The 57058-nt window shown below is 68.1% G+C and carries 53 protein-coding genes, 2 rRNA genes, 1 pseudogene and 1 riboswitch (2 of these 57 running past the window's edge); of the genes and pseudogenes, 25 read left to right on the top strand and 31 right to left on the bottom strand.

Annotated features, from left to right (window positions below):
- The 4 genes from fliF to MARPU_RS06830 all read right to left on the bottom strand — a co-directional run.
- Nucleotides 1–57, bottom strand: the 5' end (the start) of a protein-coding gene (gene fliF, locus MARPU_RS06845) for a flagellar basal-body MS-ring/collar protein FliF (protein WP_005224608.1). The gene continues 1617 nt to the left of window position 1, outside the view; the window shows 57 of its 1674 coding nt (coding positions 1–57); it begins with the start codon at nucleotides 55–57; its stop codon lies beyond the left edge, outside the window.
- A 37-nt stretch (nucleotides 58–94) separates the two neighbouring features.
- Nucleotides 95–430, bottom strand: a complete 336-nt coding sequence (gene fliE / locus MARPU_RS06840; RefSeq protein WP_025275171.1) for a flagellar hook-basal body complex protein FliE — start codon at nucleotides 428–430, stop codon at nucleotides 95–97.
- Nucleotides 431–687: 257 nt separating this feature from the next.
- A complete protein-coding gene (locus MARPU_RS06835) occupies nucleotides 688–2079 on the bottom strand; it encodes a sigma-54 interaction domain-containing protein (RefSeq protein ID WP_005224606.1) in 1392 nt (463 codons plus the stop codon).
- Between the two features lie 220 nt (nucleotides 2080–2299).
- Nucleotides 2300–2836, bottom strand: coding sequence for a PilZ domain-containing protein (locus MARPU_RS06830; RefSeq protein ID WP_005224605.1), 537 nt, complete (start codon nucleotides 2834–2836; stop codon nucleotides 2300–2302).
- A 159-nt stretch (nucleotides 2837–2995) separates the two neighbouring features.
- Here MARPU_RS06830 and MARPU_RS06825 point away from each other — a divergent pair, with 159 nt between their 5' ends.
- Entirely contained in the window at nucleotides 2996–3280 is a 285-nt protein-coding gene (locus MARPU_RS06825; RefSeq protein ID WP_005224604.1) for a late competence development ComFB family protein, read from the top strand.
- Between the two features lie 15 nt (nucleotides 3281–3295).
- On the opposite strand, the gene MARPU_RS06820 is transcribed toward MARPU_RS06825, so the two are convergent.
- Nucleotides 3296–3640, bottom strand: a complete 345-nt coding sequence (locus MARPU_RS06820; RefSeq protein ID WP_005224602.1) for a hypothetical protein — start codon at nucleotides 3638–3640, stop codon at nucleotides 3296–3298.
- Nucleotides 3641–3764: 124 nt separating this feature from the next.
- Between MARPU_RS06820 and MARPU_RS06815 the strand changes: the two genes are divergently transcribed.
- Nucleotides 3765–4514, top strand: coding sequence for an endonuclease/exonuclease/phosphatase family protein (locus MARPU_RS06815; RefSeq protein ID WP_043762509.1), 750 nt, complete (start codon nucleotides 3765–3767; stop codon nucleotides 4512–4514).
- 6 nt (nucleotides 4515–4520) lie between these two features.
- Complete coding sequence (locus tag MARPU_RS06810; protein WP_025275168.1) at nucleotides 4521–6677, top strand: VTT domain-containing protein; 2157 nt, start codon at nucleotides 4521–4523, stop codon at nucleotides 6675–6677.
- A 27-nt stretch (nucleotides 6678–6704) separates the two neighbouring features.
- On the opposite strand, the gene MARPU_RS06805 is transcribed toward MARPU_RS06810, so the two are convergent.
- Entirely contained in the window at nucleotides 6705–9554 is a 2850-nt protein-coding gene (locus tag MARPU_RS06805) for a PAS domain-containing hybrid sensor histidine kinase/response regulator (protein WP_005224599.1), read from the bottom strand.
- Between the two features lie 574 nt (nucleotides 9555–10128).
- Between MARPU_RS06805 and MARPU_RS06800 the strand changes: the two genes are divergently transcribed.
- The 7 genes from MARPU_RS06800 to MARPU_RS06770 are packed head-to-tail and all read left to right on the top strand — an operon-like array spanning nucleotide 10129 to nucleotide 17678.
- A complete protein-coding gene (locus tag MARPU_RS06800) occupies nucleotides 10129–11496 on the top strand; it encodes a V-type ATP synthase subunit B (protein ID WP_005224598.1) in 1368 nt (455 codons plus the stop codon).
- A gap of 16 nt (nucleotides 11497–11512) precedes the next feature.
- Nucleotides 11513–12118 carry a V-type ATP synthase subunit D gene (locus MARPU_RS06795; RefSeq protein ID WP_005224597.1) on the top strand — a complete coding sequence of 202 codons (606 nt, stop codon included), beginning with the start codon at nucleotides 11513–11515 and terminating at the stop codon, nucleotides 12116–12118.
- Nucleotides 12115–13920: a V-type ATP synthase subunit I gene (locus MARPU_RS06790; protein WP_005224596.1), complete on the top strand. Its 1806-nt coding sequence runs from the start codon at nucleotides 12115–12117 to the stop codon at nucleotides 13918–13920. Before MARPU_RS06795 ends, MARPU_RS06790 begins: the two co-directional genes overlap by 4 nt.
- Nucleotides 13917–14363, top strand: coding sequence for an ATP synthase subunit C (locus tag MARPU_RS06785; protein WP_005224595.1), 447 nt, complete (start codon nucleotides 13917–13919; stop codon nucleotides 14361–14363). The genes MARPU_RS06790 and MARPU_RS06785 overlap by 4 nt, the downstream gene beginning before the upstream one ends.
- Nucleotides 14364–14382: 19 nt before the next feature.
- Nucleotides 14383–15084, top strand: a complete 702-nt coding sequence (locus MARPU_RS06780) for a hypothetical protein (protein WP_005224594.1) — start codon at nucleotides 14383–14385, stop codon at nucleotides 15082–15084.
- A gap of 12 nt (nucleotides 15085–15096) precedes the next feature.
- Entirely contained in the window at nucleotides 15097–15786 is a 690-nt protein-coding gene (locus tag MARPU_RS06775; RefSeq protein WP_005224593.1) for a hypothetical protein, read from the top strand.
- Nucleotides 15787–15830: 44 nt separating this feature from the next.
- Nucleotides 15831–17678: a V-type ATP synthase subunit A gene (locus MARPU_RS06770; protein ID WP_005224592.1), complete on the top strand. Its 1848-nt coding sequence runs from the start codon at nucleotides 15831–15833 to the stop codon at nucleotides 17676–17678.
- Nucleotides 17679–17682: 4 nt separating this feature from the next.
- On the opposite strand, the gene MARPU_RS16600 is transcribed toward MARPU_RS06770, so the two are convergent.
- Together MARPU_RS16600 and MARPU_RS06750 are read right to left on the bottom strand one after the other, a co-directional pair.
- A complete protein-coding gene (locus MARPU_RS16600; protein WP_005224591.1) occupies nucleotides 17683–18483 on the bottom strand; it encodes an OmpA family protein in 801 nt (266 codons plus the stop codon).
- 42 nt (nucleotides 18484–18525) lie between these two features.
- A complete protein-coding gene (locus tag MARPU_RS06750; protein WP_005224590.1) occupies nucleotides 18526–19521 on the bottom strand; it encodes an SLAC1 anion channel family protein in 996 nt (331 codons plus the stop codon).
- Nucleotides 19522–20085: 564 nt separating this feature from the next.
- Between MARPU_RS06750 and MARPU_RS18125 the strand changes: the two are divergent.
- The 4 genes and pseudogenes from MARPU_RS18125 to folP form a co-directional block, all read left to right on the top strand.
- A pseudogene (locus tag MARPU_RS18125) lies at nucleotides 20086–20280 on the top strand (DUF3096 domain-containing protein); the annotation flags it as partial.
- A 45-nt stretch (nucleotides 20281–20325) separates the two neighbouring features.
- A complete protein-coding gene (locus tag MARPU_RS18120; protein ID WP_407636537.1) occupies nucleotides 20326–20442 on the top strand; it encodes a DUF3096 domain-containing protein in 117 nt (38 codons plus the stop codon).
- Nucleotides 20443–20544: 102 nt separating this feature from the next.
- A complete protein-coding gene (locus MARPU_RS06735) occupies nucleotides 20545–21591 on the top strand; it encodes an FAD:protein FMN transferase (protein WP_005224587.1) in 1047 nt (348 codons plus the stop codon).
- 50 nt (nucleotides 21592–21641) lie between these two features.
- Nucleotides 21642–22499, top strand: a complete 858-nt coding sequence (gene folP / locus MARPU_RS06730) for a dihydropteroate synthase (RefSeq protein WP_005224586.1) — start codon at nucleotides 21642–21644, stop codon at nucleotides 22497–22499.
- Nucleotides 22500–22507: 8 nt separating this feature from the next.
- Here the strand turns inward: folP and MARPU_RS06725 are convergent, their stop codons facing one another.
- The gene (locus MARPU_RS06725) at nucleotides 22508–23101 is read right to left on the bottom strand and encodes a hypothetical protein (RefSeq protein ID WP_005224585.1); all 594 of its coding nucleotides are present in this window, start codon (nucleotides 23099–23101) and stop codon (nucleotides 22508–22510) included.
- 75 nt (nucleotides 23102–23176) lie between these two features.
- Nucleotides 23177–24427, bottom strand: a complete 1251-nt coding sequence (locus tag MARPU_RS06720) for a hypothetical protein (protein WP_005224584.1) — start codon at nucleotides 24425–24427, stop codon at nucleotides 23177–23179.
- Between the two features lie 308 nt (nucleotides 24428–24735).
- Between MARPU_RS06720 and MARPU_RS06715 the strand changes: the two genes are divergently transcribed.
- Nucleotides 24736–25338, top strand: a complete 603-nt coding sequence (locus tag MARPU_RS06715) for a DUF938 domain-containing protein (RefSeq protein ID WP_005224583.1) — start codon at nucleotides 24736–24738, stop codon at nucleotides 25336–25338.
- Nucleotides 25339–25353: 15 nt separating this feature from the next.
- Nucleotides 25354–25842, top strand: coding sequence for an aminoacyl-tRNA deacylase (locus tag MARPU_RS06710; RefSeq protein ID WP_005224582.1), 489 nt, complete (start codon nucleotides 25354–25356; stop codon nucleotides 25840–25842).
- 4 nt (nucleotides 25843–25846) lie between these two features.
- Here the strand turns inward: MARPU_RS06710 and MARPU_RS06705 are convergent, their stop codons facing one another.
- The 17 genes from MARPU_RS06705 to MARPU_RS06625 form a co-directional block, all read right to left on the bottom strand.
- Nucleotides 25847–26872: a hypothetical protein gene (locus MARPU_RS06705; RefSeq protein WP_025275162.1), complete on the bottom strand. Its 1026-nt coding sequence runs from the start codon at nucleotides 26870–26872 to the stop codon at nucleotides 25847–25849.
- Nucleotides 26873–26877: 5 nt separating this feature from the next.
- On the bottom strand, nucleotides 26878–28107 hold the full coding sequence (locus tag MARPU_RS06700) for an O-succinylhomoserine sulfhydrylase (protein ID WP_005224580.1): 1230 nt from the start codon (nucleotides 28105–28107) through the stop codon (nucleotides 26878–26880).
- Nucleotides 28085–29599, bottom strand: coding sequence for an amidophosphoribosyltransferase (gene purF / locus MARPU_RS06695; protein WP_005224579.1), 1515 nt, complete (start codon nucleotides 29597–29599; stop codon nucleotides 28085–28087). Before purF ends, MARPU_RS06700 begins: the two co-directional genes overlap by 23 nt.
- 157 nt (nucleotides 29600–29756) lie before the next feature.
- Nucleotides 29757–30242 carry a CvpA family protein gene (locus tag MARPU_RS06690; RefSeq protein ID WP_005224578.1) on the bottom strand — a complete coding sequence of 162 codons (486 nt, stop codon included), beginning with the start codon at nucleotides 30240–30242 and terminating at the stop codon, nucleotides 29757–29759.
- Between the two features lie 13 nt (nucleotides 30243–30255).
- Nucleotides 30256–30852: an SPOR domain-containing protein gene (locus MARPU_RS16595; protein ID WP_005224577.1), complete on the bottom strand. Its 597-nt coding sequence runs from the start codon at nucleotides 30850–30852 to the stop codon at nucleotides 30256–30258.
- Between the two features lie 105 nt (nucleotides 30853–30957).
- The gene (gene folC, locus MARPU_RS06680; RefSeq protein WP_005224576.1) at nucleotides 30958–32232 is read right to left on the bottom strand and encodes a bifunctional tetrahydrofolate synthase/dihydrofolate synthase; all 1275 of its coding nucleotides are present in this window, start codon (nucleotides 32230–32232) and stop codon (nucleotides 30958–30960) included.
- 2 nt (nucleotides 32233–32234) lie between these two features.
- Nucleotides 32235–33140: an acetyl-CoA carboxylase, carboxyltransferase subunit beta gene (gene accD / locus MARPU_RS06675; protein ID WP_005224575.1), complete on the bottom strand. Its 906-nt coding sequence runs from the start codon at nucleotides 33138–33140 to the stop codon at nucleotides 32235–32237.
- Nucleotides 33137–33979 carry a tryptophan synthase subunit alpha gene (gene trpA, locus MARPU_RS06670; protein WP_005224574.1) on the bottom strand — a complete coding sequence of 281 codons (843 nt, stop codon included), beginning with the start codon at nucleotides 33977–33979 and terminating at the stop codon, nucleotides 33137–33139. The genes accD and trpA overlap by 4 nt, the downstream gene beginning before the upstream one ends.
- On the bottom strand, nucleotides 33976–35226 hold the full coding sequence (trpB, locus tag MARPU_RS06665) for a tryptophan synthase subunit beta (protein ID WP_005224573.1): 1251 nt from the start codon (nucleotides 35224–35226) through the stop codon (nucleotides 33976–33978). The genes trpA and trpB overlap by 4 nt, the downstream gene beginning before the upstream one ends.
- Nucleotides 35207–35836, bottom strand: a complete 630-nt coding sequence (locus tag MARPU_RS06660) for a phosphoribosylanthranilate isomerase (protein WP_025275160.1) — start codon at nucleotides 35834–35836, stop codon at nucleotides 35207–35209. Before MARPU_RS06660 ends, trpB begins: the two co-directional genes overlap by 20 nt.
- Before the next feature lie 23 nt (nucleotides 35837–35859).
- Entirely contained in the window at nucleotides 35860–36642 is a 783-nt protein-coding gene (gene truA / locus MARPU_RS06655) for a tRNA pseudouridine(38-40) synthase TruA (protein WP_025275159.1), read from the bottom strand.
- Between the two features lie 111 nt (nucleotides 36643–36753).
- A complete protein-coding gene (locus MARPU_RS06650) occupies nucleotides 36754–39324 on the bottom strand; it encodes a FimV/HubP family polar landmark protein (protein WP_005224570.1) in 2571 nt (856 codons plus the stop codon).
- A gap of 114 nt (nucleotides 39325–39438) precedes the next feature.
- The gene (asd, locus tag MARPU_RS06645) at nucleotides 39439–40563 is read right to left on the bottom strand and encodes an aspartate-semialdehyde dehydrogenase (RefSeq protein WP_005224569.1); all 1125 of its coding nucleotides are present in this window, start codon (nucleotides 40561–40563) and stop codon (nucleotides 39439–39441) included.
- A 99-nt stretch (nucleotides 40564–40662) separates the two neighbouring features.
- Entirely contained in the window at nucleotides 40663–41742 is a 1080-nt protein-coding gene (gene leuB, locus MARPU_RS06640) for a 3-isopropylmalate dehydrogenase (protein WP_005224568.1), read from the bottom strand.
- 86 nt (nucleotides 41743–41828) lie between these two features.
- Nucleotides 41829–42467: a 3-isopropylmalate dehydratase small subunit gene (gene leuD, locus MARPU_RS06635; protein WP_005224567.1), complete on the bottom strand. Its 639-nt coding sequence runs from the start codon at nucleotides 42465–42467 to the stop codon at nucleotides 41829–41831.
- Entirely contained in the window at nucleotides 42467–43870 is a 1404-nt protein-coding gene (gene leuC, locus MARPU_RS06630) for a 3-isopropylmalate dehydratase large subunit (protein ID WP_005224566.1), read from the bottom strand. Before leuC ends, leuD begins: the two co-directional genes overlap by 1 nt.
- A 69-nt stretch (nucleotides 43871–43939) precedes the next feature.
- A complete protein-coding gene (locus MARPU_RS06625) occupies nucleotides 43940–44869 on the bottom strand; it encodes a hypothetical protein (protein ID WP_005224565.1) in 930 nt (309 codons plus the stop codon).
- 106 nt (nucleotides 44870–44975) lie between these two features.
- On the opposite strand from MARPU_RS06625, the gene MARPU_RS06620 reads away from it, so the two are divergent.
- The 8 genes from MARPU_RS06620 (at nucleotide 44976) to MARPU_RS06585 (ending at nucleotide 52384) form a co-directional block, all read left to right on the top strand.
- Entirely contained in the window at nucleotides 44976–45965 is a 990-nt protein-coding gene (locus tag MARPU_RS06620; RefSeq protein ID WP_005224564.1) for a serine/threonine protein kinase, read from the top strand.
- Nucleotides 45953–46384 carry a YchJ family protein gene (locus tag MARPU_RS06615; RefSeq protein WP_005224563.1) on the top strand — a complete coding sequence of 144 codons (432 nt, stop codon included), beginning with the start codon at nucleotides 45953–45955 and terminating at the stop codon, nucleotides 46382–46384. Before MARPU_RS06620 ends, MARPU_RS06615 begins: the two co-directional genes overlap by 13 nt.
- Nucleotides 46385–46444: 60 nt before the next feature.
- The gene (locus tag MARPU_RS06610; protein ID WP_005224562.1) at nucleotides 46445–46750 is read left to right on the top strand and encodes a DUF4342 domain-containing protein; all 306 of its coding nucleotides are present in this window, start codon (nucleotides 46445–46447) and stop codon (nucleotides 46748–46750) included.
- A gap of 72 nt (nucleotides 46751–46822) precedes the next feature.
- Nucleotides 46823–47002 carry a hypothetical protein gene (locus MARPU_RS06605; RefSeq protein WP_005224561.1) on the top strand — a complete coding sequence of 60 codons (180 nt, stop codon included), beginning with the start codon at nucleotides 46823–46825 and terminating at the stop codon, nucleotides 47000–47002.
- Between the two features lie 126 nt (nucleotides 47003–47128).
- Nucleotides 47129–48352, top strand: coding sequence for an HD-GYP domain-containing protein (locus MARPU_RS06600; protein ID WP_005224560.1), 1224 nt, complete (start codon nucleotides 47129–47131; stop codon nucleotides 48350–48352).
- Between the two features lie 49 nt (nucleotides 48353–48401).
- Nucleotides 48402–49622 carry an HD-GYP domain-containing protein gene (locus MARPU_RS06595; protein ID WP_005224559.1) on the top strand — a complete coding sequence of 407 codons (1221 nt, stop codon included), beginning with the start codon at nucleotides 48402–48404 and terminating at the stop codon, nucleotides 49620–49622.
- 28 nt (nucleotides 49623–49650) lie between these two features.
- Complete coding sequence (locus tag MARPU_RS06590; protein ID WP_005224558.1) at nucleotides 49651–51069, top strand: DUF4139 domain-containing protein; 1419 nt, start codon at nucleotides 49651–49653, stop codon at nucleotides 51067–51069.
- Nucleotides 51070–51511: 442 nt separating this feature from the next.
- Nucleotides 51512–51605: riboswitch (yybP-ykoY riboswitch) on the top strand.
- Between the two features lie 182 nt (nucleotides 51606–51787).
- Entirely contained in the window at nucleotides 51788–52384 is a 597-nt protein-coding gene (locus MARPU_RS06585) for a TMEM165/GDT1 family protein (protein WP_005224557.1), read from the top strand.
- A gap of 5 nt (nucleotides 52385–52389) precedes the next feature.
- On the opposite strand, the gene MARPU_RS06580 is transcribed toward MARPU_RS06585, so the two are convergent.
- Nucleotides 52390–53661: a D-amino acid dehydrogenase gene (locus MARPU_RS06580; RefSeq protein ID WP_005224556.1), complete on the bottom strand. Its 1272-nt coding sequence runs from the start codon at nucleotides 53659–53661 to the stop codon at nucleotides 52390–52392.
- A 136-nt stretch (nucleotides 53662–53797) separates the two neighbouring features.
- The gene (locus MARPU_RS06575) at nucleotides 53798–54463 is read right to left on the bottom strand and encodes a phosphate signaling complex PhoU family protein (protein ID WP_005224555.1); all 666 of its coding nucleotides are present in this window, start codon (nucleotides 54461–54463) and stop codon (nucleotides 53798–53800) included.
- A gap of 135 nt (nucleotides 54464–54598) precedes the next feature.
- On the opposite strand from MARPU_RS06575, the gene MARPU_RS06570 reads away from it, so the two are divergent.
- On the top strand, nucleotides 54599–54979 hold the full coding sequence (locus MARPU_RS06570; RefSeq protein ID WP_005224554.1) for a DnaJ family domain-containing protein: 381 nt from the start codon (nucleotides 54599–54601) through the stop codon (nucleotides 54977–54979).
- A 355-nt stretch (nucleotides 54980–55334) separates the two neighbouring features.
- Here MARPU_RS06570 and rrf read toward each other — a convergent pair.
- A 5S ribosomal RNA gene (gene rrf, locus MARPU_RS06565) occupies nucleotides 55335–55450 on the bottom strand.
- A gap of 104 nt (nucleotides 55451–55554) precedes the next feature.
- Nucleotides 55555–57058: ribosomal RNA gene (locus tag MARPU_RS06560) — 23S ribosomal RNA — on the bottom strand (it continues 1382 nt past the right edge of the window).

Genomic DNA, 57058 nt, shown 5'->3' with positions numbered 1-57058 from the left:
CATTTCGTTGAAGGTCTTGATTCCAGTAGAAAAGGCGGCTGTCAGCGAAGACGCCATGGATGAATTTCTCCGTGGATCCGCGCGCCGTCAGCGCTCAGACCTGCATGCTCATGACTTCCTGGTACGCCGACAGCAGTCGGTTGCGCACCTGATTGGTCGCCTCGAAGGCGAGACTCGACTTGTTCATCGCCACCATCACCTGCGGCAGACTGGTATTGGCCTCACCGAGTTCAAAACTGGTCTGCACCTGCTTGGCCTCCTGCTGCAACGCATTGACCGAGCGCAACGAATCGCGCAGCGCGGTGGCGAACTCACCGCCCTCGCTCGGCGCCGTCGGCTGCTGCGTCGCCGGCATGCTCCCCTCGACCCGTCCCGACTGCGAGAGCGCGCGCATCTGCTGCAAGACGTTCTGGATCTGCATGTCACTCACGTTCACAATCTCCCATCTCATCAATCCTCGTGGTCCGGCTGGATACGCAGGTGCAGCGGCGTACCCGACCTTGGACGCGATTGGGATATTGCAAATTAAGTGCCAAAACCTCAGGCGTGGCGGCAGAGCCTGGCGGACAAGGGCTGCGGCAGGACTGCGCAGACCCGGGCGGGCGCGACGAGTCGCCTCACCCCAGGCGAGACGTCGAATTCTTGACGGCCAATCTCGGTCTCCCGCTCGGCTCGGGAGATGTCTTGCTAGCCGCCACCGCGCCCCAGTCCGAATTTGCGCATGCGTTCGACCAGGGTGGTGCGGCGCATCCCCAAGCGGCGCGCGGCGCGCGCCACCACCTGCTCATTCTGCTCCAGGGCGGTGACGATCATGCGGCGTTCGAGTTCGTTGAGATAGCCGCGCAACGCTACCCCCTCCGGCGGCAACGCATCCTCCTCACCAGCGGCCGGGCGCGGCGGAGCGACAACCGGCGGCGGCTCCGCTGGCAGAGCGTCGAGCACCTCGGCGGCCGCTTCCGGTCGAAAACGTGGCGGCAACTGCGCCAAGTCCACCGCCTCTCCCGGATAGAGGATCGCCAACTGCTCGAGCAGATTGGAGAGTTCACGCACATTGCCAGGCCAGGGCAGCTGCGCGAGGTGCGCGATGACGGCTGGAGTCAACCGCGCGGTCTCCACCGATTGCTCGCGCAGACGCTCCTCGAGCGCGACGATCAGCAGCGGGATATCGCTGCGGCGCTCGCGCAGCGCCGGCAGCTCGATGGGAAAGACGTTGAGACGGAAGAACAGATCCTGGCGAAAGGTGCCGGCATCGACGGCATCCTGGAGGTTGCGATGGGTCGCCGAGATGATCCGCGCCCGCGCCTGGATCGGCTTGTTGGAACCGACCCGCTCGAAGGTCCGCTCCTCGAGCACGCGCAGCAGCTTGACCTGCATCGGCAGTGGCATGTCGCCGATCTCGTCGAGAAACAGCACGCCATCGGCGGCGAGTTCGAAGCGCCCGGTGCGAGCGGTGAAGGCCCCAGTGAAGGCGCCTTTTTCATGACCGAACAGCTCGCTCTCGAGCAGGTCGGGCGGGATGGCGCCACAGTTGACGGCGACGAAGGGCTTGTCGCAACGCGACGAGGCGGCGTGGATCGCGCGCGCCACAACTTCCTTGCCGGAACCGGTCTCGCCGAGAATCAGCACCGTGGCATCACTGTTGGCGACCTGACCGATGGCGCGCTTGACCCCGCGCATGATCGGATGTGCACCGGTCAGCCCCTCGAGCCCGGGCACCTCGCGGGCATCGATCGCGCCCGTTCGCAGCCATTGCAGCACCGCCAGCACCCGCCCCACGACAGGCGGTTCGTCGACCACACAGACATGCCCCGGCAGCGCCTCGCGGGCACCGTCGAGCGGTTGACAGATCAGCGGCAGGGAGGCTGGATGGACACGCTCGAGCTGTCGGGCCAGACGCGCCCCCGGCGCGCACAGCCAGAGCGCCGAGAGTGACGCCGTGTCGAGTTCGTCGAGGGCCTCGAGTAGTTGCACCTCGCAGCCGAGGAACTCCAGGATATGTCCGGTCCTGTCGCGCGCCGGCTGATCGCCGAACACACCGATCCGCACGCCTTGCTCAAATGGGTTGCCCTCTCTCGGCATCGTAAACGCAATCCTTCCGCGGTGAACGCAGCCCCGCGCTCGTGACACTCGCGACCGCGACACGCGGAAGGCGAGCAGACGGCCGCCGAACCGGCTTGCTGTTTGCTCCGGAGAGGGCGCATCGCGATTCTTGATGGAGCGTCGAGTTTCTAACGTCCGCGTCGGCCACTGTCAAGCACGCGCCCCCCGTGGTGCGACCGAAGGCGCGCTATCGCCCACTCTAGCGCCGCGCCCGCGCCACCGCGCGCCGATGCATCCGAAACACCCAACGCCCCAGCGCCTCGCGCAGTCCGTCATCACTGAAGCACCAGCGCGCGCCCATCACGCCATCGAGTTCGCAGACCGCCTCGAGGCCGAGCACCAGGGGCTGGGCGAAGGCGGCCGAGGGGTAGAACTCGAGCCGATCATCGGTGGTCTCGAGCAGCGCGGCAGGCAGCACCACCCCCTCGGCGCTCAGCGTCGCGCTCACCGGCGCCGGGAGCTGTTCCTGCATCCAGGTCGAGAGCAACTGCATCAGCAGATCGACCTTCGCCTCGAGGCGCTGCAACTCCAGCGAGGGCGTCTCGTCGCGCCCACCGCGCCTGCCGTCCTCAAGCATCGCAATGGCATCGAGCAGCCGAATCCCCGACTCCGCCAGGGTCGGGGCGCGCCGGCTCGGCGCCAGCGCCAGCACCAGGGTAACGGCCAGGCCCTCGCCCAGCACCCCCCGCCACGCAGCGGGGATGGTGGTATCGGTCGAGCCGTGTCGATCGCGCATCTTCGCTCCTTTGGGGTCGAACTCGGAACCTGACGAACGACGGCGCCCCGCGCCATGGTCGCGATCGCGAGGCTTCGGCTAAGATAGCGCCGATCCATGGTGCATCGTGCCCACCCGGGGCCGGCGCCATCCCGATAGGCAGAACCGGAGTCGACCGCCATGCTCTCCAGCATCGAGAATCACTATGAACGCCTGGTCGCCGCGCGTATCAGCGAGCTGCTCGCCGAGCGCGGCGAAACCTTCGACGCGGGCTACTTCGACGATCTCGCCTGCGTCGCGCTCAATTATCTGCCACCACGCTACGTACGCCACAGCATCGACTTCGCCTCGCACCAGAGCGACGAGGAACGCTCGCGCATGGCCGAGGAGGTCGCGGATGCCGTGGCCTTCGCCTTCGAGACCACCCGCCGGCGCCGCACACCGCGCACCCACGAGGAAGACTGAGCCCGACGGCGAGGCTCAGGCCTCGGCGTCGAACGACCCGCGCGCCGGCGGCGCCGGCCCGGGATCCAGCGCCGCGCTCAAACGTGCCTCCCCGCTCGTCTGCACGGTCGTGGAAGCGGGCTCGGCGGTGTACTCCCCGGCCTCGAGCGCGAGCCGGACGCGGGCGCCAATCTCGCCACCCAGCGCCGCGCCGTCGCGCGCCTGCTCACCGCTCGGGCGACGCGGGCCGACCGCCTCGGGATCGTTGACCGGGCGCGTCGACTCGGGGCGGGTGGCCAGCCGCCCGAGTCCGAGCCGCTCCGACATGCTCGGGCGCGCGCCGCTGGGGACGAAGGGAACCGAAACCGGGACATCGATCATGGTGCTCACTCCTGCGCTGACGCTGAACCAACACGCCTTGCGACATCCTTTTCGTCTGCCCACAGTATAGGGGAGCCGGCCCGGGGACGACGTGGCTGCGGTTGAATCACGCCACGCGGCAGCCATGTCATGGAACATGATGGCCGACCAGGACCCGCGCCAGCGGCTGCGTGTGGTCACCTACAACATCCACAGTGGGATCGGCCGCGATGGTCGCCGCGACCTCGGACGCATTGCCACGGTGCTGCGCGCGCTCGATGCCGACCTGGTCGCGCTCCAGGAGGTTGACTCGACCCCGACAGCGCAAGCCCCCTCGGCACAGATGCACGAGCTGGCGCAACTGGGCGACTATCACGCCATTCCCGGCCCGACCATCCTCACCCCCGAGCGTCACTACGGCAACGCCCTGCTCACCCGGCTGCCGGTCATCGCACTCACCCGCCTCGACCTCAGCGAACGCCGGCGCGAGCCGCGCGGTGCCATCGTCGCCGACCTGCGCACCGCGCACGGCACCGCGCTGCGCTGTCTCGCCACCCATCTCGGGCTGAAGACCTGGGAGCGGCGTCGCCAGGTCGAACGCCTGCGCCCCTGGATCAGCGACTCACCCGCCCCTCTGGTGGTACTGGGCGACTTCAACACCTGGTGGCCACTGGCACGGACCGAGCGCCAGCTCTCCCGGCTGCTCGGCCCCAGCCCGAGGCTCGCCAGCTTCCCCGCCGCCTGGCCGCTGCTCGCGCTCGATCGCGTCTGGGCCCGACCGGCGGGGCTGCTGCAGCGACTCGAACGCTGCTGCGACCCACGCGCCCGCATCGCCTCCGACCACCTGCCACTCCACGCAGAACTGGCGCTGCCGCGCGCCACCCGAACAGGATGACCCCCGATGGAACGTCACGCGCCCAACCCAGTGCTGATACCCGGCGAGACCTGCTGGCAGATCACCGGCACCCGCCGTCTGGCTCCACTGATCGATGGCGAACGCTACTTCGCCACCCTGCGCCGGGCACTGATCGATGCCCGGCATCGCATCCTGATCCTCGGCTGGGACCTGCACAGTCAGCTCGAGCTGGTGCGCGAGGACCCCGGCGACGGGCTGCCGACCCGACTCGGCGAGCTGCTCCATGCCCTGCTCGAACGCACCCCCGGGCTTGAGGCCTGGATCCTGCTCTGGGACTATGCGCCGATCTACGCGCTCGAGCGCGAACCGCTGCTCTTCGGCATCCACCCCTGGCGCCAGCACCCTCGCCTGCACTTCGCCCTCGATGACAATCATCCGCTGGCGGCCAGTCACCACCAGAAGCTGGTGGTCATCGACGACGCACTGGCCTTCTGCGGCGGCTTCGACCTCGGCAAATGGCGCTGGGACAGCAGCGCGCACCAGGCCGAGGACGCCCGCCGACGCGACCCCGACGGCAAACCCTACCCGCCCTTCCACGACCTGCAGTTGATGGTCGACGGCGAGAGCGCCGGCGCGCTCGCCGAGCTGGCGCGCACGCGCTGGGCGCGCTGCGGCGAGGAGACGCCCGCGCCGAGCCCACCACCGGAGCACGACCCCTGGCCCGAAGGGGTCGCTGCGCTGCTGCACGACCAGCCCTGCGCCATCGTCCGCACCCGGCCGCAGCAGCCGGCGCGCGACAACCAAGCGCCGGAGCAGGAGGTGCGCGAGGTCGAGCAGCTCTATCTGGCGCTGTTCGCACGCGCCGAGCGGTTGATCTATCTCGAGAACCAGTACCTGACCTCGACCACCCTGTGCAGCGCGCTGTGCGAACGCCTCGGCGAGACGCAGGGCCCGGAGGTGGTGATCGTGCTGCCACACGAGACTGGCGCCTGGCTCGAACAGCACACCATGGACATTCTTCGTGCCCGTCAGCTCGAGCGCCTGCGCGAGGCCGACCGGCACGCTCGACTGCGCGTCTACCACCCCGAGGTTCCCGGCCTCGAGAGCGGCTGCCTGATGGTCCACGCCAAGCTGGCGATCGTCGACGACCGCTGGTTGCGGGTCGGATCGGCCAATCTCAGCAATCGATCGATGGGGCTGGATACCGAGTGCGATCTCTGTCTCGAGGTCGGCGAGGAGGAGGGACGGGCGCGTATCGCCGCGCTGCGCCGCGAACTCATCGGCAACCTGCTCGGCTGCGAGCCGCAACACCTGGCAAGCGCCGAACGGAAGGCCGGTGGACTGATCGGGGCGATCGAATCGATCCGCGCCGACATCCCCCCGGGGCGCAATACCCTGACCCCGCTGGAAGGCGCCGTCGACCCGGAATGGAAGCGCCAGCTCCCCGACGAGCGGCTGATCGACCCCAAGCGCCCGCTCAACGTCCTCGATGTCGGCGATGCCGTGGTCGGGCGTCGTCACCTGCCGCACGCGCGGCGCCGGCTCAGGTTCGGGATCGCGCTGGTCGCGCTGCTCGCTGCGCTGGCGATCCTCTGGCGCTGGAGCGGGGTGGGCGAATCACTCGACCCACAGCAGCTCGCCACGCAACTGACCGATCAGCTCCACGCCCCCTGGGGGCCGGCGCTGGTGCTTGCGGGTTTCGTCGTCGGCAGTCTGCTGGCGATCCCGGTGACCCTGCTGATCCTGGTCACCGCGCTGGTCTACGGCCCCCTGGCCGGGGCCAGCTATGCCCTGCTCGGCTCGCTGCTCGCGGCGCTCGCGACCTACGGGCTCGGCGCCTATCTCGGCCGACCCGCCGTCGACCGGCTCGCCGGCGGGCGCATCCACCGTCTCAGCGAGCGCCTGGCGCGACGCGGCATCCTCACCATCATCGCCGTGCGCATCGTCCCGGTCGCCCCCTTCACCCTGCTCAACCTGCTCGCCGGAGCCTCGCACATCCGCCTGCGCGACTACGCCATCGGCACCCTCATCGGCATGCTGCCCGGGGTGGCGGCGATGGCGGTGTTCGCCGAGGGGTTGATGGCATTGCTGCGCCGCGCCGGTCCCGAGCAGTTCCTGCTGCTCACCCTGGCGCTGGCGCTGATCGTCGGGCTGACCCTGCTCGCCCGACGTCTGCTGACGGTGTTCACCGAACAGCGCTGAGCGCTCGCCGCGGCGCTCCGGTCGAACTCAGCCGCGCTCGGGAGCGGCGACGATCGCCGCGAGCAGCTGCCCCTGGAGGACCTCGGCGCGCGCCAGCGACACCTCGAGTATCTCGATCTCGGTCTCATCGCGCAGCGCGACGTCGAGAGTGCGGCACAACCGCTGCAACTCGACGAACCCCAGGGTCCCGGCGACACCGCTCAATGCATGCGCGAGCCGCCGCGCCTGATCGCGATCGCCCGACTGCAACGCCTGGCGCAGCCGGGCGAGATCCTCGCGATGATGCTCCGCGTACATGCCGACCAATCGCGTATAGACCTCGCGCTTGCCATGCAGGCTCCTGAGAGCAAAGCTCAGATCGACATGACCGAGCTGCGCGAGCCGCTCCAGGACGTCGCCGGTGGCGACCTTCTCCTCGCGCCTCTCCGCCCCTCCGTGCACAACACCGCTCGGCGCGGGAGTGCTCGGTGTCCGGGTCATGGTGCGCGAGAGCCAGTCGAGCAGGGTGGCATAGAGGGTTTGGGGGTCGACCGGCTTGGAGACATGGCCGTTCATCCCCGCCGCCTCGCAACGGCGCCGGTCGTCATCATAGGCATTGGCCGTCATCGCGATGATCGGGCGCTCCTCCCAGCCTGGCAATCGACGCAACCGTCGGGTGGCCTCGAGCCCGTCCATCTCGGGCATCTGCAGATCCATCAGGACCAGGTCGTAGTGAACGCGCCGCGCCATGGTCACCGCCTCGCGACCATTGTTGGCGACGTCGACCTCCAGCCCGACGTCCTTGAGGATCTCGGCGGCGACCTCCTGATTGACCAGATTGTCCTCCACCAGCAGGATCCGGGCACCGCGGTGCTGCTCGCTCAGCCGCGCCGCGGCGTCCGCCTCCTCGCACGGCATGCCGAGTTCGACCAAATCCTGATTCTCGGCCTGACCGAGCCAGGCGGTGAACCAGAAGGTGCTGCCCTTGCCGGGAACGCTCTCGACCCCGGTCTGCCCTCCCATCATCAGCGCCAGCCGGCGAGTGATCGCCAACCCCAGTCCACTGCCCGAATAACGACGGGTGGCGGAATTGTCGACCTGGGTGAAGGGCTGGAACAGCTGCTTGAGATCGGCCGACTCGATGCCGATCCCGGTATCGGTGACGGCAAAGCGGATCAACAGTCGCCTGCCACGGGTCTCGAGGACCTCGGCACGCAGCAGGATGCGGCCCTCGTGGGTGAACTTGATCGCATTGCCCAGATAGTTGAGCAGTGCCTGACGCAGTCGCGTACTGTCGCCATGGAGCACCGCCGGCAGTCCCTCGGCCTTGCAGTCGAGCGCCAACCCCTTGGCCGCGGCCTGCGCCTGGACCAATGCCTCGACCTGGTTGAACAGCTCGGCGATGGCGAAGTCGTGGTTCTCCAGCGTGAGCTTACCGGCCTCGATCTTGGAGACATCGAGGATGTCGTTGATGATCGACAACAGGTGATTGGCTGCCCCCTTGATCTTGGCCAGGGTGGCACGCTGCTGCGGCGTTGCCATCTCGCGCCCGAGCAGGTAAGTCAACCCGAGGATGGCGTTCATCGGCGAGCGGATCTCGTGGCTCATGTTGGCGAGAAAGGCGCTCTTGGCCCGGCTGGCTTCCTCGGCGCGCTCACGCGCCTCGGAGAGCTGACGAGTGCGCGCCGCGACCAGCTCCTCGAGATGGTCGCGATAGCGCTCGAGTTCCTCGGCGATACGCTTCTTCTCGGTGACGTCCTCCTTGACCGCGACATAGTGGGTGATGCGCCCGTCGGGCTGACGGATCGGCGCGATCACCGCCATCTCGATGTATTCGCTGCCATCCTGACGGCGGTTGACGAACTCGCCGCGCCACACCTCGCCACGGGCCAGCGTGGCCCAGAGATCGCGATAGACCGAGCGCGGCGTACGCCCCGACTGGAGGATGCGCGGGTTGGCGCCGATCAGCGCCTCGCGGGCATAGCCGCTGTTGTGCACGAAAGCCTCGTTGACATACTCGATAGTGCCATCGGGGTCGGTGATGGCGATGCTCTCCGGGCTCTGTTCGATCGCCAGGGAGAGCTTGCGGATGTGTTCCTCGGCGGCCTTGCGCTCACTCAGGTCGATATCGACGCAATACATCTGCGGCTCGCCGTCCGGACCGCGCAACATCACGTGACTGGAGAAGACGTGCGCCGGCGAGCCGTCGGCGCGACGCAGAGTCATCTCCCCGGCCGGGGGAACCGGAGCACCGTGGACCCAGGAGTCGACGGCGCTGATCACGTAGTGGCGCAGCGCCTCGGGGATGATCAGGTCTTCGAGCTTGACGCCAAGCGCCTCGGCCGGGCGATAGCCGTAGAGCACCTCGCTGGCCGGGTTCCAGTAGATTACCCGGCGGTTGCGATCGTAGCCCTGCACCGAGATCGCCTCGACCTGCTCGAACAAGGCGTGGAACCGGGTCTCGGTATCCCAGGCCGCCTCGGCGGCACGACGACGTTCGGTGACATCGCGCGCGCTGCCGAGCAGCGCGAATCGCCGCCCCCGCTCATCGCACAAGAGCGCACAACTGATCTCGAACCAGCGCGACTCGCCACCCTCGGCCCCCTCGAGACGTTGGTCGCGGCGTGACTCGCCCCCCTCACCGAGCACCGCAGCGGTCTGCTCGCCGAGCGCGGTGGCAAACCCCGACGGGAACAGGTCGGCATCGGCACACCCGATCGCCTGCTCGGCGGTGATCCCGAAGTGCTGCTCGAAGGCAGGGTTGCAGTACAGGTAGCGGCCATCCAGGTCCTTGACCCAGGTGGGGTCGGGGAGCTGACGCACCAGGTTCTCGAAAAAGGCTTCGACGTCCGCGGACTTACGGGCCCCGCGCTCGCCAAGTCGAAAAAGCCATGCCATGGATACTCGTCGGAAATCGCTCGATCCGTTGTTGCAAGACTCGCGCACCCATCGCCAGTCACGACGGACTGTCGGGTGTCGCGCACGCCCGGGTCGTCAACGTGATGTTCGTCTCCGACGACTTGTTCCACACCGCACGCCCGCGATGTCGTCCACCCCAGTCAACGCGTGACGCGCCCTCGGTGACTGCGCACCCACCCCGGTCTCTCGGCAGGATACGCCCTGGCCAACCCTTAAAGTCAGACCCCTTTGTTAAATCTCGCCCCGAGGAGCAGGGTCGCTCACCTGTTTCTGGCGTCCGGCACCTTGCTTGTCAAGCCTGGAGAGGCGCCACTCGTCTGCCCGAACACACCCGACAGCAGACCGTGAAAAACCGGCCCTGGCGTCTACAGACGTATGTTTCGACAAGAAAAACACGAGGCGCTGAGAGCCTTGGATGAAGCATTCCAGAGCCATCGCGCGCGCGCGGGGCGGGCCGCCGCCAGCTGGAGCCATCGAGACGATGCTGATACCATCGACGACGAGCAGGCCCGAGGCACCCGCCCCGCGCCAGACCAGCACGGAGACCCTCAAGGTGACCCAAACCCTGGTTCGCTACTCCAAGGTCGTCGAAATCGTCGGTGACATCCTCAAGGTGAGGGTCCCGACTCGCGGCGGCAACACCCAGACCCGTGTCGCCTTCGACGACCTGGCGCTGGTCGAGGATCCCGGCGGCGGCTTCAGCTCGCTGGCGCGCGCCATCCGCATCGACCGCGACCTGGTCTCGCTGCAGGTCTTCGCCGGCACCAAGGGGCTGTCCACCGAGGCCTCGGTGCGCTTCCTCGGCCACCCGATGCAGGTCACCTATTCGGCCAATATCCTCGGGCGGGTGTTCCGCGGCGACGGCGAGCCCTTCGACACCGCCCCCGACCTCTCCCAGGATCCCAAGCTCGACATCGGTGGTCCGCCGGCCAACCCCGCGCGCCGCCTGCTCGCCTCGAAGATGATCCGCACCGACGTGCCGATGATCGACGTCTTCAACTCGCTGGTCGAGAGCCAGAAGATCCCCATCTTCTCGGTCGCCGGCGAGCCCTACAACCAGCTGCTCGCGCGCATCGGCATCCAGGCCGACGCCGACATCGTGGTGTTCGGCGGCCTCGGCCTGATCTTCGACGACTATCACTACTTCCTGCGCCGCTTCGAGGATGCCGGCGTGTTCGCCCGCACGGTGATGTTCGTCAACCTCGCCTCCGACCCCGTGGTCGAGCGGCTGCTGGTGCCGGACATGGCGCTGGCGGTGGCCGAGCGCTTCGCCGTCGAGGAAGGCAAGCGGGTGCTGGTGCTCCTCACCGACATGACCGCCTATGCCGACGCCATGAAGGAGGTCGGCATCGCGATGGAGTCTGTCCCCTCGAACCGAGGCTATATGGGCGACCTCTACTCCCAGCTCGCGCGCCGCTACGAGAAGGCCGCCGACTACAAGGACGGCGGCTCGCTGACCATCCTCTCGGTCACCACCATGCCCGGCGACGACGTCACCCATCCGGTCCCGGACAACACCGGCTACATCACCGAGGGGCAGTTCTATCTACACGATGGCGTCATCGACCCCTTCGGGTCGCTGTCGCGACTCAAGCAGCACGTCATCGGCAAGGTCACCCGCGAGGACCACGGCCAGATCATGAACACCATGATCCGTTTCTACTCCGGCGCTCGCGACGCCGAGCAGAAACAGGCGATGGCCTTCGAACTCTCCGAATTCGACCACCGCCTGCTCAGGTTCGGTCGGCTGTTCCGTGAGCGCTTCATGAACATCGAGGTCAGCCTGCCGCTCGAGGCCGCGCTCGATCTCTGCTGGCAGACCTTGGCCGAGTGCTTCGAGCCCGCAGACCTGTTGATGAAGCAGCAGCTCATCGACAAGTACTTCCCCCGTCTCGACGACCCACACGACGCGGTCGCCTGACCCCGGGAGCGCGGCCATGGCACGACTGAGCCTGAGCAAGTCATCGCTGGCCAAGCAGCAGCGCCAGCTCCAGACCTTCGAGCGCTATCTGCCCTCGCTCGACCTCAAGCGCCGCCAGCTGCTCGCTGAGCGCGCTCGCGCCCAGGAGGAACGCGCCGCGCTCGAGGACGAGATCGAGGTGCTGCGCGACTTGGTGCGCGAGCGACTGCCGATGCTCGCCAACCTGGAGATCCCGCTCGCCGAACTGGTCCGCGTCGAGCAGATCCGCATCGACGAGGAGAACCGCATGGGCACGCGCTTGCCCCGCCTCGTCGCGGTCCACTTCGCCCGCGCCGACTACGGTTGCCTGAGCCGCCCGCACTGGGTCGACCCACTGGTCGAGCGGCTCGAACAGATGCTCGAACTGCGCATCCGGCTGCGTTTGCAGCAACAGCGTGTGACCCTGCTCGAGACCGCGGTGCGCAAGGTCACCCAGCGCGTCAACCTGTTCGAGAAGGTGCTGATCCCACGCACCCGCGCCCACATCAAGCGCATCCGCGTCGCCCTCTCGGATGCCGAGCGCGCCGCCGTGGTGCGTTCCAAGATCGCCAAGGCCAAGCGTCAACGGGGAGGTCTGGCATGAGCATCATGACGATGCGCCGCGTCACCCTGGCCGGACTCGCCGCCGACAAGGACGCGGTGCTCGAGCAGCTCCAGCAGCTCGGCTGCATGCACCTGGTCGAACTCGGCGGCCATCCGCGCGAGCCCGAGCACACGCCCTCGCCCCACGCCCTGGAGGCGCGCAAGGCGCTGCGCCATCTGCGCGAGGTGCCGGACAAGCGCCGCCAGGTCCGCGAGCCGACCGACTTCGACCTCGCCGCGACCATCGCCCAGGTACTCGACAACCAGCAGCGGCTGCGCGACATCAGCGATCGCCGCGACGCCCTGCGCCAGCGTCTCGCCGAACTCGAACCTTGGGGGGAGTTCAGCCTCCCCGAGCCGGCGGCGCTCGCCGGACGCAAGCTGTGGTTCTACATCCTGCCGCTGCGTCAGCTCGACGCCCTCGAGCGACTCGAACTGCCCTGGCAGATCGTCCATCGCGACCACCGTCAGGCCTGGGTGGTGGTGATCGCCGAGCGCGAACCGCCGGCCGACGCCCTGCCGGTAGCCCGCACCCACACCGGCGCGCTCAGCCGCTCCGAGGTCGCGCGCCGGCTCGAACGCGCCGAGATCGAACTCGAAACGGTGATCGCCGAGCGTCACGCGCTCACCCGTTGGATCTATCTGCTCTCCTCGCATCTTGCCGAGGCCGAGGACCTGGCCGGGCTCAACTACGCCCGCGCCCAGACCTATGACGACGAGGCACTGTTCCTGGTCCAGGGCTGGGTCGCGCTCGAGGACTGCCCCGGCGTGCAGGCGCTGGCCGACCAACTCGGCCTCGCGCTGCTGCTCGAGGCCCCGGGCGATAGCGATCAGCCGCCGACCCGGCTCGACAATCCGGCCCCGGTGGCCGCCGGCCAGGACCTGGTCGGCTTCTACCAGATGCCGGCCTATCGCAGCTGGGACCCGTCACGGGTGCTGTTCTTCTCTTTCACCCTGTTCTTCGCGATGATCCTCTCCGACGCCGGCTACGCCTTGGTGCTCGGCGCCGGGTTGGCGCTCGGCTGGCGCCGACTCGGGCACAGCGAGACCGGGGGACGGCTGCGCCTGCTCGCGCTCGCGCTGTGCGGCGGGGCGCTGCTCTGGGGGATCCTGGTGGGGAGTTACTTCGGCGTCACGCCAGCGCCCGACGGACTGCTCGGCCAGCTCAGGGTCTTCGATCTCGACGACTTCGCCACCATGATGTGGCTGTCGGTGGCAATCGGCGTGCTCCACCTGGTGCTGGCCAACGTCGAGCGCGCGCTGAGCAGCGCTCCCGGAGCCGAGCGCCGCATCGCGCTCGCCTGGGTCGCCGCCCTGCTCGGCGGCTTCGCGCTGTGGAGCGGCACCGGCCCGAGCGGACCGGCCTGGCTCGCCACCCTCGGCCAGTGGCTGCTCGGCGGTGGTCTGATCGCACTCTTCGCGCTCGGCAGCGACCGTCAGATACGCGGCCCAACCTCGGCGCTGTTGCGTCTGCTCGACGGTCTGCGCCAGCTCGCGCGCGTCACCCAGGCCTTCGGCGACGTGCTCTCCTATCTGCGCCTGTTCGCGCTGGGGTTGGCCTCGGCCTCGCTCGCGCTAACCTTCAACGAGCTGGCGCGCGACGTCCAGCAGGGCCAGCCCGGACTCGGACTGCTGCTCTCGATCCTCATCCTCCTCGTCGGTCATGTCCTCAACCTCGCGCTCTGTCTGATGAGCGGCGTGGTGCACGGACTGCGTCTGAACTTCATCGAGTTCTACAACTGGGCGCTGGCCGGCGAGGGCTATCCCTTCAGGCCCTTCAAAAAGACGGAGCTGAGCGAATGAACGAACTGGTGATTGCACTGGGTTGGGCGGGGCTGTGCGGTGCCATGGCGCTCGGCGCCATCGGCAGCATCATCGGCTGCGCGATCGCCGGTCAGGCGGCGATCGGCGCCATGGTCGACACCGATTCCGGCTACGGCCGCTATATCGGCATCTCGGTGATGCCCTCCTCCCAGGTCATCTACGGCATCGTGATCATGTTCACCCTGCAGCGCGAGGTCACCGTCGACACCGCCCCGGCGCTGTTCGGCATCGGCATCCTCGCCGGGCTGGCGCTGCTGTTCTCGGCGGTACGTCAGGGCCAGGCCTGTGCCTCGGCGATCCACGCGAGCAAGACCAAGCCCGAGATCTTCGGTCTGTCGCTGGCCCCGGCGGCGATCGTCGAGGGCTTTGCGGTGTTCGCCTTCGTCTTCGCGCTGGTGCTCGCCGGCGGCATCCCGGCCTGAACCGGGGGGAGCTGAACAGATGACCACCACAGACAGCGGCATCCCCGAGGGGCTCGCCTCCTCCGGTATCGAGACCCTGATCACGCGACTGCGCGAGGAAGGGGTGAGCGCCGGGCGCGATCAGGCCGCCGAGATCGAGCGCGCCGCGCGCCGTCAGGCCGGCGAGATCGAGCGCGCCGCCAATGAGCGCGCCGCGGCCATCGTCGAGGAGGCACGGCGCGAGGCCGAGGCCCTACGCAAGGGCGGCGAGGAAGCGCTGCGCATCGCCATGCGCGACACCGTGCTGCGGCTCAAGTCCGAACTCTCCGATCGCTTCAGTGACGAGGTCAAGCGGCTGATCGCCGCCGAGTTAGAACAACAGAGCTTCCTCCAGCAGCTGATCCTCGAGGTCGGTCGCGCCGCACGCGAGGAGGCCGGGATCGATGCCGGCCAGGCGGTCGACATCCAGCTGCCCCAGGCGCTGGTCGGTCCCGAGGAGCTGCGCCGTAACCCGCTGGAGCTGCGCGAGGGCTCGCTGTCGCACTTCGTGCTCTCGATCGCCGGCAACGTGCTCGCCGAGGGTGTGACCTTCAGCGTCGGCGACGACGACAGCCAGGGCATCCGTCTCTCGCTGCGCGACCAGGACGTGCAGATCGACCTCACCGACGACAAGGTCGCCGCGCTGCTGCTCGCCCACCTCCAGCCTCGCTTCCGCGCCATCCTCGAGGGGATGGTGAAATAGCGGGGTGGCGCCATGACCGACTCACACCGTTATGCCATGCTGCTGAGCGCGCTACCGGCGCACGGGGCGCTGTTCACCGCGCGCCAGACACCGCTCTCGCGCATCCGTCTCGAACAGCGCCTGACCCAGCTCGACGCCGAGGATGCGCGCACCCTGCGCACCCTGCGTACCCTGCTCGAATGGGCCGAACAGGACCCGCACAGCAGTGACCAGGCCGTCCTCGAGCGCGCCCGGCGGCAGATCCCCACCCTGCCCGATCCCTTCGCCCGCGACCTCGCCGACTGGCGACTGGAGATGCGCACGCTGATCTGCGCGCTGCGCCGTCGCCACCGTGGCGAGCCGCCGCCGAGCGAGCGGCGCTGGGGGTACGGGCGCTGGACCGAACAGGTGCGCCGCCACTGGAACGAACCGGCGTTCCGGCTCGAACGCGCCTGTCCCTGGCTGCCGGAGGCCGCGCGCCGTCTCGACCAGAGCGATGCCATCGGCGTCGAGCGACTGCTGCTGAGGACGGTCTGGGAGCATCTCGAACGACGCCACGACGGCCATCACTTCGACTTCGCCGCGGTGATCATCTACGCGCTGCGCTGGGACCTGGTGGCGCGCTGGACCAGCTATCACCACGAACGCGCACTGGCGCGCTTCGATGACCTGGTCGAGACCGCACTCGACGGGGTCGAACCCATCCCCGAGGCGGCGGCCTGAGCGCACCGCGCCGATCGCCCGACCTTGCCGAAGAGGAACCCGCAATGGATGACGCGCTGACACCCCAGGTCCAGGCCGACTCGCCCGCCCGGGTGATCTCGGTCCAGGAGAGCCTGGCCACCATCGAGGCCGGCTGGCGCAACGGTACGCGCCTGCCGCTGAAGAAGAACGAGGTGGTGTTCATCCGCCCCGAGCGCAGCGACGGGGAGCGGCTCAAGTCCGAGGTGCTGCGGGTGCGCGGCGAGTTCGCCGACGTGCAGGTGTTCGAGGACACCCGCGGGGTGAGCGTCGGTGACCCGGTCGAGCAGTCCGGCGAGCTGCTCTCGGTCGAACTCGGCCCCGGGTTGCTCGGCGAGGTCTACGACGGGCTGCAGAACCCACTGGAGAAGATCGCCATCACCCACGGGGTTTTCCTGCCACGCGGGGTCGATCTCGACGCCCTCGATCGCAACCGTAAGTGGTCCTTCGTCCCACAAGTCCAGCACGGCGCGCGGCTGCGCGCCGGCGGGGTGCTTGGCACCGTCCAGGAGGGACGCTACACCCACAAGATCATGGTGCCCTTCGACCAGGTCGGCGAGGTCGAGGTGACCTGGATCCAAGAGGGTAGCATCACCGTCGATACCCCGGTGGCGCGCATCCGCGACCGGCGCGGACACGAGCGCTCGCTCGACCTCATCCAGCGCTGGCCGGTGCGCCGCGCGCTCACCGAGCACATGCTGCGCACGCGCACCACCGAGCGGCTCTACCCGAGCGAGCCGATGACCACCAGCATCCGTCTGATCGACACCTTCTTCCCCATCGCCCGCGGCGGCACCGGCTGCATCCCCGGTCCCTTCGGCGCCGGCAAGACGGTGCTCCAGCACCTGCTGGCCAAGCACGCCGCCGTCGACATCGTGATCGTGGTCGCCTGCGGCGAGCGCGCCGGCGAGGTGGTCGAGACCATCAGCGAGTTCCCCCAGCTCGCCGACCCCAAGACCGGCGGTTCGCTGATGGATCGCACCATCATCATCTGCAACACCTCGTCGATGCCGGTGGCCTCGCGCGAGGCCTCGATCTACACCGGCATCACCCTCGGCGAGTACTACCGCCAAATGGGCTATCAGGTGCTGCTGCTGGCCGACTCCACCTCGCGCTGGGCACAGGCGATGCGCGAGACCTCGGGGCGGCTCGAGGAGATCCCCGGCGAGGAGGCCTTCCCCGCCTACCTCGACTCGGCGATCCGCGGCGTCTACGAGCGCGCCGGGGTGGTGCGCACCGCCGATTCCAGCGTCGGCAGCCTGACCATGATCGGCACCGTCTCGCCGGCCGGTGGCAACTTCGAGGAGCCGGTCACCCAATCGACCCTGAGCACCGTGAAGTGCTTCCTCGGGCTGTCCTACGACCGTGCCTACAAGCGTTTCTATCCGGCGATCGACCCGCTGATCTCCTGGTCGCGCTATCTCGGCCAGCTCGCCCCCTGGTACGAGGAACACCTCGGCGCCGACTGGAACCGTCGGGTCGAGGCGATGCAGCAGCTCCTGGTCCGGGGCGAGGCGGTGCAGCAGATGATGCAGGTCACCGGTGAGGAGGGCGTGACCACCGAAGACTACGTCACCTACCAGCAGGCGCTGCTGCTCGACATGACCTTTCTCCAGCAGGACGCCTTCGACGCGGTCGACGCGGCGGTACCACTGACGCGCCAGCGTCAGATCTTCGAGCTGATCGATGCCCTGATCGGCCACGAGCGCGACTTCGCCGACAAGGACGCGGCGCGCGCCTTCTTCACCCGGCTCACCGCGCTACTGAAGAACCTCAACTACGCTGCCCAGGACTCGCACGACTTCACCCGTCTGCTCGAGGAGATCGCCGCGCTCGATGAGGACACTCCGGTCGCCCTGGCGGCGACCGGCTGAGTCCTTACGCCGGGTCGCGATCCTCGCCGACGCCGGGCAGGGTGAAATAGACCTCGACCCGGCGATTGGTCGCGCGCGAGGCGGCATCGATCTCCTCGACCAGCGGCTCGCTCGAGCCGACACCCTCGACCGTCATCCGCGCCGACTCGATCCCGAGCGCGACCAGCGCTGCGGCGACCGCCTCGGCGCGCGCTTGCGACAACACCAGGTTGCCCGACGCATCACCGCTGGCATCGGTGTGCCCACTCAGCAACACCTGCAATTCAGGGTGCGCCTGCAGATGCTCGGCGATCGCCGTCAGCGGCGCGATCGGCCCCTCGGGCAGTTCGGCGGCACCGGGGGCGAAACGCAGCGTCTCCTCGCCCAGACTCACCAGGGCGCCACGCGGGGTGAAACGCGCACCGAGTGCGGCATAGTCGCGCAGCAACCCGGCATGCGCCACCTCTTCATCGACGCGCTCGACGGTCTCGACGCGTTGACCGAGTGCCGCGCGCAGCCCCTCGATCCGGCGCTCCAACACCTCCGTCTCGACGGCCTCACGCTGCGCGCGCTCATGCAGCGCCTGTTCCAAACGCTCGATGCGCTGCTGCTGCGCCTGCCAGCGCATCTCCTGCTCGGCCAGCGCGGCGTGCAGCGGCGCCAGCGGATCGGGCGGTGTCACCTCGTCCGCGACCGCGGTGCCGGTCGACACCGTCAGGCCGCCGTCGACGACATAGACCAGGGCCAGCCCGGCGACGAACATCAGCGACAGAAAGGGAATGACGAGCCAGGCCTTGGTGGCGCTCGCCGGGGTCTGTTCAGACATGGCAGATGACTCCTGAGGACGACAACCGATGACGCAACACGCTCAATGCCCGGGCACACAGATCCCGCGCCGCAACACCGCCCGCAGGGTCGACCACAACAGGATCGCGATGATGCCGGTGAGCATGGTGAGCATCGCTACGCCGAAATAGCGATAGAACAGCGCCCCGGTCTGCTCGGCCATCACCATCGAGGCGATGCTGAAGGCGGCCAGCGGGAAGGAATACGCCCACCAGGAGAGGAAGAAGCGCAGCCGCAGGAAGCGCCCGGCCTGGCTGAACAGCAACAGGGTCAGGAACATCGCGGCGAAATAGAGTATCAGGGCGAAGGTGTCGAGGCTGTCGACCAGTCGGGTATAGGCGATGAAGCCGACCGCCGGGGGGGCGATCAGGATGAACAGGGTCGGGGTCAATCGGTCCTCGATCGGATTATGGAACAGCACCCGGTTGAAGATGATGGTCAGCAACACCAGCCAGAACAGCACACCGACGCTGAAGAAGAACCAGGAGATCGACTCGAACCCCAACGGCACCCCGGCGATCGGCACCAGCACATTACCCACCGCCGGGATGAACCAGGCGGGATTCATGTGTTGCACCTTGAAGTGCTCGTGGTGCATCCAGGCACTGACGATATAGAGGGTGAAGGTCAGATGCAGCGCCGCTCCCGCGAACCACAGCGTCTGGCTTACCACCTGCTGCAACGGCAGATAGGCGATGGCCAGCAACAGCAGACTGATCGAGATGGTGGGGAAGAAGTTGAGCTTGACCGGGTGGCGCAACTCGGCGAGCACCGCCTGCGGATGGCGCAGCAGCTTGGCGGCATAGAGCAGCGCCAGGGTGAGAAACAACAGGCTGCTGAAGCCGACCAACCAGGGGGTGATACCGAGATCCAGGCCGAGCAGGTGCTGCGCCTTCTCCCAGCCGATGGTCAACCCGCTCATCCCCATCACCATGGCGAAGAAGGGAATCGGGAAGAAGGCGAGACGCCCCTGCAGCACGTCCCCGCCGGCCTGGGCATCGATCTGCGCGCCGCTCACAGCGCCGACCCGAACAGCAACAGAGCGAGCGCCAGCGCAGTCGCGGTCGCCGGGACGAAGGGCCAGAGCTGAGCCGGCCACGCCGGCAGTGGGCTGGTGGTCATCGCGGTACTCCTATGGATTCCACACCGGGTCGCCGGACATCGGCCGGGCGACGGCTATCGAGGGACAGGATCAAGAGATCGTACAGTCTAGAGTCCGGGACAACGGACACGCATTGACAAATATCACACCTCAAAACTTGGTTATAGTGCCGCCAGCGACCAGCGACCAGCGACCAGCGACCAGCGACCAGCGACCAGCGACCAGCGACCAGCGACCAGCGACCAGCGACCAGCGACCAGCGGATTGAACCGCGACGGCACGAAGGGCGCAAAGGGGAATAAGCCGCCAGCGATCAGCCGCCAGTGGGTGCGGGCCGGTGCCGCCTGTGACCTCACGCCGACATCACCCATCATTCACTTTGCGCGCTTCGCGGCTTTGCGGTTCAATCCTGGCGGCTGGCGGCTGGCGGCTGGCGGCTGGCGGCTGGCGGCTGGCGGCTGGCGGCTGGCGGCCGTTAGAATGGATCGTTCGGTCGAGACGCGATCGGGCACGATCAACGCACAGGAGAGACGACCCATGGACCAGCTCCCGGCCCTGCTGCACCACTGGCCGTTACCGGCGATCGCCGCCGTGCTCACCGGCGTGCTGATCCTCGCCGTACCGCGGGTGCTCAACTATGCCGTCGCCGCCTACCTGCTGCTGGTCGGCATCCATGGCCTGCTGACGGCCTTCGCGGGCCAGCCGTTCGCGCCCCAGGCGGTGATCGCCCTGGTCGCCGGGGTGCTGATCCTGATCCGCCCCAACCTGCTGAGCTACGTGGTGGGGATCTATCTGATCCTGATCGGCCTGCTCGGCGCCGGGCTGCTGCGCCCCTGATGGCGAGCGGCGTCTCGCCCTGCAATCACCCCTAACCCCGGCGGCCCGTCGATAGGTCGCCGCTCATCACACGATCAGGGCCTCCCGGCCCGAGAAGGACCCATGCCATCCATCGCCGTACTCGCGCCGCCGCGCTGGCGCCTCCTCCCGATCCTGTTGCTCGGTGCGCTGCTCGCACTCGCCGGCTGCGCCCAGGACGACACCCCCGTGGAACTCCAGGGGCGCACCATGGGCACCCACTACAGCGTCAAGCTCTACGGGCTCCCCGACACGCTCTCGGTCGAGCAGCTGCAGGCGCAGATCGATGCCCGGCTGGAACAGGTCAACGACCTGATGTCGACCTATCGTCCCGACTCGGAGCTGTCGCGCTTCAACGCCAGCGACTCGGGCGACTGGTTCCCGGTCTCCCTGGAGCTGGCCGCGCTGGTCGCGCTCGCCGAGCGCATCAGCATCTTCAGCATCGGCGCCTTCGACGTCACCGTCGGCCCGGCGGTCAACCTCTGGGGCTTCGGTCCCGGCCAGCCTCCCGAACAGCTGCCGAGCGATGCGCAGCTCGCCGAGGTACGCGAGCGCATCGGCTTCCCGCGGCTCGAGTACCGGCTCGATCCCCCGGCGCTGCGCAAGGAGAAACCAGGCGTCTATGTCGATCTCTCCGGCATCGCCAAGGGCCATGGCGTCGATCAGGTCGCGGCAGTGCTCGAGTCGGCGGGCGTCACCGACTATCTCGCCGAGGTCGGCGGCGAGCTGCGCGCCAGCGGCACCAAGCCCGACGCCACCCCCTGGCGGATCGCCATTGAGCGCCCCGAATCCGGCGTGCGCGAGGTCCACCGTATCGTCACCCTGCACGATGCCGCCATGGCCACCTCGGGCGACTACCGCAACTTCTACGAGCGCGACGGCAAACTCTACAGCCATACCATCAACCCGATCACCGCGCGCCCGGTCACCCACACCCTGGCCTCGGTGAGCGTGATCGCCGCCGACTGTGCCCAGGCCGACGCCCTCGCCACCGCCCTGCTGGTGCTCGGCCCCGAGGCCGGCCTCGCACTGGCCGAGGCGCACGACATCGCCGCCTTCTTCGTCGTCCGCGAGGGCGACGGCTACAGCGACCGCGCCACCTCACGCTTCGCGGCGCTCACCGCCGAGTGATCGTCGGCGCCGGGCCGGCCCCGGCGCCATCGCCCAGGAGTTCCTCTCTCATGCACAACCAAGCCCCCGCGACCCCGCCACAGATCATGGGCATCCTCAACGTCACCCCGGACAGCTTCTCCGACGGCGGCGAGCACTTCGCGCCCGAGGCGGCCGTCGCCCACGGTCTCGCGCTCGCCCGCGCCGGGGCCGACATCATCGACGTCGGCGGCGAGTCGACCCGCCCCGGCTCACGCGCGGTGCCCGCCGCCGAGCAGTGCGAGCGCGTACTGCCGGTGATCGGCGCACTGCGCAAGCGGCTCCCGGCGGGCGTGGCGATCAGCATCGACACCACCAGCGCCGAGGTCGCGCGTGCGGCGCTCGCCGCCGGCGCCAGCTGGATCAACGACACCGCCGCCGGCGAGGACGATCCAGGACTGCTCGCACTGGCCGCCGAGACCGGCGCCACCCTGGTGCTGATGCATCGTCAGGGACGCCCCGAGACCATGCAGCAGGACCCGCGCTATGGTGATGTGACCACCGAGGTCGAGGACTATCTGCTCGAGCGTGCGCGCCTCGCGCGCGCCGCCGGCGTCGCCGCTGAGCGCATCCTGCTCGATCCCGGCATCGGCTTCGGCAAGACCCTCGCGCACAACCTTGCGCTGATCGCCGCGCTCGATCGCTTGCGCGCGCACGGCTTTGCGGTGCTGCTCGGCGCCAGCCGCAAGCGCTTCCTCGGCGCGATCTGCGATGAGCCGCACCCGGCAGCACTGGATGCAGCGACCGCCGCCACCACCACCGCGGGCGTGCTCGCCGGGATCGAGGTCTTCCGCGTACACGACGTCGCCGGCAACCGTCAGGCCGCCGACGTCGCCTGGGCGCTCAGAGGCGCCGGGATGCGTGCCACCGGCACACTGGTGACAGGCTGAGGGTCGGGCTAGTCGCCGGCGGCGCGACGGCGCGGCAGCACCCGCCGCTCGGGCGCCGTCTCCAGCGTCTGCAGCTCGCGCGCCTCGGCGGCCAGGCGGCGATTGTCGATCGCCCGCTGCTGGCGCGCCCGTACCCCGTAGCCGAGCGCCGCGCCACCGGCGGCGCTCAGGGTCACCAGCCCGAGGGTGACGAACTGGGTCAGCATCATGGTGATTCCGATTCCCACCGTACCGCCGACCACCGCGCCGGTCTTGAGGCTCGCCCCCCAGGAACTGCGTCGCGCCTTGGCCGCCAGCCGCTCCTGGGAGCGCCCCGCCTTGGCGCGCTGCTGCTCGGCCTTGACCCGAATCTTCTCGCGCTCCTTGGAGAAGCGCTCGCTCAGCCGCGAGGTGGCGCGGTGCCGATAGGCATCGGCGATGGTGTTGAACCACAGCGCGACGAGGACGCCGACGGCGCCGCCAAGCAGCGCGAACAACGGCCAGGTGGTCTGCCAGTCGGTGCTCAGCGCGGTGTAGACCAGGAGTGCGGTGACCCCCTGCAGCAGGAAGATACCGATCAGGAATCGGATCAGGCTGCCGAGGCTGTGTGGAATGATGCTCATCAGTCTCATCTGCTCAGGTTGTGAGCCACGCGCGGACGTGGCCCGACGAAGGATCCGTGTCCGCCCGGCGGGCGCTTACCCCACCACCGCCGCCGGCGCCACATCGCGGGCCGCTGCGCGGGGCGCCGAGGGCGCTCGTGGCTCGATCCACTCGAGCCAGTCGGCCGGCGCCTCATCGAGCAGCACGCGCAACCGCTCGCGCAGCCGCTCCAGCGCCGCCGCATCCTCGACCGGCCGATCGCAGGCATCGATGATGCCGTAGAGATACTCGGCGCCGACCCCGGAGAGGTCGATCAGCAACCGTGGTGCACCGGCCTCGAGCGGCAACAGCTGCGGATCGGTGCTGGTCATCAGGAAGGGGCCGGCGCCGCTCTCGAGCCGGGCCGCCGGGCCCGGTCGGCCATGGCGACGCAACGCACGACCGAGCCGGTAGCGCATCAGGTCGGAGAGTTCGGGGGCGAGTTGATCGACCAGCGCCATGTCGCCAGAATCGGCATAAACCGGCACCAGGAAGGCATGCGTCTCGCGCCGCGGCTCACTCACACCGCGGGCGCTCGCCACATAGGTCTCGATGATGCGGAACAACTCGCGATAGCGTTGCACGTCAGCGGTGTCGAGCGCACTGGTGCGCCCGAGCAGCACGAAGGTATAGAGCCCGTAACCGGACTCGGCGCGCTCGAACAGCAGGTTCATCGCCACCGCCGTCTGGGTCTCGCTGGTCGGCGCGCCCGAGGGGTAGTAACGCATGGCATAGACCAGCGACTCGCGTAGCGGCCCGTCGCTGGCGTCGAGCAGCCGGGCGCGTCGTTCGAGCCCCTCGGCGGCGGCCAGCTCGAGCGTCTCGCGCGCGCCCGAGCCGGTGAGCATCAGCGCGCGCTCGAGCACCGGGTCGAAGGCCGATTCGCCGCCCTGGGCGATCATCTCGGTGACGATCTCGCTGACCGGCGCACAACCGCCGCGCAACAGCGCCTCGGCGCCCTCCCCGGGCGCCACCCCGGAGAGATAGAGGTCGGTGACCAGGGTGCTCAATACCGCCCCGGTGCCACGCCCCCCCATGCCCGCGCAGCGCGTCTGCAACTCCTCGCGCAGACCGGACGGATCGGTGCTGTAGAGCACATGCGCCGACATCGACGGACGCGGCCCGCCATTGGCGCGCTCGGCGGCGAGCTGGGCGCCCGGGGTACGCCAGGGCGCCGCCCCCTGCACCGTGCCGCCGGAACCGGCGCAACCGCCGAGCGCCAGCAGCAGCACACCGAGCACCAGCAGTGGCGCCACGACGGCACCACGACGACGGACTGACTGCGGATCGGGATTCGGCGTCGACATCGAGGGCACCCCGCCCTGGCGGCACAAAGGCACCATGATAGCCGATCATGCCACGGGCTCCAGTACCAGCCGCCAGCCGCCAGCCGCCAGCCGCCAGCCGCCAGCCGCCAGCCGCCAGCCGCCAGTGAGTATGCGCCCCTGACGACGGCATTGCCTGCCATCACACGCGCTTGGTGCCAGCGCTTGGGGGCAAGCGGCCACTGGCGGCTGGAAGCTGATAGCTGGCAGCTGACTTGCGAGCGCTCCCGACGCGCGGCATCCTGTGGCCGATCGAGGCGCTGTCGTCGCCACCACATACGAGTCCACCGATGCAATCGACCACCAAGCCCTACGCCGAGTCCTGCGATCAGAATCGCGCCCCCATCCTCGCAGTGATCGCCCCGCTCTATGCCGGACGCCAGCGGCTGCTGGAGATCGGCAGCGGCACCGGGCAACACGGGGTCCATTTCGCCGCGGCGCTGCCCGAGCTGTGCTGGCAATGCAGCGACCGCGCCGAGGAGCTGCCGGGGATGCGTCAGTGGATCGGCGAGGCGGCGCTGCCCAACCTGCCCGAACCGATCGCGCTCGATGTGCTGCGCGGCCCCTGGCCGACACCCGGGTTCGACGCCGCCTTCAGCGCCAACACCGCGCACATCATGCCGGTCGAGGCGGTCGCGGCGATGTTCCGTGGACTCGGCGAGGTGCTCGCCCCCGGCGGGCTCTTCGCCCTCTACGGCCCCTTCCACGAGGATGGCCGACCGACCAGCGAGAGCAACGCCGCCTTCGACGCCTGGCTGCGCGCGCGCGATCCGGCGATGGGGGTGCGTGATCGCACCTGGCTGCTGGGGCTGGCCGAGGACAACGGCCTCGAGGCGCTGGCCGAGCATGCGATGCCGGCGAACAACCGCATCCTGGTGTGGCGGCGAGGCTGAACGAGGGCGAGGAACATGGCCAAGGAGAAACACCCGGTCACCCAGGCGGTCAGGGCGCTGCGCGCCGCCGGTATCGCCTTCACCCCGCACAGCTACGACTATGTCAGCGGCGGCGGCACGGCGCAGGTGGCCGCAGCACTCGGTGTCGACGAGCACCTGGTGGTCAAGACATTGATCATGGAGGATGCCGATGCACGGCCATTGGTCGTGCTGATGCACGGCGACCGCCAGGTCGCCACCCAGCACCTGGCGCGCGCCATCGGCAGCAAGCGGGTGCGCCCCTGCGCCCCCGAGATCGCCGAGCGGCACTCCGGCTACCGGGTCGGCGGCACCTCACCGTTCGGCACCCGTCACCCGATGCCGGTCTACTGCGAGCGCGGCATCCTCGAACTGCCGCAGATCTATATCAACGGCGGCAAGCGCGGCTTCATCATCGCGGTCGAGACCCGGGCCGCGCTCCAGCTGCTCCAGGCCCAGCCGCTCGACCTCGCGGTCGCGGGCTGAGCCCTCAGCGCCGAGCGAGCCGGCAGTGCGCGCGCAGCCCGCGCCGGCGCCACCCGCGCAGCAGCCCCCAGCCCGAGGTGCGATAGCGGGTCCCGGCACAGGGATCGAGCATGACCTCCGACCAGCGCTGCCGGCGCAACGCGCGCAGCGGCGCGGCGAGCGCGGCGTCACAGGCGACCAGGGCGTCGGACCAGGCGCCGAGATCGCGCCCGTGCAGCGCCCGCCAGGGGCTCTCGTCATAGACCAGGACGCCCCGCTCGCCGAGCGTCGGGTCCTGCAACCACTGGGCCGGGGTGCGATGCCCCGCCCCGGCCCAGTGCGCCAGCCCGTGGGTGAGCGGATGCTCGCCCACCACCAGAGCGGGACCGCACCCCGGCGCCGCCGGCAGCTGTCCCCCGCCCCAGGGCCAGAGCCCGTTGACCACCGGCTCGCCGCGCGCCTCGCGGGCACGGTTGACCGGATCGGCGAAGAACAGCATCTGCACCTCGTTGAGCAGCCGGCTCCAGGCCAGCGCATCGTCGCCGCTGATCGCATCCGGGCTGAGCGCCTCGCCCATCACCCGATAGAGCGGCGTGGTACGCAGCGCGGGCGGTCGCCTCAGGCGCAGATACCAGCGCTGCGGGGTCGGCGCGATCAGCTCCAGGCCGTCGTCGGCGAAGTGGTCGTTGAAACTCGCCACCAGGGCCGCGGCCTCCTCGGCGTCGAGGGCGAAGCGCTCGAGTTCGAAGAGCCGCAACCGCTCCATGTCGGGGCGCAGATAGACCGGGTCGGCATGCAGCCAGTAGGCCGCAGCGCCCTCCCCGGCGAGCAGCTCGGGGGCGTCGCCAAGCAGACACAGGGGCGCACTGGGCAGATCGCAGCCTGACTCGGCGACGATGCCGAAGGCGGCGAACAGCGCGGCGAAGGGATCGCTGGCAACTGCCTCGTCGACACGCGCGCGCGCCAACAGACGGTCGAGATTGGGCAGTGCCGGGAAGGGCTCGGGACGCAACGGCAGGGGGCCGAGCAGTCCCGGACAGATCAGTTCCAAGGCCGTCACGACACCGCCAACCCTCGCGCCAGATCGGCCTGGATGTCGGCCACCGACTCCAACCCCACGGCCACCCGCAGCAGCGATTCGGTGATGCCGGCATCGGCGCGCTCCGCGTCACTGAGCCGACCGTGGGTGGTGGTCGCCGGGTGGGTGATGGTGGTCTTGGCATCACCGAGGTTGGCGGTGATCGAGATCATCCGCGTCGAGTCGATCACCCGCCAGGCCTCGGCGCGGGCACCGCGCACTGCGAAGGAGACGATACCGCCGCCGCTGCGCTGCTGGGCGCCGATCAGATGGTGCTGGGGGTGCTGGGGTAGCCCCGGGTAATGGACCCGCGCCACCGCCGGATGGGCATCGAGCCAGTGGGCGAGCTGCTCGGCGGCGCGCGCATGCGCCTGCATCCGCAGCTCGAGCGTCTCGAGCCCCTTGAGGAAGACCCAGGCGTTGAACGGACTCATCGTCGGACCGGCGGTCCGCAGCACGCCGAAGACCGCCTCGCCGACCAGTTTGCGATCACCGACCACGGCACCACCGACGCAGCGCCCCTGACCATCGAGATACTTGGTCGCCGAGTGCACCACCACATCGGCCCCGAGTTCCAGCGGACGCTGCAGCGCCGGGGTGCAGAAGCAGTTGTCGACCACCAGCCGGCAACCGCCTCGATGCGCGATCTCGGCCAGCTCGCGCAGATCGGCCATCTCGGTGAGCGGGTTCGACGGCGTCTCGCAGAACAGCATCCGCGTCCTCGTCCCGATCGCCGCCTCCCAGGCGGCGGGATCGGTGAGCGGCACGAAGGTCGTCGCCACTCCGAAGCGAGCGAGATACTTGCTGAACAGTGAGCTGGTGCTGCCGAACACGCTGCGCGAGACCACCACGTGATCCCCGGCCTCGAGGGTGCCGAGACAGAGCGCGAGGATCGCCGCCATCCCGGAGGCGGCGGCGACGCAACACTCGCCTCCCTCGAGCGCGGCCAGCCGCTCCTCGAAGGTTCGTACCGTGGGGTTGGTGAAGCGCGAGTAGATATTGCCCTCGACCTCGCCGGCAAAGCGCGCGGCGGCCTCGGCTGCGCTGGAGAAGACAAAGCTCGAGGTGGTGAAGATGGGTTCCGCGTGCTCGCCTTCCTCGGTACGCCGCTGACCGGCGCGTACCGCACGCGTGGCAAAGCCCGGCGCCTCCGTGGCGCCGACCGGCTCGTCCGGGAGACCCGGATCAGACTGAGTTGTGCAGGTCAATGACACTCTCGCTGCGCGCTGAGCGCTGTTCCTTGGCGCCGTCGTTGCGATTGGCCTCGAGGGCACGCAGATACTCCGGGGTCACGTCCCCGGTCACGTAGTTACCGTCGAAGACCGAGGTATCGAAGCGCTCGACATGGCTCTTGCCCTTCTTCTGCACCGCGTCGATCAGGTCTTCGAGGTCCTGGAAGATCAGGCCGTCGGCACCGAGTTCGGCACAGATCTCCGCCTCGCTGCGCCCGGAGGCGATCAGCTCGCTGGCCGCCGGCATGTCGATGCCGTAGACGTTGGGGTAGCGCACCGGCGGCGCGGCCGAGGCGAGATAGACCCGGTTGGCGCCGGCATCGCGCGCCATCTGGATGATCTGCTGCGAGGTGGTGCCGCGCACGATCGAGTCGTCGACCAGCAGCACGTTCTTGCGGCGGAACTCCAGATCGATGGCGTTGAGCTTCTGGCGCACCGATTTCTTGCGCACCTTCTGCCCCGGCATGATGAAGGTCCGGGCGATATAGCGGTTCTTGATGAAGCCCTCGGCATAGGGCACGCCGAGATGGTTGGCCAGCTGCAGCGCCGCGGTGCGACTGGTGTCGGGCACCGGGATCACCACATCGATGTCATGATCGCCCCATTCGCGCTTGATCTTGGTCGCGAGCTTCTTGCCCATCCGCGAGCGCGCCTTGTGCACCGAGATGTTGTCGATGATGGAATCGGGGCGGGCGAAGTAGACGAACTCGAACAGACAGGGCGAGAGCACCGGCTCGGCGGCACACTGGTGGGTGTGGAGCCTGCCGTCGAGGGTGATCAGCACCGCCTCGCCGGGAGCGACATCACCGATCAGCTTGAAGCCGCTGGTATCGAGCGCGACGCTCTCCGAGGCGATCATGTACTCGTGGCCATCGGCGGTCTCGCGATAGCCGTAGACCAGCGGACGGATGCCGTGCGGATCGCGGAAGCCGAGCACGCCGAAGCCCGGGATCATCGCCACCGCCGCATAGCCGCCGCGACAGCGCCGATGCACCCCGGCCACGGCCTGGAAGACGTCCTCTTCCTCGATGTTCAGCTTGCCCTGGCTTTGCAGCTCATGGGCGAAGATGTTGAGCAACACCTCGGAGTCGGAGTCGGTGTTGAGGTGGCGCAGATCGTCGACGAACAGGTCGCGCTTGAGCGCATCGGCGTTGGTCAGATTGCCGTTGTGCGCGAGCACGATGCCGTAGGGCGAGTTGACGTAGAAGGGCTGGGCCTCGGCGGAGCTGGAGGCCCCGGCGGTGGGATAGCGCACGTGCCCCACCCCCATGTCACCCCGCAACTGGATCATGTGCGAGGTACGGAACACGTCACGAGCCAGTCCGTTGTCCTTGCGCAGGTGCAAGCGCCCACCCTCGCAGGTGACGATACCGGCGGCGTCCTGGCCGCGGTGCTGCAAAACTAGGAGCGCGTCGTAAAGCGACTGATTGACAGGGCCCTTACCGACGATGCCGACGATCCCGCACATGAGGTCCTCGCGCGTCTGCCGCCACGGAGGATGACGACAACCGAAATTGGATGGAATGGAAACGATCGAAATTACCCGATACGCCCTGCCCCCGCAACCCACAACGCCCAAGATCGGGGCCGGAGGGCGCATTCCAAGCCCGCCAGCGGCCCCGCCCTCACCCGAAGCGGGCGCCGAGCGAGGCCGGCAGGCGCTCGAGGATGCGCTGGGCGATGCCCTCGAGGCCGCCGATCAGGGCCGAGTCCTGCCACCAGGCGGATTCGGGCAATGGGGTAAGGGCAGTGAGGAATACCGCGAACGCCACGATCAGCACTCCGCGCAGCACGCCGAACGCCAGCCCCAACAGACGGTCCGGCAGCGCCAGACCGACCCTCTCGGTGAGGCGCCCGAGGATGGCACCGAGCACCGCGCCGGGCAGCAGCACCACGACCAGCAAGAGTGCGAAGGCCAGCGCCAGGGCGAGGGCCGGCGGCGCGACCCAGTCGGCGAGCACGGCGGCGAGTGCGCGGTGCTGCCCCCAGGCGAACAACAGGGCGATGACCCAGGCGCCGAGCGAGAACGACTCACGGATCAGGCCCCGGGCGAGACCGATCAGGGCCGAGAACAGGATCAGGCCGAGCAGCGCCAGGTCGACCCCGGTCATTGCCGACGCGGCCTCAGGGGTAGCGCTGGATCAGGGTCTCGAGCCCCTGGCGATCGCGCAGCATGGTCGCGGCGCGCTCGGCATCGGCACGATCGATCTCGGGACCGACGCGGACCCGGTAGTAGCGTTTACCGTTGACCTCGGCCTGCTCGACGAAGGCCGAGTAACCGGCGGCGCGCAACCGCGCCTCGAGTTCGGCGGCACCGGCAGCGGTCCCGAGACTGGCGACTTGCACCACCCAAGAGGGCAACTGCGTGGCCGGCGCCTGCTGACGCGGCTCCGGCCGCGCCTGGAGGCTCGGCGCAGGCTCGGACTGCGGGCGAGGCTGGCGCATCGGCTCCGGGACAGGCTCCCGCGGCGCCTGGAAGGCGGCCTGGGGCTGGACCTGGGGCAACGGTCTCGGTGCGATGACCTCGTCCACGCCCTCGTCGGGGGCCAGATAGGATTCGGAGCGGAAGCGATCGGCAAAGGGCGGCTGCTCGGGGATCGCGGTCGGGATCGGCTCGGGCGGGGTCAGCGGTGGTTGCTCGAAGAGCATGGGCACGAAGATCACCACCAGCGCGACGATCACCACCGCCCCTGTCAATCGTCTCTTGGCACCTTCACGCATGACACTTCACCCACGATAGCGAACGCAGCCGTCCGGCTGCGTGATGACTCGAATGGCACTCCCGGCCGAGGCGCGGGCCGGGGCGCCCGCCCTGGCGAGAGTATATCAGCCGTGCCCGAGCACCCGCAGCGCCGCCCCGACGGTGGTGAAGGACCCACACACCAGCACGCAGTCCTCGCCCTCGCTGGCGGCATCGGCGCGCGCCAGCGCCTCCGCCGGGTCGACGCAGAGGGTACAGAACTCGGCGGCGAGCCCGGCCGCACCCAGACGCGCGTGCAGTGTCTCGCGCGCCATGGCGCGGGCATCGTCGGTCTCGGTCAGGTACCAGTGCGTGACCTGATCGGCGAGCGCCGCGAACAGCGCCTCCGGCTCCTTGTCGGCGAGCATCGCCAGCACCACCCGCACCGCTAGACCACGACTGGCGAAGGCACGCAGATTGGTCGCCAGCGCGGCGGCAGCCTGGGCGTTGTGGGCGACATCGAGGATATGACTCGGGGTCCCCGGCAACACCTGGAAGCGCCCCGGCAGGCGGGCGCGCCCGAGCCCCTGACGCAGGGCGTTGCGCGGGATCGGCAGGCGCTCGCGCAGGGCATCGAGTGCGGTGATCGCCGCAGCGGCGTTGTCGCGCTGGAAATCGCCGCGCATCGCCGGCAACGGCAGCGCATGACGGCGACCATCGGGACCCTGCCACTCCCAGCCGGCCTCGGCGCCGTGACGGTCGAACTCCACGCCCTGCTGCAGTGGGCGCGCGCCGCAGCCGAGCGCGGCCTCGCGCAGGGCCGCCGGCGCGTCGCGCTGACCGATCACCGCGGCGCGAGCGGGACGGAAGATCCCCGCCTTCTCGCGGGCGATGTCATCGAGGCTCTCACCCAGCCAATCGGTATGGTCGAGTCCGATCGAGGTCACCACGGCAACATCGGCATCGATCAGGTTGACCGCATCGAGCCGTCCGCCGAGCCCGACCTCGAGCACCACCAGATCGAGCCCGGCGCGCGCGAAGAGATCGAGCGCGGCCAGGGTGGCGAACTCGAAATAGGTCAGCGAGATCTCGCCCCGGGCCTGGTCGATACGGTCGAAGGCACCGATCAATGCGGCGTCGTCGACCGGCTCGCCGTCGATGCGGATACGCTCGTTGTAGTGCACCAGATGCGGCGAACCGTAGGTGCCGCAGCGATAGCCGGCAGCCAGCGCGGTGGCCTCGAGCATGGCCACGCAGGAGCCCTTGCCGTTAGTGCCGGCGACGGAGATCACCGGGCAGGCGAAGGAACCATGTTCGAGACGCCGCCACACCGCGCGGACCCGATCGAGTCCCAGCTCCATCGTCCGCGGGTGCAGCGCGGCCTGCCAGTCGAGCCAGGCATCCAGAGTGTCGAAGCGCATCGTCAGACCGGCACCACGGTACGGCAGTAGCGCGGCCGATGGCCGAGGATCGCCAACAGGTCGGCGACCCGCTCGCGCAGGTCGCGACGATCGAGGATCATGTCGATCGCCCCCTTCTCGAGCAGGAACTCGCTGCGCTGGAAGCCCTCGGGGAGCTTCTCGTGCACGGTCTGCTCGATCACCCGCGGCCCGGCAAAGCCGATCAGCGCGCCGGGCTCGGCGATGTTGATGTCGCCGAGCATCGCCAGACTGGCCGAGACGCCGCCCATGGTCGGGTCGGTGAGCACCGAGACGAAGGGCAGTCCACGCTCGCGCATGCGCCCGAGCGCCGCGCTGGTCTTGGCCATCTGCATCAGCGAGAACAGGCTCTCCTGCATCCGCGCGCCACCACTGGCGGAGAAGCAGACATAGGGCGAGGACTGCTCGATCGCCGCCTCCACGCCGCGCACGAAGCGCTCGCCGACCACCGACCCCATAGAACCGCCCATGAACTTGAACTCGAAGGCGCTGGCCACGATCGGCTCGCCCTTGAGTTCACCGCGCATGGTGATCAACGCCTCCCTCTCGCCGCTTAGCTTCTGCGCCTGAGCGATGCGATCCTTGTACTTCTTCAGGTCCTTGAACTTAAGCGGATCGAGCGACTCGAGTTCGGCGCCGATCTCCTCGCGCGAGTCGGGGTCGAGAAAGGCCTCGAGACGCTTGCGCGCGGTGAGACGGTTGTGATGGTTGCACTTGGGGCAGACCTCGAGATTACGCTCGAGCTCGGCGCGATAGAGGATCGCCTGACAGCCCGGACACTTGGCCCAGACGCCCTCGGGCACGGCGCGCTTGTTGCTCGCCTCGGTGCGGATGCGGCTGGTGACCAGTTTCTCGAACCAGCTTTTGCTCTTGTCGACTGCCTGCTTCACGATGTTACCTGCTCGGGTCGGTTGGCGGCCGCGTCGGCAGCGTCGATGGCGCCACGCAGCTCGGCGATGAAGTCCCCAATGGTCGGCGGGATCGCCTCGGGCGTCTCGGCCAGCGCCTCGATCCGCTTGACGATGGCGCTGCCGACGATCACCGCGTCGGCAACAGCGGCCACCCGCGCAGCGGTCTCGCCGTCCTTGATGCCAAAGCCGACACCGACCGGCAGCGGGATGCGCGCGCGGATGGTCTCGACCTTGGCGGCCACCTCGTCGGCGTCGAGATTGGCCGCCCCGGTCACGCCCTTGACCGAGACGTAGTAGACGAAGCCCGAGGCGACCTCGCCGATGCGCGAGATCCGCCGCTCGGTCGAGGTCGGCGCCAGCAGATAGACCAGATCGACCGACTCGGTCCGCAGCGCCTGGACCAGCTCGTGCCCCTCCTCCGGGGGCACGTCGACGATCAGCACACCGTCGAGCCCGGCCGCGGCGGCGGCGCGGGCGAAGCGCCCATAGCCCATCACCTCGATCGGATTGAGATAGCCCATGGCTACCACCGGGGTATCGGCATCACGCTCGCGGAACTGGCGCACCATCTCCAGCACGTCGGCGAGCGAGACACCGCGCGCGAGGGCGCGCTCGGTGGCGCGTTGGATCACCGGGCCGTCGGCGATGGGGTCGGAGAACGGCACCCCCAGCTCGATCAGGTCGGCGCCGGCAGCGACCATCGCGTGCATCAGCTCGACGGTGGTCTCGGGACGTGGGTCGCCGGCGGTGATGAAGGGGATCAGCGCAGTGCGATGCGTCGCGCGCAGCTGTTCAAAACGTGTCGAGATCCGGCTCATAGCGTCAACCCATCGAGTTTGGCGACCGTGTGCATGTCCTTGTCCCCGCGACCGGAGAGATTCACCAGGATGCTCTGATCGGGGCGCATCCCGGGGGCGATTTTCTGCACATAGGCCAGCGCATGGCTGGACTCGAGCGCGGGAATGATGCCCTCGGTGCGGGTGAGGTGATGGAAAGCGGCGATCACCTCGGCATCGGTGACCGCGTCATAGCTGACCCGACCGCAGTCCTTGAGCCAGGCGTGCTCGGGACCGACACCGGGATAGTCGAGCCCGGCCGAGATCGAGTGGGTCTCAATGATCTGACCGTCGGCGTCCTCCATCAGATAGGTGCGGTTGCCGTGCAGCACCCCGGGGGTACCGGCGCACAACGGCGCGGCGTGACGGCCGCTGGCGATGCCCTCGCCGCCGGCCTCGACCCCGTAGATCGCCACCGAGGTGTCGCCGAGGAAGGGGTGGAACAGGCCGATGGCGTTGGAGCCGCCGCCGACACAGGCGACCAGGGCATCGGGCAGGCGCCCGGTGCGCTCGAGCATCTGCGCCCGCGCCTCGCGGCCGATCACCGTCTGGAAATCGCGCACCATCGCCGGATAGGGGTGTGGCCCGGCGACCGTACCGATGATGTAGAAGGTGTTGTCGATGTTGGTGACCCAGTCGCGCATCGCCTCGTTCATCGCGTCCTTGAGGGTGCGCGAGCCGGACTTGACCGGCACCACCTCGGCGCCGAGCAGACGCATGCGATAGACGTTGGCCTCCTGGCGGGCGACGTCGACCTCGCCCATGTAGACCACGCACTCGAGCCCGAGCCGCGCGGCGACCGTGGCGGTGGCCACGCCGTGCTGACCGGCACCGGTCTCGGCGATAATCCGGGTCTTGCCCATGCGCCGCGCCAGCAGCGCCTGGCCGATGGTGTTGTTGACCTTGTGCGCACCGGTGTGATTGAGGTCCTCGCGCTTGAGATAGATCTGCGCGCCGCCGAGTTCGCGGCTCCAGCGCTTGGCGTGATAGAGCGCCGAGGGACGACCGACGTAGTCGCGCAGGTCGGCGTCGAGTTCGGCGAGGAACTCGGGATCCTCGCGAAACCGCTCATAGGCCTCGCGCAACTCATCGAGCGCATAGACCAGCGTCTCGGGCACGAAGGTACCGCCATAGGGTCCGAAGTGACCATCGGCGTCGGGCAGGTCGTAGTGCCCCTGGCTGGCGGCCCGCTGGCTCAGCGGACGCGTGCTATCGGCATCTGTCGCCATCTCTTACCCCTGTCATGAAGGCGGAAATCTTTGCGTGATCCTTGACCCCTTTCGACGCCTCGACGCCACCACTGACATCGACGCCGAAGGGCCGCACCGCGGCGATCGCCGCGGCGACGTTGTCCGGCGCGAGACCACCGGCGAGCACGATCTCGCCGCGCAGCGCCTGCGGGATCCGCGCCCAGTCGAAACGCTCACCGGTGCCCCCGGCGACCCCGGCGCGATAGGTATCGAGCAGCAGCCCGGCGGCGCCGGCATAGCGCGCGCGCACCGCCTCGAGCAGGATGCCCGGGCGCATCCGTACCGCCTTGATCCAGCGCCGCGCGAAGGCCGCGCAATACTCGGGCGGCTCCTCGCCGTGGAACTGCAGCAGCTCCAGCGGCACCTGGCGCAGGGTCTCGCGCACTCGCTCGGGGTCGGCGTCGACGAACAGGCCCACGGCGGTGACGAAGGGCGGTAACCGCTCGCACAGCGCCCGTGCCTGCGCGATGGAGACGGCGCGCGGGCTGTCGGGATGGAACACCAATCCGACGGCATCGGCGCCGGCAACGCTCACCGCGTCGATATCCGCGGCACAGGTCAGCCCACAGATCTTAACCCGGGTTCTGATCATGGCGTAAACCTCCCAGAGCCTCAGTCCGCCGCCAGTCGCTGCAACGGCGTACGATACGCCGCCTGCGGCAGGGCGACGTGCTCGGGATAGTCGGCGCGCACGAAGAACAGCCCCTGGGGCGGCGCGGTAACGCCACCGAGGGTACGATCACGCACCGCCAGAAGCTCACGAGTCCAGCCGACCTCGGCCTCGCCGCGGCCGATCGCCACCAGCACCCCGGCGATGTTACGCACCATGTGATGGAGGAAGCCGTTGGCGCCGATACGCAGGATCACCAGATCGTCCTCGGCGTCGACCTCGAGATAGTGCACCCGGCGCACCGGACTCTTGGCCTGGCAGGCCACGGCGCGGAAGCTGGAGAAGTCGTGCTCGCCGACCAGCGCGCGCGCAGCCTCGCGCATCCGCGCCAGATCGAGCGCATCGTGGACCCACACGGCGCGATTGCGCGCGAGCGGCGAGCGGGTGCGGCGCACCTGCAGCTGATAGCGATAATGGCGCGCCACTGCGCTGAAACGCGCGTGGAAGTCGCCTTCGACCCGGTGCGCCCAGCGCACCGCCACGTCGGGCGGCAGGTTGACGTTGGTGCCGAGCACCCAGGAGCGCTCGCTGCGCGAGGCGGTGGTGTCGAAGTGCACCACCTGCTCGAAGGCATGGACGCCGGTGTCGGTGCGCCCGGCGCACTGTACACCGAGCGGATGATCGGCCACCCGCGAGATCGCCGCCTCCAGGCATTGTTGCACGGTACGCACCCCGACCTGGGTCTGCCAGCCGTGAAAATCAGAGCCGTCGTACTCGACGCCCATCACGATTCGTCCAGGCGTCACGCCGGTCTCTCTCCTGTGAATAACTGCAGGGACACGGACGTGTCCCACCCCCGCGACGCGGGGGCTGTCGATCGTTTCATGCGCGACCCGTCACCCCAGCTTGTCGAGGAGTTGACGGGCCTCCTGGCGCTGGTCCTCGCGACCGTCGGCGAGCACCTCTTCGAGGATCCCGCGCGCGGCCTCCTTATCGTCCATATCGAGATAGGCGCGGGCGAGATCGAGCTTGGTGGCGTTCTCGTCCCACAGCCCGGAGTCCATCTCCCACTGCGAGAGCAGGAACTCGCTCGGATCGGTGTCGGCCACCGGCTTGACCTCACCGCCACCCGCGGGACGGGCAGAGGGCTCGGGGGCGAGCGGCTGGGGCGTGCTCTGCGGCGCCAGGTCGGTATCGGAGAAACCGTCGAGATCCTCCAGGGTCAGCATCAGTTCGGAGTCATCGTCGACGGCGGGCTTCGACGCCCCGTCGGAATCGCTCGGCGCCTCCGGGGCGGACGGGCGCGGGACCGCCGCCCGCTCATCACCGAGACCGCCGTCACCGGTGGCGCGTGCCGCCTCGACCGGCGCCGACTCCTCGAGATCGGTGTCGTCGAACAGCAGCGGCAGATCGAAGTCATCGGCATCGACCTCGGTCTCGGGCTTGGGCTTGGGGGCCTCGCCGGATGACGCCGGCGCCGGGTCGGCGACATCCTCGAGATGCAGCGAGATCGACTCCTGCGACTCCGACGGCAGATCGAGCCCCACCGCCCCCGCGTCCCCAGCCGGCGACGGCGAGGCGTCTTCGCCACCAGCGACGAGGGCCGAATGCATCTCGAGCAGACGTTGCCACCCCGCCGGATCGACACGCTCGCCATCGGCTGCGCGCCCGTCCTCGACCAGCGCCTCCAGGGCCGCGACATCGCGCGTAGCAAAGTACGCCTCGGCGAGCTTGAGTCGCAGGTCCATGCGTCCTGGCGCGGCATCGAGCGCGCCGTGCAGCAGCCGCACCGCCTCGTCATAGCGACCATAGGCGATGAAGATGTCGGCCTCGGAGAGCGGGTCGGCCTCGTCCAGGGTCGAGTCGAACTGGGTGAGCGAGGAAAAAGGCGAACCCGAGGCATCCTCATCGACCAGGGCCGACGGCTCTGCCGCCTCGTTGATCTGGGTGTCGTGCTCGGTGGTGCGACGCGCCGGCACGTCGAGCGGCTCGAACTCGGACTCGATATCCAGGGTGGAGACCAGCTCGGTGTCCTCGCGCTGACGTCTACGCGAGGACCACCAGGAAAAGCCAATCAGCCCGAGCGCGGCGAGCGCGGCGAATCCGGCCAGCGGCAACAGCAGCGCATGCCAGAGCGAATCGGACGCCTCGGGCACCGGCTCGGGGACTGACGGTGGCGACTGCGGCGCCGGCGGCTCGCTCGGCGCCGGCTCATCGACAGCGGACGCCTCCCGCTCGCTCACCACCGGTGCGGGCGCCTCGCTCGCATCGGGCTCGACCACGGGTTCGGACGCAGCTGCGACCGAGGGGACCACCGGTTCGACGGCGGCCGTCGACTCGACATCGTCCACCACCGTGGTAGCCGCCTGCAGCCGCGCCACCTCGGCATTGCGGACGCGCAGCAGTTCCTTGATTTCGACGAGCTGGGACTCGAGTTCGCGGATGTGCGCACGCAGCTCCAGCGTCTCCTGACGGGTACTCTCGTGCGCCTGCATCACCGTCATCAGCTCTTGCTCGAGCGCCACCACCTCGGCCGAGCGCGCCGGCGACGAGGTGCCGGGCTGCGTCTCGTCGTCACGTCCGGGCATCTCACCGACCTCGCCGGCGATCCTCAGCCGCGCCGGCTCGGGCGGTGACGGCGCCAGGGGCGCGCGGTTGACCGACTCACCCCGCATCGCCGCCTGGAACTCGGTCTGCGCCGTCGCCGGGTCGAGCGCGAACAGCTCCTCGGCCGAGGGGATGGTCAGGGTCTCACCGGCGACCAGACGATTGATGTCACCACGGATGAAGGCGTCCTGGTTGGCGCGATAGAGCGCCATCGCGGTCTGCGCCAAGCTCGCCCCCTGGGACCTGGACTCGAGCGCGAACTGCCACAGTCCCACTCCTTCGGGGACCGGGCCGACCTGGACGGGGAAGACCGAGGAGTCGACGCCCTCGGGCAGCTCGATGGCGGCTGGAGCTGATCGTGAGCGCGGCGCGGCCTGCTCGACGGTCGTGGACGACGGCGCCGGGGCGCGTACGGGCCGCTCGGAGACCCGCGGCGCGGTCACTGCAGGGGCGCGCGCCGGGGTGCTCACCGGCGGGTCGAGGAGCACGGTGTAGCCGCGCACCAGCTGCCCCTCGGGCCAGGTGGCCGCGACCAAGAAGTCGAGATAGGGCTCGCGGACCGGCTCCCGGCTGGTGACTCGGACGACCGGCAAGCCACCCTCGGTGACCGCGGGCTCGAACTCGAGCTGGGTGAGATAGTGATAGCGCTCGAGTCCGGCCCGGTTGAAGGCCTCGGCGGGCGCCAGCTCGATGCGTACCGTGTCCAGGGTATCCGGATCGACGTCGATGAGCACGATATCGCCCCGGAAGGGCTGGTTCAACGCCGAGTACGTCTGCAGGCCTCCCAGCCCGAGCGCACTCGCATCGGCCACGACCAGGGTCAGCGCCAGGGCCGACGCCAGAGTGAGATTGCGAGACATCGTCCTCCCTCATGCACCTTGTGCGACGATCCGTCGACCGGCTCCCGACGGGCCGGGCGAAATGACTCCCGACTATATCCGATCGACCGACGCGCACCAAGCCACCATCGGTCTTCAGGCGCCTCGCGCGAGCAGGATCGCCAGCATCCGCCGCAGCGGCTCGGCCGCGCCCCACAGCAGCTGGTCGCCGACGGTGAAGGCGGAAAGATAGCGCGAACCGAGGTTCATCTTGCGCAGCCGCCCCACCGGCACCTCGAGCGTCCCGGTGACCGCCGCCGGCGAGAGTTCGCGCATGGTGCGCTCGCGCTCGTTGGGGATCACCCGCGCCCAGGGGTTGGCCTCGGCGATCAGGCGCTCGATCTCGTCGAGTTCGAGATCACGCGCGAGCTTGATGGTCAGCGCCTGACTGTGACAGCGCATCGCGCCGATACGCACGCAGATCCCGTCGATCGGTAGCGGCGCGGCGGGGTCGATGCCGAGGATCTTGTTGGTCTCGGCCTGGCCCTTCCACTCCTCACGGCTCTGGCCGTTGTCGAGCTGGGTGTCGATCCAGGGGATCAGACTGCCGGCGAGCGGTACCCCGAAACTCTCGGTCGGAAAGGCCGAGTCCCGCATCGCCGCGGTCACGCCGCGGTCGATCTCGAGGATCGCCGAGCCGGGATCGGCCAGCTGCGTCGCGACCGACTCGTGCAGCGCGTCCATCTGTGCCAGCAGCTCGCGCATGTTACGCGCACCGGCGCCCGAGGCGGCCTGATAGGTCATGGCGCTGACCCACTCCACCGCACCGGCGCGGAACAACCCGCCGATGGCCATCAGCATCAGACTGACGGTGCAGTTGCCACCGACGAAATCGCGCCGACCGGCGGCGAGCGCTGCGTCGATGACCTCGCGGTTGACCGGATCGAGGACGATGGTCGACTCCGGCGCCATGCGCAGCGCCGAGGCGGCGTCGATCCAGTAGCCGTCCCAGCCGCGCGCACGCAGCTGCGGGTGGACGCGCTTGGTGTAGTCGCCGCCCTGACAGCTGAGGATGACGTCCATCTCCGCCAGCGCGTCGAGCGAATCGGCGTCGCGCAGCGGTTGGGCGCCCCGCCCCACATCGGGACCGGGCTGCCCGGCCTGCGAGGTGGAGAAGAACACCGGCTCGGTGATGTGCGCGAAGTCCCCTTCGGCACGCATCCGCTCCATCAACACGGAGCCCACCATGCCTCGCCAGCCGACGAAACCAACCCGTTGCATTGTTCTCACCCCACAGTCATCTGATCTGGATTCGCCCGCCGGGGCGGGGCGTCGGCATACCGACGCGTGCCGTCCCGACCGGCGTTCGGCGCGATCGGCTCAGGCGCGCAGCGCCGCGACCACCGCATCGCCCATCTCGGCGGTGCCGACCTGGCGCATGCCCTCGGACATGATGTCGCCGGTGCGCAGACCCTGGTCGAGCACCTTGGAGACCGCCGCTTCGATGCGATCGGCCGCCTCGCCCGCGTCGAGCGAGTAGCGCAGCATCATCGCCACCGAGAGGATGGTGGCCAGCGGGTTGGCGATGCCGCGACCGGCGATATCGGGGGCCGAGCCGTGGATCGGCTCGTACATGCCCTGGCCCTCGGCGTTGAGCGAGGCCGAGGGCAGCATGCCGATCGAGCCGGTGAGCATGGCCGCGCAGTCGGAGAGGATGTCGCCGAACATGTTGGTGGTGACCATCACGTCGAACTGCTTGGGCGCGCGCACCAGCTGCATCGAGGCGTTGTCGACATACATGTGCGAGAGTTCGATCTCGGGGTAGTCGGCGGCGGTCTCGATCGCCACCTCACGCCACATCTCGGTGACCTCGAGCACGTTGGCCTTGTCGACCGAGCACACCCGCTTGCCGCGCTTCATGGCGATGTCGTAGGCGACGCGGCAGATGCGCTTGACCTCCGACTCCTTGTAGCAGAGGGTGTTGTAGCCGTAGCGCTCGCCCGACTCCAGGGTCTCGACGCCGCGCGGCTCACCGAAGTAGATGCCGCCGGTCAGCTCGCGCACGATCATCACATCGAGCCCGGAGACGATCTCGGGCTTGAGGGTGGAGGCATCGGCCAGCTGCGGGTAGAGGAAGGCCGGGCGCAGGTTGGCGAACAGCCCCAGGCCGGCGCGCAGCCCGAGCAGACCGCGCTCGGGGCGCTTGGAGAAGTGCAGCGGCTCCCACTTCGGTCCACCCACGGCGCCGAGCAGCACCGCATCGGAGGCCTTGGCCGCCTCCAGGGTGGCCGCCGGCAGCGGATCGCCGCAGTCGTCATAGGCCGCGCCGCCGACCAGGGCCTCTTCCATGGTCACGTCGATCGCGCCCTCGGCCTGCAGCGCGTCGAGCACCTTGATCGCCTCGGCGACGATCTCGGGACCGATACCGTCACCGGCGAGAACCAGAATCTTCTTGCTCAAAGGGATTTCTCCGAATACTTGGATGATGGCCGCCCGGACGGCGGCCGTCAGGACCCGTCCGCGCCGCGACGGCGCGGGCAACCGGGTCAGATGAACAGCCAGGGCGCCTCGGCGCGACGGCGCTCCTCATAGGCGCGGATGGTGTCGACCTCCTGCAGGGTGAGGCCGATGTCGTCGAGCCCCTCGATCAGCCGGTGCTTGTTGCCGGCGTCGATGTCGAAGGCGATGCGGGTAGCGTCATCGAGGATCAGCGTCTGACCGGGCAGGTCGACGGTGATGCGCAGCGCCTCGGGACCTGTCGCCTTGCCGAACAGGGCGTCGATCACCGGGGCCGGCAGCACGATCGGCAGGATGCCGTTCTTGAAACAGTTGTTGAAGAAGATGTCGGCGAAGCTCGGCGCCAGGATCACCCGCAAGCCGAAGTCGGCCAGCGCCCAGGGGGCGTGCTCGCGCGAGGAACCGCAACCGAAGTTTTCACGCGCGAGCAGGATCTCGGCGCTGGCGTAACGATCGTCGTTGAGCACGAACTCGGGGTTGAGCGGACGGTTGCTGCAGTCCATCCCCGGCTCGCCGTGATCGAGATAGCGCAGCTCATCGAACAGATAGGGACCGAAGCCGGTGCGCTGGATGCTCTTGAGGAACTGCTTGGGGATGATCGCGTCGGTGTCGATGTTGGCTCGATCGAGCGGCGCCACCACGCCGGTGAAGTTCTTGAACGCTTCCATCACAGCTCCCTCACGTCGACAAAGTGCCCGGTCACCGCGGCAGCGGCGGCCATGGCGGGGCTCACCAGGTGGGTGCGACCACCCTGGCCCTGACGGCCCTCGAAGTTACGGTTGGAGGTCGAGGCGCAACGCTCGCCCGGCTCCAGACGGTCGGCATTCATCGCCAGACACATCGAGCAACCCGGCTCGCGCCACTCGAACCCGGCCTCGGTGAAGATCTTGTCGAGCCCCTCGGCCTCGGCCTGCTCTTTCACCAGACCCGAGCCCGGCACCACCATCGCCAGCTGGATGCCGGGGGCGACCTTGCGGCCCTTGGCGATCTCGGCAGCGGCGCGCAGATCCTCGATACGCGAGTTGGTGCAGGAGCCGATGAAGACCTTGTCGGGACGGATGTCGGTGATCGCCATCCCCGCCTCGAGCCCCATGTACTCGAGCGCGCGACGGATGCTGGCGGCCTTGACCGCATCGGCCTCGGCGGCCGGATCCGGCACCCGGCCGTTGATGTCGAGCACCATCTCGGGCGAGGTGCCCCAAGTGACCTGCGGCGCGATGCTGGCAGCATCGATCTCGACGATCTCGTCGAACTCGGCGCCCGGATCGGTGACCAGGGTGCGCCAGTGCGCGGCGGCACGCTCGAACAGCTCGCCCTCGGGGGCCAGCGGACGACCGCGCATGAACTCCACGGTCTTCTCGTCGACGCCGATCAGTCCGGCGCGCGCGCCGGCCTCGATGGCCATGTTGCAGACCGTCATGCGCCCTTCCATGGTCAGCGCCTCGATCGCCTCGCCGGCGAACTCGATGACATAGCCGGTACCGCCGGCGGTGCCGATCCGGCCGATCACCGCGAGGACGATGTCCTTGGCGGTGACGCCCTCACCGAGCTGGCCGTCGACGCGAATCAGCATCGACTTCGACTTGCGCTGGATCAGACATTGGGTGGCCATGGCGTGCTCGACCTCGGAGGTGCCGATGCCGAAGGCCAGGGCGCCGAAGGCGCCGTGGGTGGCGGTGTGGGAGTCACCGCAGACCACGGTCGAACCCGGCAGGGTGAAGCCCTGCTCCGGGCCGATCACGTGCACCACGCCCTGACGCTGATCGGACATCGGGAACTCGCGGATGCCGAACTCGGCGCAGTTGGCGTCGAGAGTCTCGACCTGCAGTCGCGAGACCGGGTCGGCGATGCCCTGGGCACGGCCGCTGGTGGGCACGTTGTGATCCGGCACCGCGAGGTTGGCGCTGGTACGCCACGGCTGGCGCCCGGCCAGACGCAGACCCTCGAAGGCCTGGGGCGAGGTGACCTCGTGGATCAACTGACGATCGATATAGAGCAGTGCCGTGCCGGTCTCGTCGACGCGCACGACGTGCTCGTCCCAGAGTTTGTCGTAGAGGGTCCTGGCGCCCATAGACTCTGTCCTCGGTGCGAACGGTGCGAAAAAGGGAATCCCCTAGAGTAGTCCGGTGAGGGGTAAAACTCAATTCTCACCATCGAGATCACACCCTTGCGCCCACACCGGCTCGATCTGGAAGGGCTCGTCGGCGGTCGGATCGATGGTGATCCAGACCCCGCCGATCGAGGGCGACCCCGGCACCTCGACACGTACCAACCGACCACCCGCCCCGCCCTGCAGCGGGCGGTCGTGACGCAGCCGATGGGTGTCGCCGTGCAGCGCCAGCACCGGCCCGGGAAAGCGCGTCAGGGTCTCGGCAAGGGCCTCGCGCACCCAGCCCAGCGCCCGCGGCGCGCGACGGCGCTCGAACAGCGGGTCGACGTGGAAGACCACCACCAGCGCCGCGAGTCCCGCCGTGCGGGCCGCGTCGGTCGCCTCGCGCAACAACGCACGATTGACCGCGCGGCGCGCCGCCGACTCGGCCTGCGCGCGCGGATCGGCCCGACGCGCGCCATCGTGACTGCCGACCACATGCAGCACCACGAACATCACCCGACGATGGACGAAGCGGTAGAGTTCGGGGTAGTCGGGCGCTGCGGCCCGGGCGCCGAGCTGCCCGAGCCGCAGCACGGCGGGGTCTTCAAAGAAGTGTGCGCGCACCCGCGCGAGTCGCCGCAGCGGATCGTGGCTGCCGGCCAGCAGACGGTGGCAGTCGGTCCACTCGTTGTCGCCCGGGGTGTAGACCACCGGTACCGGCTGCGCCGCGAACAACCCGGCGATCCCCGCCAGCTGGGCGTCGGTACATGGCTGCGAGCCGCTTTTGATATCCCCGACATGGATCAGGAAGGGGCTGCCATGGCCCACGGCATGCGCGAACAGCGCGCGCAACCCAGCCAGCTCGGAGGTGCCGTAGGGGAGGTCACCGACGGCGAACACCCGCCAGGGCGCGGCATCCGCGACGAGCGGCAGGCACAGCGCGAGCAGGATGCGGAGCAGTGTCGTGCGCAGCTTCATCAGGGCTCCTCGGTGATGACGCGGCGCCCGAACGACGCCAACCGGATCGCGACAAGATATCCGGTCGCGCTCCCCGAGCGGGCGACGATCCGCGTAGAATCGTGTCATGGATACAACCGATCCCACACCCTATGCCGACCTCGGCCCCGACCGCATCCTCGATGCCATCGAGTCGGTCGGCTTGGTCCCCGACGGGCGCATGCTCGCGCTCAACAGTTACGAGAACCGTGTCTATCAGATCGGTCTCGACGAGACCACGCCGGTGGTGGTCAAGTTCTATCGCCCCGGACGCTGGAGCGACGCGGCGATCGCCGAGGAACACGACTTCGCCGCCGAACTGGCCGAGCGCGAGATCCCGGCGATCGCGCCGCAACGCATCAACGGAGACACCCTGCACCACTTCGCCGGACATCGTTTCTCGATCAGCCCGAGACGCGGCGGGCGCGACCCCGAACTCGACGACCCCGAGGTGCTGGAGTGGGTCGGGCGTTTCATCGGCCGCATCCACGCCGTCGGCACCACCCGCCCCTTCGCGCACCGCCCGCGACTCGACATCGAGGCCTTCGGCACCGGCCCGCGCGCGCTGCTGCTCGATCAGGACTGGGTCCCCGCCGAGCTGCGCGAGACCTACACCGAGGTGAGCGCCAGCGTCCTCGCGGCGGTCGCCGAGTGCCATGCGCGCGCCGGACGGGTGCGCGAGATCCGGCTGCACGGCGACTGCCATCGCGGCAACCTGATGTGGACCGACGCCGGACCGCACTTCGTCGACTTCGACGATGCGCGCAGCGGCCCGGCGGTACAGGATCTGTGGATGCTGCTCTCGGGCAGCCGTGCCGAGCAGAGCCGACAGCTCGCCGACGTGCTCGCCGGCTACGAGGATTTCTGCGACTTCGACGTGCGCGAACTGCACCTGGTCGAGGCGCTGCGTACCCTGCGCCTGATCCACCACGCCGCCTGGCTGGCACGGCGCTGGCAGGATCCGGCCTTTCCCGTCGCCTTCCCCTGGTTCGCCACCACGCACTACTGGGAACAGCATATCGCCCAGCTGCGCGAACAACTCCTCGCCATGGAGGCCGGACCGCTATGGCCCGCATGAACACGCCAGACCCGATGACGACGAGCGCCTGCCCCTGTGGCAGCGGCAAGACACTCGCGACCTGCTGCGGGCCTTATCTGGCCGGGGAGGCACGGCCCGAGACCGCCGAGCAGTTGATGCGCTCGCGCTACACCGCCTTCACCCTGGAGGCGCACGATTATCTGCGCGCCACCTGGCACCCCGAACACTGCCCGCCCGACCTCACCCCCGACGACCCGCCACCGCGTTGGCTCGGACTGCGCATCCTCGCCCGCAGCGCCGGCGGCCCCGACGACGATCAGGGCACGGTCGAGTTCGTCGCCCGCTACAAGATCGGTGGTCGCGCCCATCGGCTGCACGAGCGCAGCCGCTTCATCCGGCTCGACGGACACTGGGTCTATGTCGACGGAACCTTTCCCGCGACACGCACGACGAACTGAGACACCATCGGGCATCGCCCGGTCTCGATCACTCAAGCCAGACACATCGAGGAGTTACCCATGAGAGACGATCACCGACGACCGACCCACGAAGAATTCACGGTCGCCGGCGGCGCGCTGGTCGACAAGATCAAGGAGCTGGTGCGCCAGGGCAACGTCAGACGGCTGATCGTGCGCCGCCCCAGCGGCCAAATCCTCACCGACGTCCCGCTCAACGCCGGACTCGGTGTTGCCGCAGCACTCACCCTGATCGCCCCGGTGCTCACCGCGCTCGGCGCCATCGCCGCGCTGCTCGCACAGTTCCGCATCGAGATCGAGCGCGACCCGAGCCAGCCGCGCGGCCCCTACCCCGACGACCGTCGCTAGTCACCCCGCCCCGGCGGCACCGGCCGCGACCGCGGCCGACCATCTGTATCAACGAGAAACCAGAGGTTCACGATGAAGCAGATCAAGCAGACCGAGGACTATGTGATCTACCAGAAACGCACCGGACGCTATGCCGTGCGAGATCCACGCGAGAAGCAGTGGATCAACGGTGAGGCCAAGGAGACCATCCTGCGCGCCGAGCAGCTCATCCCCGCAGCCGGCGCGACACGCCAGACGGAGCGCGCCGACTGATCGCGCCGCGCGCCCCGAGGCGGGACTGCCCGGGGCGCGCGTTTGATCGTATGATGTCCGTCGAACCAGCGGGCAGCGAGATCTCGACGCGCTCGTACCGGCACGACGAACAAGCTCCAAGACGGCATGATCAAAAAGATCCGTATCGATCAGCTTCGCCCGGGGATGCACATCCATGACCTCAACTTCGGCTGGACCGATCATCCCTATGTGCGCAACGACTTCCTGATCGAGGACGAACAGTCCCTGGCGCAGGTGCGCAGCCTGGGCATCCGCGAACTCTACATCGACACCGACAAGGGGCTCGACGTCGCCAGCGCACCGAGCCGCCTGGAGGTCGAGGCGGCGCTCGAGCGCGAGCTGGTCGAGGTCGCCGACAACTCCCCCGACAGCCACCAGCCAACCACCCTCGAGGACGAGCAGGAGCAGGCTCGCAAGGTCCACCGCGAGGCCAACCAGTTGATCCGCGAGCTGATGGAGGACGTGCGCCTGGGCCGTCAGATCGATGTCGCACGCACCGACCCGGTGATCGGTCGCATGGTCGGCTCGATCTTCCGCAACCGCGACGCGCTGCTCGGGCTGACGCGGATCCGGCGGATGGACCGCTACACCTTCGAGCACTCGGTCAACGTCGCCGTGCTGATGACCTCCTTCGCCACCACGATGAAGTTCTCCCCCGAGCTGATCCACCAGATCGGCGTCGGTGCCCTGCTCCACGACATCGGCAAGACCCTCACCCCACTCGAGGTCCTCAACAAGCCCGGACGACTGACCGCGGCCGAGGTCGAGATCATGCGCGGACACGTCGTCGACAGTCGCGACATCCTCGCCCGCGTCCCCGGCATCCCGCCAGTGGCCCTGGCCGTCGCCGCCGAGCATCACGAGCGCATTGACGGCAACGGCTACCCCGACGGCAAGACCGGCGACCAGATCAGCAGATACGGACGCATGGCGGCGATCGTCGACGTCTACGACGCCATCACCTCCGATCGCGTCTACCACAAGGGCATGGACCCACACCGGGCGCTGCGCAAGCTGCTCGAGTGGAGCAGCCACCACCTCGACGCAGGGCTGGTGCAACACTTCATCCGTTGCGTCGGCATCTACCCGGTCGGCACCCTGGTGCGGCTCAAGAGCCAACGCCTCGCGGTGGTAGTCGGCACCGGGCGCAGCGGCGTGCGTCACCCCAAGGTGCGCCTGGTGCTCGACATCCAGCGCCGTCGCTATCTTCCACCCGACGACCTGGACCTGTCCGATCCCGCGATCGAGGCCGAGGAGTCGATCCTCAGCGCCGAGCCCCCCGAACGCTGGGGCATTCGCCCGGAGGACCTGCTGCAGCCCCAGCCATGAGCGTCGGCATGCAGCCCGACCTCGCGCCGAACAACGGAGACCGTCCACGGTGATCAAGAAGATCGCGATCGATCAGCTGCGCCCCGGCATGCACGTCCACGACCTCAATTTCGGCTGGTCCGATCATCCGCTCGCGCGCAGCGACTTCCTCCTCGAGGACGCGCGCGCACTGGCACAGATCCGCAGCCTCGGCATCCGTGAACTCTATATCAACACCGAGAAGGGCCTCGACATCGCCGACGCCAAGACCCAGAACGAGGTCGAACAGGATCTCGAGCAAAAAATGACCCAGGTTGCACTCGCCCAGCCACCGGAGCAACCACCGACCTCGCTGGCTACCGAACTCACCCGCGCGCGCGCGCTCCAACGTCAGGCCCTCGAGCTGATCCGTCGCGCCATGGAGCAAGCCGGACGAGGCCAACCACCCGAGTTGCCGCCGCTGATCGAGTTGATCGAGGCGCTGATGGAATCGCTCGAGCGCAACCGCGACGCCCTGCTCGGCCTGACCCGGGTCAGACGCATCGGACGCTACACCCTCGAGCATTCGTTCAACGCCGCGGTCCTCACCATCGCCTTTGCCCGCACCCTCGAACTCGAACGCGCTCATACCGCCGAGATCGCACTCGGCGCCCTGCTCCACGACATCGGCAAGAGCCTGATCCCGGAGGCGATCGTCAACAAGCCAGGCGCACTCACCGATGACGAACTCGCCCTGGTGCACGGCCATGTGCTGCACGCCCATGAGCTGTTGCGCACGCTCCCCGGCATGCCCGAGGCCGCGCTGAGGCTGATCGCCGAGCATCACGAACGCATGGACGGCTCGGGCTATCCACGCGGACGGCGTGGGCTGGAGATCTCGCGCCAGGGTCGAATGGCGGCGATCATCGATGTTTATGACGCGATCACCGCCGACCGGGTCTATCAGACCGGACTGGAGCCGCATCTGGCGCTACGCAAACTGCTTGAGTGGAGCCGTTTCCACTTCGACGCCGACCTGGTCCAGCGCTTCATCCGCTGCCTCGGGATCTATCCGGTCGGCAGCCTGGTGCGGCTCGAGAGCGGCCTGCTCGGCGTGGTGGTGGGCGGCGGGCGCAAGGGCCCCTTGCAGCCCGTGGTGCGAGTGTTCATGAACGCCAACCAGCGCCGCAGCGTGGCGCTGTACGATCTCGACCTGTCCGCCCCTGGGGTCGGAGAACGGATCAGCGGCATCGAGTCGCCCGCCCACTGGCGCATCCGCCCCGAGGTCGTCCTGCTCCACGCCCTCGGCTAATCCGCCCTCAGGATAAGGAGACCGCAACATGCCCGACCGCCATCATCCGTTCGCCCGGATCCCGCTCGCGCTCGCCCTCGGCGGCGCGCTCCAGGCCGGCGCCGCCGATGAGTTGCGACTCGACGACGCAGCCCGCGAGGGTCTCGGGGTGACCATCTACAACGAGGACCTGGCGCTGGTGCGCGACCTGCGCCGGACCGAGCTTGTAGCAGGCGAGAACCGCATCGCCTGGCGCAACGTCTCGGCCGAGATCCGCCCGGAGACGGCCCTGCTCTCCGCACCCGAGGGCGGCGGCACGCTGCGACTGCTGGAACAGAACTTCGACTACGACCTGCTCACCCCCGAGAGCCTGCTGCACAAGTACGTCGGACGCGAGATCGAGGTGGTACGCACCGACGCCGAGGGCGAGCGCACCCGTGAACGTGCCCAGGTATTGGCGGCCAATGGTGGCGTGGTGCTGCGCTACGCCGATCGTATCGAGACCGAGGTGGTCGGCCACCTGATCTATCCCGACGTCCCTCCCGACCTGCGCGATCAGCCGACCCTGGTGCTGCATCTCGAGACCGAGGAGGCGGGCGAGCGCGCGCTCGAACTCTCCTATCTCAGCGGCGGGCTGTCCTGGCGGGCCGACTATGTCGCCGAACTCGACCCCGAGCACAACGATCGCATGACCCTCAACGCCTGGGTCACACTCGAGAATCGTAGCGGCGTGGCCTATCGCGACGCCCGTCTCCAGCTCGTCGCCGGCGAACTCAACCAGGTGCGCGAGCGCGTCAGGGCGATGAAGTCCATACGCTTCGGGGTCAACATGGCCGAGGATGCCATGCCCGCGCGTGAACAGCTCGACGCCTATCATCTCTACACCCTGCCCCGTCACACCGATCTGCTCAACAACCAGACCAAGCAGGTGGCGCTGTTCGCCGCCGAGGCGATCCCGGTCGAGCGCCTGCTGGTGGTGAGCGGACGACACCTCGGCGCTCGCAACGGCGACGGCTGGAGTCGCCTGCCGGTACGCACCACCCTGAGTTTCGTCAACGACGCCGCGGGACCGGACATGCCGCTGCCGCGTGGGGTGATCCGGGTCTATGCCCAGGACAGCGGCGGACAGGCCCAGTTCGTCGGCGAGGACACCATCGATCACACCCCCACCGATCAGCGCGTCACCCTGACCCTCGGCGAGAGCTTCGACGTCACCGCCCGGCGCCGTCAGACCGACCTCGAACGGATCGGCGACGACACCGTCGAACTCGGCTTCGAGCTTGAACTGGCCAACGCCCGGGACACGGCGACGACGGTCGAGGTGCGCGAGCGCATCTCCGGCGACTGGCGCATGCTCGAGGAGAGCGCCGACCACACCAAGGCCGCCGCCGACCTCGCGGTGTGGCGTCTGGAGATCCCCGCCGAGGGACGCACCGCCCTGACCTGGCGGGTCCGCATCAAGCGCTGAGACAGGCCGGCGCCCGAGGCAGACGCTGGGTTGCCGAAAACGGCAACCCAACCTACGAAGGCTCAGCGATCAGCGATCAGCGATCAGCGATCAGCGATCAGCGATCAGCGATCAGCGATCAGCGATCAGAAGATTGAACCGCCAAGGCGCAAAGAGCGCAAAGGGGCTCGAGTTGCAAGCGACCAGCCTCCAGCAGCCAGCGGGGGTGTGCCCTCGACGACAGCACGGCTTGCCCGCATCCGTGGCGCACGTTCTTGACGCCAGTGTTTGTGGGTAGCCCGCCACTGGCGGCTGGCGGCTGATCGCTGGAGGCTCTTCTTCCCTTTGCGCCCTTTGCGGCTTTGCGGTTCAATCCCCTGGCGGCTGGCGGCTGGCGGCTGGCGGCTGGCGGCTGGCGGCTGGCGGCTGACTTGACACCTTCGCCCAAGGCGGCGAGAATCGCGCCCCACTCCGAGGGGAGTAGTCTCCCGCGCAGCGCGCGGGGCATCCGTCAACAGACTTGGCGATCGCCATGGCGGATGCGGCCCGACGGGCTTGACGAGACCTCGAGCACGAACGCGACGGCCAATGGGCCGGGCGCGCGTCATCGTGTTCGAGTCTTGTCCTTGCCTTGCGCCCGGCCCCGAGGATCCCATCCGATGTCACCTCCGACGACCACGGCCCAGCGCCGTTCCCCGTGCACCGCCACGCCCCAAGCGATCGTGGGGTACGCAGCGGCATGATCGATACCACTATGATCTCGACCGATGGCGGCGCAATGACTGCTACTTTCGCCCTTGTCGCACTCGCCGAGATGGGCGACAAGAGCCAGCTGGTGTGCATGGCGCTCGCCGCCCGCCACCGTCACTGGCCGGTGCTGTTCGGCGCGCTCGCCGCCTTCCTGTTGCTCAACACCCTGGCGGTGCTGTTCGGCGCCGCGCTCACCCAATGGATCCCCGACCAGTGGCTGGCCGCGGCGGTCGCGGTGCTGTTCGCGACCTTCGGAATCGTCGCGCTACGCACCACCGAGGACGAGGAGGAGAGCGACGAGAAGATGGTGCAGCGCTCCGGGCACAGCATCCTGGTCGCGACCTTCCTGCTGCTGTTCCTCGCTGAGATGGGCGACAAGACCCAGCTCGCCGTCGCCGGCATGGCCACCACCCTGGCCCCGTTGCCGGTGTGGATCGGCGCCAACCTGGCGATGGCACTGACCGCCGCACTCGGGGTCTTCGTCGGCTGCCGACTGCTCACACGGTTGCCGATCGTACTGGTGCACCGCATCTCCGGCGCGCTCTTCCTGGTACTCGCCGCAGTGGCCGCGACCCAGGTGTTCTGAGCTGCTCAGTCGGCCAGCCAGCCGCCGCGATAGCGCACCAGGGTCAGACCCTCGGGGTCGATCGCGGCGGCTCGGCCGAGCATCAGATCGGCGATCAGGCGCGCCGAACCGCAGCTCAGGGTCCAGCCGAGCGAGCCGTGTCCGAGATCGAGATAGAGCCCCGCACAACCGCTCTCGCCCAGGATCGGCGGACCGTCCGGGGTCATCGGACGCAACCCGGCCCAGGACTCGGCCTGGCGCGGATCAGCGGCCTCGGGGAAGAGATCGACGAGTACCCGTCGCAGGGTCTCCAGCCGTCCGCGCCGCAACCGCAGATCCATGCCACAGAGTTCGGCCGTGCCGGCCACCCGCAAGCGGGCCCCCAGCCGAGTCAGCGCGACCTTGTTGGTCTCGTCCATCAAGGTCGAGCGTGGCGCCGCTTCAGGATCGAGCAGCGGCAGGGTGAGCGAATAGCCCTTGACCGGATAGATCGGCGCGCGGATGCCGAGCGGGCGCAACAGCCGCACCGCATCGAAACCGGCAGCGAGCAGACAGCGATCGGCGACCAGGGGTCCGGCGTCGGTCTCGACCCCGGTGATCGCGCCGTCGCGGACACGCAGCGCCTCGACCCGCACCCCGTAGCGGAACTCGACCCCGAGCTTGGCCGCATGGCCCGCCAGCGCCTGGGTAAAACGCAGACAGTCGCCGGTCTCGTCATCGGGGAAGCGCAGGCCACCGGCGAGGCGATCAGCGACCCGGGCAAGCGCGGGCTCGTGACGGATACAGCCCTCGACATCAAGCAGATCGCAGCGCAGCCCGCCACGCTCGAGGATGTCGCGATCGCGTCGTGCCTGATCGAACTGGGCCGCCGAACGCAGCAGTTGCAGGGTTCCGCCCTGGCCGGCGTCGTAGTCGATCCCGATCTCGGCACGCAACTCGCCCAGGGCGACCCGGCTGTACTCGGCCAGGCGCAGCAGCCGCGCCTTGTTGCGGGCATAGTGGCGCGCGTTACAGTTGCCAAGCGTCGCCGCCATGAAGCGCAGCATCGCCGCGTCCAGCCGCGGTCGCACCCGCAGCGGGGCGTGCGGGGTCAACAGCCAGCGCAGCGCCTTGAGCGGCAGACCGGGCGCAGCCCAGGGCGCGGCATAGCCGGTCGAGACCTGACCGGCATTGGCATAGCTGGTCTCCAGGCCGGAGCCGGCACAACGCTCGAGCACCGTCACCTCGGCACCGGCGCGGGCAAGTTGATAGGCTGCGGTGGTACCGATCACCCCGCTACCAATGACCAGGACACGCATCACTCAATCCCTCCTCGCAGGCCGGGAGATCAGCACGGTGATGCACCCGACCTGACACCCAATTGCTGAGGATCGGGGAGGATCGGCAAGGATCAAGGGGTACGACGGCGAGGTTCAGCGGCCAGATCACTCTGGCTCAATCGAGCGCCTCGAGGTTACCGGTCTCGATATAGGCCAGCTGCTCGGCGATGTTGGTCGCCCGCTCGGCGATACGTTCGAGATGATGCGACATCCAGAGTAGCGCCACCTGGTCACTCGCACTCGCCGGATTTGTATGCAGTGCCGCTATGATGCGGCCATTTGTCGACAAAACATGACGATCAATCGCGAAATCCGCCATCCATGAAGCAGAAGCAATGCCGTTTCCGGTACCGCTCGAATAACCATTGAGCACCGCATCGAGCAAGCGCCTGCTGTTCTCGCCCAGGCTCAAGAGAGAGGCGAGCGCCAGAGAATCAGGGTTCCAACCCGGATGTCTCAACAGCAATCGCCCGAGATCGGCGGCATGATCGGCAATACGTTCGAGTTCCGAGACCATCTCCAACGACACACCAACCAGCCGTAGATCGCCCCCAGCCGGATGATGGGCGGCGAGGATCAACAATGCCTCCTGCTCAAGCGCGCGACGCGCGTCATTGATGTCCTGATCGGCCGCGACCAGAGAACGCGCGCGCGGCAAGTTCCGTGTACGCAAGACCTCGAGTCCCTCGACCACCATCCCGGCGACCCGCTCACCCAACTCGATCATGGACTCGCGCAGGCCATCCCGTCTGTCCTCGATCAGCGACCGTCGATTCAACATCACTTTACCCCGCCTGAGCATACCCTTAGTAAGTGCAATCTACGCCCAAGGCATGACTGGTCGATGACCACGAGATGACAGCAGGCAAGCTACAATCCCAGTCGATCAATCAATCAATCGAAAGCGTTACGCCTCATGGATCTCATCGATCAAATTGCCGAGCGTCATATCGAACAGGCACGTGCACGGGGAGAACTCGACGATCTGCCCGGCAGCGGCAAACCACTGCCGACAGAAGATCTCGCCATGGTCCCCGAGCACCTGCGCGCCGGCTATCGTCTGCTCAAAGGGGCGGGGTTCATCCCACCGGAGATCGAAGCCCTGCGTCAGATCCGCGACACCGAAGCGCTCATCGCCCGAATCGAGGACCCACAGGCACGCGCCGAGGCGGCCAGACGACTCAGGCTACTCGAAACCCGACTGAACGAGGGACGCGGACAGGGCCTCAACGCAATCACCCGGATGCAGTACCAGGAAGCACTGAATCGAGCATTCTCCGATCGCGAGGGGGATTGAAGGCCAGCGGCCAGAAGATTGGACCGCAAAGCCGCGAAGGGCGCGAAGGGTTTTGAACCTGGGAGGCGGTCGACGTCCGGCTCACAGCCCCGTCGGTTGGGTTGTCCGCTCACCAGCGTCAACGTCTGCTGAGGAACGGCGATCGGCGCCGGGGCAAGCACCGAACGCAGGCCACGCACTCGCACGCGCCGCGGCATCAGCCGCACATCCCCGATATTCCTTCGCGTCCTTTGGGTCTTTGCGGTTCAATCTTTCCGGCTGGCGGCTGGCGGCTGGCGGCTGGCGGCTGGCGGCTTTTTCCGCCGCACAAAGTAAAACCCCCGAACACAGAGTGCTCGGGGGTTTCGGGATAAGGTCCTGGCAGTGACCTACTTTCGCATGGGGAGGCCCCACACTATCATCGGCGAGGTCCTGTTTCACTTCTGAGTTCGGGATGGGATCAGGTGGGTCCAGGACTCTATGGCCGCCAGGAAAACTGCTTTGTCTTGCCCGATCATCTCGGACAGGACCAATTCGGTTCAGATCGTTGTCGGCAGTTGCGTGAGCCGATGCCCTGCAACGCACTTGGGTGTTATATGGTCAAGCCGCACGGTCAATTAGTACAGGTTAGCTTCACACGTTACCGCGCTTCCACATCCTGCCTATCAACGTCGTGGTCTTCGACGGACCTTCAGGGGCATCAAGTGCCCAGGGAGACCTCATCTTGGGAGGGGCTTCCCGCTTAGATGCTTTCAGCGGTTATCCCGTCCGTACATAGCTACCCGGCAATGCCACTGGCGTGACAACCGGAACACCAGGGGTACGTCCACTCCGGTCCTCTCGTACTAGGAGCAGCTTCCCTCAAGTCTCCAACGCCCACGGCAGATAGGGACCGAACTGTCTCACGACGTTCTAAACCCAGCTCGCGTACCACTTTAAATGGCGAACAGCCATACCCTTGGGACCGACTTCAGCCCCAGGATGTGATGAGCCGACATCGAGGTGCCAAACACCGCCGTCGATATGAACTCTTGGGCGGTATCAGCCTGTTATCCCCGGAGTACCTTTTATCCGTTGAGCGATGGCCCTTCCATACAGAACCACCGGATCACTAAGACCTACTTTCGTACCTGCTCGACGTGTCTGTCTCGCAGTCAAGCACCCTTATGCCTTTGCACTCATTGCGCGATTTCCGACCGCGCTGAGGGTACCTTCGTGCTCCTCCGTTACGCTTTGGGAGGAGACCGCCCCAGTCAAACTACCCACCATGCACTGTCCCTGATCCGGATTACGGACCGAGGTTAGAACTCCAAACATACCAGGGTGGTATTTCAAGGTTGGCTCCACAGCAGCTGGCGCCACTGTTTCAAAGCCTCCCACCTATCCTACACAAGTAGGTTCAAAGTCCAGTGCAAAGCTATAGTAAAGGTTCACGGGGTCTTTCCGTCTAGCCGCGGGTACTCGGCATCTTGACCGAGATTTCAATTTCACTGAGTCCCTGGTGGAGACAGTGCCGCCATCGTTACGCCATTCGTGCAGGTCGGAACTTACCCGACAAGGAATTTCGCTACCTTAGGACCGTTATAGTTACGGCCGCCGTTTACCGGGGCTTCGATCAAGAGCTTCTCCGAAGATAACCCCATCACTTAACCTTCCGGCACCGGGCAGGCGTCACACCCTATACGTCCTCTTACGAGTTTGCAGAGTGCTGTGTTTTTAATAAACAGTCGCAGCGGCCTGGTCACTGCAACCCTCTTCAGCTCCACGAGCAAGTCGCTTCACTTACCAAGGGCGTACCTTCTCCCGAAGTTACGGTACCATTTTGCCTAGTTCCTTCACCAGGGTTCTCTCAAGCGCCTTGGGATTCTCACCCTGCCCACCTGTGTCGGTTTGGGGTACGGTCATCTGTAACCTGAAGCTTAGAGACTTTTCCTGGAAGCTTGGCATCAATCACTTCGTTCCCGTAGGAACTCGTCATCACGTCTCAGGATTGTGTCCCCGGATTTGCCTAAGGACACTCCCTACTCGCTTGGACCGGCACTACCATCGGCCGGCTGACCTAGCCTTCTCCGTCATCCCATCGCAGTTACAGCTGGTGCA

The organism is Marichromatium purpuratum 984, from assembly GCF_000224005.2.
Lineage (GTDB): Bacteria > Pseudomonadota > Gammaproteobacteria > Chromatiales > Chromatiaceae > Marichromatium > Marichromatium purpuratum.
Note: the sequence above shows the minus strand (reverse complement) of the source record. Positions and strands in the feature narration are given on the sequence as shown.

Bases quoted from the DNA above. Each gene is read 5' to 3' on its own strand.
- MARPU_RS06835 (WP_005224606.1), bottom strand. From the start codon at position 2,079: ATGCCGAGAGAGGGCAACCCATTTGAGCAAGGCGTGCGGATCGGTGTG.
- MARPU_RS06830 (WP_005224605.1), bottom strand. From the start codon at position 2,836: ATGCGCGATCGACACGGCTCGACCGATACCACCATCCCCGCTGCGTGG.
- MARPU_RS06825 (WP_005224604.1), top strand. From the start codon at position 2,996: ATGCTCTCCAGCATCGAGAATCACTATGAACGCCTGGTCGCCGCGCGT.
- MARPU_RS06820 (WP_005224602.1), bottom strand. From the start codon at position 3,640: ATGATCGATGTCCCGGTTTCGGTTCCCTTCGTCCCCAGCGGCGCGCGC.
- MARPU_RS06815 (WP_043762509.1), top strand. From the start codon at position 3,765: ATGTCATGGAACATGATGGCCGACCAGGACCCGCGCCAGCGGCTGCGT.
- MARPU_RS06810 (WP_025275168.1), top strand. From the start codon at position 4,521: ATGGAACGTCACGCGCCCAACCCAGTGCTGATACCCGGCGAGACCTGC.
- MARPU_RS06805 (WP_005224599.1), bottom strand. From the start codon at position 9,554: ATGGCATGGCTTTTTCGACTTGGCGAGCGCGGGGCCCGTAAGTCCGCG.
- MARPU_RS06795 (WP_005224597.1), top strand. From the start codon at position 11,513: ATGGCACGACTGAGCCTGAGCAAGTCATCGCTGGCCAAGCAGCAGCGC.
- MARPU_RS06790 (WP_005224596.1), top strand. From the start codon at position 12,115: ATGAGCATCATGACGATGCGCCGCGTCACCCTGGCCGGACTCGCCGCC.
- MARPU_RS06785 (WP_005224595.1), top strand. From the start codon at position 13,917: ATGAACGAACTGGTGATTGCACTGGGTTGGGCGGGGCTGTGCGGTGCC.
- MARPU_RS06780 (WP_005224594.1), top strand. From the start codon at position 14,383: ATGACCACCACAGACAGCGGCATCCCCGAGGGGCTCGCCTCCTCCGGT.
- MARPU_RS06775 (WP_005224593.1), top strand. From the start codon at position 15,097: ATGACCGACTCACACCGTTATGCCATGCTGCTGAGCGCGCTACCGGCG.
- MARPU_RS06770 (WP_005224592.1), top strand. From the start codon at position 15,831: ATGGATGACGCGCTGACACCCCAGGTCCAGGCCGACTCGCCCGCCCGG.
- MARPU_RS16600 (WP_005224591.1), bottom strand. From the start codon at position 18,483: ATGTCTGAACAGACCCCGGCGAGCGCCACCAAGGCCTGGCTCGTCATT.
- MARPU_RS06735 (WP_005224587.1), top strand. From the start codon at position 20,545: ATGCCATCCATCGCCGTACTCGCGCCGCCGCGCTGGCGCCTCCTCCCG.
- folP (WP_005224586.1), top strand. From the start codon at position 21,642: ATGCACAACCAAGCCCCCGCGACCCCGCCACAGATCATGGGCATCCTC.
- MARPU_RS06725 (WP_005224585.1), bottom strand. From the start codon at position 23,101: ATGAGCATCATTCCACACAGCCTCGGCAGCCTGATCCGATTCCTGATC.
- MARPU_RS06720 (WP_005224584.1), bottom strand. From the start codon at position 24,427: ATGTCGACGCCGAATCCCGATCCGCAGTCAGTCCGTCGTCGTGGTGCC.
- MARPU_RS06715 (WP_005224583.1), top strand. From the start codon at position 24,736: ATGCAATCGACCACCAAGCCCTACGCCGAGTCCTGCGATCAGAATCGC.
- MARPU_RS06710 (WP_005224582.1), top strand. From the start codon at position 25,354: ATGGCCAAGGAGAAACACCCGGTCACCCAGGCGGTCAGGGCGCTGCGC.
- purF (WP_005224579.1), bottom strand. From the start codon at position 29,599: ATGTGCGGGATCGTCGGCATCGTCGGTAAGGGCCCTGTCAATCAGTCG.
- MARPU_RS06690 (WP_005224578.1), bottom strand. From the start codon at position 30,242: ATGACCGGGGTCGACCTGGCGCTGCTCGGCCTGATCCTGTTCTCGGCC.
- MARPU_RS16595 (WP_005224577.1), bottom strand. From the start codon at position 30,852: ATGCGTGAAGGTGCCAAGAGACGATTGACAGGGGCGGTGGTGATCGTC.
- folC (WP_005224576.1), bottom strand. From the start codon at position 32,232: ATGCGCTTCGACACTCTGGATGCCTGGCTCGACTGGCAGGCCGCGCTG.
- trpA (WP_005224574.1), bottom strand. From the start codon at position 33,979: ATGAGCCGGATCTCGACACGTTTTGAACAGCTGCGCGCGACGCATCGC.
- trpB (WP_005224573.1), bottom strand. From the start codon at position 35,226: ATGGCGACAGATGCCGATAGCACGCGTCCGCTGAGCCAGCGGGCCGCC.
- truA (WP_025275159.1), bottom strand. From the start codon at position 36,642: ATGGGCGTCGAGTACGACGGCTCTGATTTTCACGGCTGGCAGACCCAG.
- MARPU_RS06650 (WP_005224570.1), bottom strand. From the start codon at position 39,324: ATGTCTCGCAATCTCACTCTGGCGTCGGCCCTGGCGCTGACCCTGGTC.
- asd (WP_005224569.1), bottom strand. From the start codon at position 40,563: ATGCAACGGGTTGGTTTCGTCGGCTGGCGAGGCATGGTGGGCTCCGTG.
- leuD (WP_005224567.1), bottom strand. From the start codon at position 42,467: ATGGAAGCGTTCAAGAACTTCACCGGCGTGGTGGCGCCGCTCGATCGA.
- leuC (WP_005224566.1), bottom strand. From the start codon at position 43,870: ATGGGCGCCAGGACCCTCTACGACAAACTCTGGGACGAGCACGTCGTG.
- MARPU_RS06625 (WP_005224565.1), bottom strand. From the start codon at position 44,869: ATGAAGCTGCGCACGACACTGCTCCGCATCCTGCTCGCGCTGTGCCTG.
- MARPU_RS06620 (WP_005224564.1), top strand. From the start codon at position 44,976: ATGGATACAACCGATCCCACACCCTATGCCGACCTCGGCCCCGACCGC.
- MARPU_RS06615 (WP_005224563.1), top strand. From the start codon at position 45,953: ATGGCCCGCATGAACACGCCAGACCCGATGACGACGAGCGCCTGCCCC.
- MARPU_RS06610 (WP_005224562.1), top strand. From the start codon at position 46,445: ATGAGAGACGATCACCGACGACCGACCCACGAAGAATTCACGGTCGCC.
- MARPU_RS06605 (WP_005224561.1), top strand. From the start codon at position 46,823: ATGAAGCAGATCAAGCAGACCGAGGACTATGTGATCTACCAGAAACGC.
- MARPU_RS06600 (WP_005224560.1), top strand. From the start codon at position 47,129: ATGATCAAAAAGATCCGTATCGATCAGCTTCGCCCGGGGATGCACATC.
- MARPU_RS06590 (WP_005224558.1), top strand. From the start codon at position 49,651: ATGCCCGACCGCCATCATCCGTTCGCCCGGATCCCGCTCGCGCTCGCC.
- MARPU_RS06585 (WP_005224557.1), top strand. From the start codon at position 51,788: ATGATCGATACCACTATGATCTCGACCGATGGCGGCGCAATGACTGCT.
- MARPU_RS06580 (WP_005224556.1), bottom strand. From the start codon at position 53,661: ATGCGTGTCCTGGTCATTGGTAGCGGGGTGATCGGTACCACCGCAGCC.
- MARPU_RS06575 (WP_005224555.1), bottom strand. From the start codon at position 54,463: ATGTTGAATCGACGGTCGCTGATCGAGGACAGACGGGATGGCCTGCGC.
- MARPU_RS06570 (WP_005224554.1), top strand. From the start codon at position 54,599: ATGGATCTCATCGATCAAATTGCCGAGCGTCATATCGAACAGGCACGT.